The following is a 46,274-nucleotide window of genomic DNA, read 5'->3' as shown; positions in this document are numbered from 1 at the left end:
AAGAAGGATGAGCCGGCGAGCACTTGCCCCCTACGGACCGCTTCGCGGTCGTCTTCCCCCATAGGGGGAAGAGCGCTCCGCCCCCTATGGGGGCGGACAGACCGCGCAGCGGTCAGGTGGGGGCAAGTGTTAGCCGCCCTAGCTCGAAAACAGCCTCATCAGCAGCGGCCGGGCGAACAGCCTGGCGGCGTCCTCGCGTTCCAGGCCGGGAACCCAGACGCCCAGCGAGGCGGCGGCGTTGAGCATCGAATTGATCATGTGGGCCGCGATCATCGGGTCCACCGCCCGGACCGAGCCCTCGGCCACGCCGTCGGAGATGATCGCCGCGAAGCGCTCGGAGCCGCGGTTGTAGCCCTGGGCCATCTCGTGGCGGATCTCGATCGGCAGCGCCCCCATCGACGAGGCGCGCAGCAATGGGCCGTGGTCCGACAGCTGGTAGGCGACCAGAGCCGCCGTCGCCGCCGACAGCTGCTCCCAGCTGTTCCCGGCCAGGGCGCGGGCGTCGGCCTGGGCCTTGCGGGTGACGGCGAAGGTGCGCTCGAAGCACTCGACCACCAGGGCGTCCTTGTCCTCGTGGTGGTGGTAGAACGAGCCCTTGGTGACGTTCAGCTGGGCCGAGATGTCCTCGACCGAGGCCCCGCGATAGCCGCGCTGGTTGATCAGTCGGGTGGCGGCGACCAGGAAGGTCTCGCGCCATTCCTGGCCGTCGGGCGACCGCGGCGTCGGGTCGGGCAGGGCCAGCGGCGCCCAGGGCGCGCGGTCGCCGGCGCCCTTGGGGGCCAGGCCGTTGACCAGGATGTCGTACATCTTGTCGCGCACCCGGCCGTAGTCGTCGACGTCGTAGCGGCGCAACCACGAGCCCGACCAGAACACCTGCTCCAGCAGCAGGTGGGTGCGGGCGTTGCGGTCGCGCTTGTCCAGGTGGTCGAACTCGGGGCCCTCGAAGAATCCCCGTACGCGGCGGAACAAGTCGTTGAACGCCCCCTGCACCGAACCGCGCAGCGGCTCCTTCAGGGCCCGCATTTCGGTGAAGCTGGTCAGGGGCGCGGCCTCGCCCAGGCGCACCCGGCGGTTCAAGTCCAGGTGGAGGTCGAGGAAGGCCAGCAGCCGGCTGGATGCGTCCGGCGCCTTGGCCGCCTCGCCGACCAGGGCGTCGAAGCGCTCCAGGCCGCGCATGAAGCAGGCGGCCGCCAGGTCGTCCTTCTTGCGGTAATAGTAGGTGACGCTGGTGGTGATCAGCCCCACCTTGGCGGCGACGTCGGCCAGGGTCATGCCCTTGACGCCCTGGCGGTTCAGGATGGCCGTGGCCGCGGCGAGGATCGCCTCCTTCTTCCTGGCGTACCGCTCGGTGGCGGGGCTCGCGATCCGGCCGTCGTCCATGTGTCGCCCCCTTGTTCGCGGCCGCGCACGGCTCTCTTGGACCCGTGGGTCCAGATTTAGGAAGCCCGGCCTTGACCACAAGGCGCGCGACCCGCTTCGGCGCCGCTTTGGTGAACCTGGAATCTTGCAGTCGTGTTGCGGGATTGAGGCGACGAGGTGGTTCGAAGGCCCGGGACGCCCGGGCGGCGGCGTCGTCCCCGACGTCGCGCGTCCCCGCCGGCTCGCCGCGCAAGGGCTTGCCCATCCCTGTTCCCTAGTTTTCAATCGATATGCGCTGATCGGCCGAGGGATGCGTCGCGTCCCATCGGCCAGCGCCAAGAACAGCGCGCCGGCCCGCGGAGAGGCCGCAGGAGGGATACCGTCTTGAGCACGCCTGAAGCCGTGGGTCTGTCGTCCGAGCGACTGAAGCGCATCGACGCCTTCATCCAGGACCGCTACGTCGCGCCCGGAAGGCTGCCTTGCGCCCTGGTGCAGGTGTGGCGTCGCGGCCAGTTGGCCCACACGACGGTCCTGGGCGCGGCGGACAAGGAACGCGGGCTGCCGCTGCAGGCCGACAGCCTGTTTCGCATCTATTCGATGACCAAGCCGATCACCTCGATCGCCTTCATGATGCTGGTCGAGGAGGGCAAGGTCGCGCTGGACGATCCGGTGCATCGGTTCATCCCGTCGTGGAAAAAGCTGGGCGTGTTCCAGGCCGGCGTGGCGGGCGCCTTCCTAACCCAGCCGGTCGACCAGCCGATGCGGGTCATCGACCTGCTGCGCCATACCGCCGGCCTGACCTACGGCTTCCAGCAGCGCACCAATGTCGACGCCGCCTATCGCAAGCTGAAGCTGGACGGGGTCGACAGCGAGGGCGGGCTGGAAGGCTTCGTTGAGACCCTGGGAACCGTGCCGCTGGAGTTCTCGCCGGGCGAGGCCTGGAACTATTCGGTGGCCACCGACGTGCTGGGCTATCTGGTGCAGGTGATCTCGGGCCAGCCGTTCGACGCGTTCCTGAAGGCGCGGATCTTCGACCCGCTGAAGATGGTCGACACCGGCTTCTTCGTGCCCGAGGGCCAGCGCCATCGCTTCACGGCCTGCTACACCCTGAACCCCAAGGGCGAGGTGGTGCTGCAGGACGATCCGACCGCCAGCCGCTATCTGTCCGACCCGTCGGTGAAGTCCGGCGGCGGCGGCCTGGTCTCGACCGCCGACGACTACATGCGGTTTTGCCGCATGCTGCTGAACGGCGGCGAGCTGGACGGGGCGCGGATCGTCAGCCCCAAGACCCTGAAGCTGATGACCCTGAACCACCTGCCGGGCGGGCGGGAGCTGACGGAGATGTCCCGGTCGCTGTTCAGCGAGACGGTGTTCGAGGGCCTAGGCTTTGGCCTGGGCTTCGCCATGACCGTGGACCAGGCGCGAACCCGGAACCTGGGGTCGCTGGGCGAATACTTCTGGGGCGGCATGGCCTCGACCGCCTTCTGGGTCGATCCGGTCGAGGACTTGGCGGTGGTGTTCATGACCCAGCTGATCCCGTCCTCGACCTATCCGATCCGGCGCGAGCTGCGGACCCTGGTCTATGCGGCGCTGACGGAGAGCAACGCCTAGGGGGACGCTTCATCCTTTGGTGAAACAGTCGGCCGCGATGAGTGGGCATGCAGGGGCCGGAGGTTCCCATGCTCAAGATCATCGCGGCCGTTCTCGTCCTGCTGGGCGTCATCTCGGCGACCCCATCCCAGGCTCAAGCGCGGAGGCAATCGCGCGAGCATCGTCTCGCCGCCGGACCCGGCCCGGACTGGTCGCCAAGCCTGCTGGTGCGCGAACAGCTTCCGGCGAGCGGCGATCGGTCCCGCCCGGTGCTCTATGTGCACGGCTCCAGCTTTCCTTCGGCGCTGTCGGTCATGTTCCCCATGGGCGGCGAGTCGTGGGCCGACGCGCTCAACGCCGACGGCCACGATGTGTTCGGCCTCGACTTCGCGGGATATGGCGGCTCCGATCGCTATCCGGAGATGGCGGCCGCCGACCCGGCCGGCCCGCCTCTGGGCCGCGCGAACATCGCCGCCGATCAGATCGCGCGAGCGGTCACCTTCATCCTGAAGGAGACGGGCGCCAAGCGCGTATCGATCGTCGCCCACTCCTGGGGCACGATGCCGGCGATGGTCTTCGTCGAGCGGAGTCCCGAGCAGGTGGACCGATTGGTGCTGTTCGGTCCGGTGCTGCGGCGGGACGGGCCGCGAGGCGAGGAGCCCACCGCCTGGGGCTTGGTGACCAACGCCGAGCAACACGCGCGCTTCGTCAAGGACGTGCCGAAGGACCATCCGCCGGTGTTGGAGGAGGCGGATTTTCCGGCCTGGGCCACGGCCTATCTGGCCTCGGACCCGACGAGTCCGGCGCGCACGCCGCCTTCCGTGAAGATACCTTCAGGACCTTCGGCCGACGTCCTCGACGCCTGGTCGGGCCATCCGCCCTACGTCCCCGCCCATCTCGCCAGGCCCGTGATGGTGGTGCGCGGCACGTGGGACAGCGTCTCGACCGGGGAAGACGCGGTCCGTTTCCTCGCCGAGCTGCCCGCTGACCTGGAGAGGCGTTTCGTCGAGATTCCGGAAGCCACGCATCTGATGCATCTGGAGACCGGCCGGCATGACCTCTACGCCGAGGTCAACGCCTTCCTGGCCGGGCGTCCGCCTGTCGCGGCCAAGCACTGACGAGAAAGCGGCGCGGGAGGGGGCTGCCGCGCCGAGTGCGCTTCACCTAAGTCGACACGCCGAAACGGCGCGCCGCGTGCGGGCAGGATGGTCGGCTTCGAAGTTAGGGGACGGGTGCAAGTCACGCCCCGAAGCCGGCCCTCTTACGCGTACGCCCTCGACGTTCGGAGCACACATCGGCGTATCCGCGAGGCTCGCGGGTGCTTCGTTCGGCGGCTTCCCCCCGCCCGCACGGATTGGTTCCGGCTGAAACCTATATTTTCGAATTTCAAGTATGAATTCGGCGACGTCGTTGGCCGGCGCCTAAATTCCCGGCGCCCCTACGGGCCTCTGGACTTCGGCGACAGGTCGTGCAGGGTTTGCTTCAAACAACCGTTCAAAAGAACGCAACCACAGACTTGAGGGTGGAAAACGCCATGGCCGCGATCAACAACGTCACGGATCTGACCGTCGAAGGCGACGTCGGGGTCATCACGCTCAACTCGCCGCCGGTCAACGCCTTGTCGGCGGCGGTGCGCGAGGGGCTGAAGGGGGCCTTCGAGCAGGCGATCGCCGATCCGGCGGTCAAGGCCATCGTGCTGATCTGCGAGGGCAAGACCTTCATCGCCGGCGCCGACATCACCGAGTTCGGCAAGGCGATGACCGGGCCGTCGCTGCAGGACGTGCAGAACACCATCGAGAACGCGCCCAAGCCGGTGGTCGCCGCGATCCACGGCACGGTGCTGGGCGGCGGGCTGGAGGTGGCGCTGGTGGCGCACTATCGCGTCGCCGTGCCCTCGGCCAAGGCGGGCCTGCCGGAAGTGAACATCGGCCTGTTGCCCGGGGCCGGCGGCACCCAGCGCCTGCCGCGCGTCGTCGGCGTCGAGAAGGCGCTGGAAATGGTCACCACCGGCCAGCACGTGCCGGCCAAGGCCGCCCTGGCCATGGGCCTGTTCGACAGCCTGGTCGAGGAGGGCGCCCTGCGCGACGGAGCCATCGCCTTCGCCCGCGTGGTGCTGGCCGACGACAAGCCGCTGACCCGCATCCGCGACCAGAACGCCAAGGTCGAGGCCGCGCGCGGCAAGCCCGAGATCTTCGCCGAATTCCGCAAGGCCAACGCCCGCAAGTTCCGCGGCTTCCTGGCTCCTGAGAACAACATCAAGTGCATCGAGGCGGCGGTGAACCTGCCGTTCGACGAGGGGCTGAAGGAAGAGCGGCGGCTGTTCATGGAGCTGATGACCGGCAGCCAGTCGGCCGCCCAGCGCCACGTGTTCTTCGCCGAGCGCCAGGCCGCCAAGATCCCCGACGTGCCCGACGACACCCCGATCCTGCCGGTCAGGAAGGTGGGCGTCATCGGGGCCGGCACCATGGGCGGCGGCATCTCGATGAACTTCCTCAACGCCGGCGTGCCGGTGACGATCATCGAGGCCAAGGCCGAGAACCTGGAGCGCGGCGTCGGCGTCATCCGCAAGAACTACGAGAACACCGCCAGGAAGGGCCGGCTGACCCAGGACGACGTCGAAAAGCGCATGGCGCTGCTGACGCCGTCGATGAACCTGGAGGACCTGGCCGACTGCGACCTGATCATCGAGGCGGTGTTCGAGCTGATGGAGATCAAGCAGGAGGTGTTCGGCAAGCTGGACAAGATCGCCAAGCCCGGCGCGATCCTGGCCTCCAACACCTCGTACCTCGACATCGACGTGATCGCGGCCAGCACCAGCCGGCCCGAGAGCGTGATCGGCCTGCACTTCTTCTCGCCGGCCAATGTGATGAAGCTGCTGGAGATCGTGCGCGGCGAAAAGACCGACAAGTCGGTGATCGCCACGTCGATGCAGGTCGGCAAGAAGATCGGCAAGGTCGCGGTGCTGGTCGGCAATTGCCACGGCTTCGTCGGCAACCGGATGCTGGCCCAGCGCCAGCGCGAGGCCACGAGCCTGATCCTGGAAGGCGCCATGCCCTGGGACGTCGACCGGGTGCTCTACGACTTCGGCCTGCCGATGGGGCCGTTCGCGATGAGCGACCTGGCGGGCCTCGACATCGGCTGGGATCCGGCCAAGACCGCATCGTCCACCATCCGCGAAGTGCTGTGCGAGATGGATCGTCGCGGCCAGAAGAACGGCAAGGGCTTCTACGACTACGACGAGAACCGCGTCGCCAGGCCCTCGGCCGAGGTGGAGAAGGTCATCCTCGGCTTCGCCGAGAAGCGCCAGATCCAGCGGCGCCAGATCAGCGACCAGGAGATCCTGGAGCGTTGCCTGTACCCGATGGTCAACGAGGGGGCCAAGATCCTGGAGGAGGGCAAGGCCATCCGGGCGTCGGATATCGATACGGTGTGGATCAACGGCTACGGCTGGCCGGTCTATACCGGCGGGCCGATGTTCTGGGGCGAACTGGTGGGGCTGGACAAGATCCTGGCCCGGATGAAGGCGTTCCAGGCCGACCTCGGCGACGACTTCAAACCCTCGGCCCTGCTGGAACGGCTGGTGGCCGAGGGCAAGGGGTTCAAGGAGGCTTGAGGATCGCGGGCGACCGCTGGGGACAGGCACATGTGCCTGTCCCCGTCCCGCGCACCGAGTAGGAAATTCTGATGACCACCATCGCTTCGATGATGACCGCCGACTACGGCGTGATGGGCGACATCCTGCGGCTGCGGGCGGCGGAATCGCCCGACCAACCCGCCGTCATCATGGAGACCGGCGAGGCAGTGACCTACGCCCAGTTCGACGCCCTGGCCGACCGGGTCGCCGCCGCCCTGCAGCGCGACGGGATCGAGCCGGGCGAGGCCGTCGCCGTCTGCGCCTTGTCGTCGATCCCCTATGCGGCGCTGTTCCTGGGCGCCCTGCGGGCCGGCGTCGCGGTCGCGCCCCTGGCCCCGTCCTCCACGCCCGAAGCCATCGCCGGCATGGTCGCTGACTGCGAGGCGCGGCTGGTCTTCATGGACGCCGGCGTGGCCGAGGCGCAGAAGGGCGCGCCGATCGCCGTGCGTGGCATCGCCCTGGACGGGTCCGGCTTCGCCGAGGCCTTCGACGCCTGGCTGGCCCCGGTCGGCGCGATCCCTACCGCCGTGGCGATCGCCCCCGACGACCCGTTCAACATCATCTATTCCAGCGGCACGACCGGCGCGCCCAAGGGCATCGTCCAGTCGCACGGCATGCGCTGGAAGCACGTGTTCCGCGGCGACGCGGTCGGCTACGGCCCCGAGGCCGTCACCTTGCTGTCGACCCCGCTCTATTCCAACACCACCCTGGTCTGCTTCTTTCCCACCCTGGCCGGCGGCGGGACCGTGGTGCTGATGAAGAAGTTCGACGCCGGCAAGTATCTTGAGCTGGCTCAGAAGCACCGCATGACCCACACCATGCTGGTGCCGGTGCAGTACCGCCGGCTGATGGACCGGCCCGACTTCGGCGACTTCGACCTGTCGTCGACCCAGCTGAAGTTCTGCACCAGCGCCCCGTTCTCGGCTGAGCTGAAGGCCCAGGTCCTGGCGCGCTGGCCCGGCGGGCTGGTCGAGTATTTCGGCATGACCGAGGGCGGCGGGACCTGCATCCTGATGGCCCACGAGCATCCCGACAAGCTGCACACGGTGGGCCGCCCCGCGCCCGGCCACGACATCCGGCTGATCGACGAGGACGGCGGGGAGGTGGGGCCAGGCGTGGTCGGCGAGATCGTCGGCCGCTCGGCGGGCATGATGAACGGCTATCACGGCCAGCCGGGGAAGACCGCCGAAGCCACCTGGATCTCGCCCGAGGGCCTGGACTTCATTCGCACCGGCGACGTCGGCCGGTTCGACGAGGACGGCTTTCTCACGCTGATGGACCGCAAGAAGGACATGATCATCAGCGGCGGCTTCAACATCTATCCCAGCGACATCGAGGCCCAGATCGTTCAGCACCCCGACGTGGTCGAGGCGGCGGTGGTCGGCGTGCCGTCCGACGCCTGGGGCGAATCGCCGGTGGCCTTCGTGGCGGTGAAGCCCGCAAGCGCCCGAGACGGGCGAATTGACGCGGACGAGTTGAGGATGTGGGTCAATGCTCGTCTCGGTAAGACCCAGCGGCTGGTCGACCTGAAACTGGTGGAATCCCTGCCCCGCAGCCATATTGGCAAGGTCCTGAAGCGTGAGCTGCGCGACGGTTGGACGGCTTCTGCCTAGGTCGAAGATTCCGGCCACATTTTTGCCGCGACGGCGCGCCGCATCCAGGGCCCCCGAGTCACTCGATACGTTTGCTTAACCATAAAGGCGCCGTTGCGTGACGGGGCCGGATTGTTCGGAAGCGACGTCTGATGCAAGCCCTCCCCAAAGTGTCGCCGGAAGTCCGCAAGCAGGCCACGGTCAAGGCGGCCCTGGCCGCGGCCGGCGTCCCCCTGGACTTCGCCGCCGTGGAGAAGGTGCTGCGACAGGGCCTGGCCTCGGGCCTGGACGCCCGGCTGGCCGACCGCTTCGACCGCCCCACCGCCGTCCGCGCCGTCGCCACCCGCGTCGCCGCCCTGACCGCCGCCCTGCTCGCCTCCGGTGTCCGCCGCGGCGGGGTCTGCATCGTCCCGGCCCTGGCCTCGGCCGCCACCCTGGAAGCCATCGCCGCCGCCGGCCTGCGGCCCTGGCTGGTCGACGTGGATCCCTGTAGCTGGATGTTCGACCCGGCCCACCTGCGCGAGCGGCTCGGCGAGGCTCCGCCGCCGATCGAGGCCATCGTCCCCACCTGCGCCTTCGGCCGCGCCCCGGACATGACCGCCTGGGCCGCCTTCCAGCGCGAGACCGGCCTGCCGATCGTGGTCGACGCCACCGACGGCTTCGACGTGATCATGGAAGCCCCGGTCCCGGTGATCGTCGGCCTGCCCAGCGGGCGCGGGGTGTTCGTCGCCAGCCAGGACGCCGACTTCATCGCCAGGCTTGAGGCGCCGGCCTTCGTCGGCGACGCCGGGCTCGAGGGCTGGTCGGGCCAGCGCCTGCGCCTGGCCACCGCCGCCCAGCGCCTGCGCATGCTGCTGCTGGGCGCCCGGATCGGCTTCCAGCCGGGCTGGGGGATGAGCTGGGTGTCCGACGCCTGGGTCGTCAGCCTGCCGCAAGGATCCGCCCCGCTGGTCGCCGCCCGGCTGGCCGAGATGGGCTACGCCACCAACCCGGTCGGTCCGGGAATCGTCATCCGCGACCAGACCCCCGTCGCCGATCGCCTGGCCCAGTCCGTGCTGAGCCTGCCGTTCCACGCCGACCTGGGCATCGCCGAGCTCGATGAATTGGCGGAAGCGGTCAGGAAGGCGCTCTGACTCACCTTCTCCCATAGGGAGAAGGAGGGGCCCGTCGCGAAGCGGTGGGACGATGAGCAAGGGGTTACGCCCTATCCGATTTCACCCCAGCGCCCTGCCTGCGCGCCGTCCGACGTCCAAGCCCCTCACCCTCCCATCGCGATGCGATGGGCCCCTCCCTCTCCCTCTGGGAGAGGGTTCAAGGATGGTCAGTGCGTCGCCACATAGGCGTCGATCGCCGCCACCCGCCGGGCCTTCTCCGCCTCGTCCAGGAACGACCCGGTGAAGCTGTTCCTGGCCAGCGTCACCAGTTCGTCGCGGGTCAAACCAACCGCCTCCGCCGTCTGGACATAGTTCTCCAGCAGGTAGCCGCCGAAATAGGCCGGGTCGTCGGAATTGACCGTGGCCTTCAGGCCCAGCTTCAGCATGCGCTTCAGCGGATGGTCCTTCAGGTCGGACACGCCGCACAGCTTCAGGTTCGACAGCGGGCAGACGGTCAGGGTCGTGCCGTCCTGCACCAGGCGGGCGGTCAGGCAGTCGTCCTCCAGGGCCCGGTTGCCGTGGTCGATGCGGTCGACGGCCAGGATGTCGACCGCCTCCCAGACATAGGCCGGCGGGCCTTCCTCGCCCGCGTGGGCCACGATCTTCAGGCCCAGGTCGCGCGCGGCCTGCATCACCCGGGCGAACTTGGCGGGCGGGTGGCCGACCTCCGAGGAGTCCAGGCCCACCCCGGCGATCCGGTCGAGGTAGGGCTTGGCCTGCTCCAGGGTGGCGAAGGCCGAGGCCTCGTCCAGGTGGCGCAGGAAGCAGAGGATCAGCTTGGAGGTGACGCCCAGGGTGGCTTGCGCCTCTTCCATGCCCGCCGTCAGCCCGTCGATCACCGTGCCGAACGCCACGCCGCGGTCGGTGTGGGTCTGGGGGTCGAAGAAGATCTCGGCATGGGTCCCGCCGTCGGCCGCCAGGCGGCGGAAATAGGCCAGGGCCAGGTCCTTGAAGTCGGCCGCGGTCAGCAGCACGCCCGCGCCCTGGTAATAGATGTCCAGGAAGTCCTGCAGGTTGGAAAAGGCGTAGGCGGCGCGGATCTCGTCGACCGTCTTGAACGGCAGGGTCACGCCGTTGCGCGCGGCCAGTTCGAACATCAGCTCGGGCTCGAGGCTGCCCTCGATGTGCATGTGCAGCTCGGCCTTGGGCAGGCCGCGGACGAAGGTTTCGAGAGCGGTGTCGGTCATGGGCGAATTATGGGCGTTGGGGGCAGGGGTGTTCAACCGGGATCGTGACGACGCGGGTCGGGGACGTGCACTTGTGCGTGTCCCCAAATCCCGCACTGCGTCTGCTGGGGACACGCACAAGTGCATGTCCCCGTCGGTATGCGCAGCCCGGAGTGCCCATTCCTTGATCGATGCTCTAAGAATCGCCTGGTGACCGACGACCTTTTTCCTGCCCTGCCCATCGAAGACCTCGGCCCCGACATCGGCTTCGCCGAGGCCCAGGCCGCCGCCCTGTACGGCCGCGACTACCGCAAGGCGCTGGCCAGCGACGACGGCTTCCAGCGGCTGGACGCGGTGGAGCGGCTGGCCGCCGCCCGCGCGGCGCTGTCGGTCCAGGAGGTCGCGGTGATGGACATGGCCGCCGGCCGGGGCCACGCCCTGGCCGAGATCGTCCGGCTGACGGGTCGCGAGACGGCCTTCGTCGAGGCCCTGGTCCTGGAGGCCTGCGCCAAGCTGGCGGCGCACTACGAGGCCGCGGGCGAGGCCGACGACGAGGTCGGGCCGGGGCCGCTTCGGCTGCCGGGGCCGTTTCTGTAGGCGCCAGCGCGAGAGGCGGGGACACACACTCACTCCCCTCGCTTTACCAGTACGGTTGAAGCCATGGGGTGAGTGTGTGTCCCCATCGTTACCCCGGACCGCTCACGACATCGGCGGCGGCGGGGGAGGCGGCTCGGGCAGGGGGGTGAATTCCTGGTCGTCCAGGTCGGGCAGTTTCATGCGCTGGGCCCGCCAGTCGGCCTTGGCCTGCTCGATGCGCTCCTTGGACGAATGGACGAAGTTCCACTCGATGAAGCGCGGCCCGACCGGCTCGCCGCCCAGCAGCATGACGGTCGAGGGCTCCAGCGCCTCGAAGGTGATGGTCTCGCCCGGCTTGAACACCGCCATCTGGCCGGCGTGCAGCACCTGTCCGGCGGCCACGACCTTGCCGACCGCCACATAGGCGGCGCGCTCGGGATATTCGTCCGGCAGGCCGGCCTTGGCCCCCGCCGCCATCTCCCAGTGCACGTAGAACAGCGGCGAGAACACCGGCACCTTGGCCGAGGCGCCGAACGCCTTGCCCGCCACCAGGGCGGCCTTCAACCCCCCGTCCTCATAGACCGGCATCTCGTCGCGCGGATGGTGCGAGAAGCTGGGGGCGATCTCCTCCTGGCCGTCGGGCAGGGCCACCCAGGCCTGGATGCCGTGCATGGCGCCCCCGTGCTCGCGCAGGTGCTCGAAGCGCTCGGAGTGGGTGATGCCGCTGCCGGCGGTCATCCAGTTGACCTCGCCGGGCCGGATCTCGACCTGCGAGCCGACGCTGTCGCGGTGGGTGATCTCGCCCTCGAACAGGTAGGTCAGGGTCGACAGGCCGATATGCGGGTGCGGGCGCACGTCGACCGTGCGCGGGAAGCCGGGCTCGAACGCGACGGGGCCCATGTGGTCGAAGAAGGTGAAGGGTCCCACCATCCGCCGGCTGTGGAACGGTAGCACGCGGCCCACCTCGAAACCGCCGAGATCCTTGCGGCGCTGGTCGATGACGAGGTCGATCATGGGGAGGGCTCCGGAGCGGTGGAGCCGGCATTGTGGCGGGACGCGGGCGCCGATTCTAGAAGGAAACGACGGTGCGCGAGACGGGGACAGGCGCCTGCGCCTGTCCCCAGCCGTGATCTAGCCCAGCGGGCTCACATAAGGGCTGACCAGACCTAGCGGCACGGCCGTGGAGTTCTTGACGCCGCGGATGACGATCCGGCTCTCGATATTGCTGACCAGGCCCAGCGACAGCAGCTTGTCGCGTAGGAACTCATCGAAGGCGCGCATGTCGCGGGTGACGATTCGCAGCTCGTAGTCGGCCGCGCCGGTCACGGTGGCGCACTGCACGACCTCGGCCCACTTGGCGACCGCCTGCTCGAAGACCTCGAGGTTTTCCTTGGTCGGCAGCGACAGCTTGGCTGTGCAATAGACCTCGAAGCCCAGGCCCAGCTTTTCACGGTCCAGGATGGTGACGCGGCGCTGGATGACGCCCGCGTCTTCCAGCCGTTTGATCCGCCGCCAGCACGGGCTGGACGACAGGCCGACTCGCTCGGCGATCTCGGCGACGGACAGTCCGGCGTCGTGTTGGATGAGATCGAGGATCTTGGCATCCACAGCGTCGAGTTGTTCGGACAAGAATTCCTCCCCCCAGAGGGTGATTGGCGCGTTGATCGTGCGCAAAGCGGCCTTGAGTCGGGCACACCTTGGGCAAACAATTTCCCCGTTTCTATAAGATATTGCTGAGCGGGCGAGAAGACCCGGGAGGAATTTTTTTGCTATGCGGCACTCGGAAGTCACGCTCGACGACAAATATCTGCTCGAAGATGGTCGCGCGTTCATCACCGGCGTGCAGGCGCTGATCCGCGTCCTCCTCGATCGAAAGCGCCTGGACACCCGGGCCGGGCTCAATACGGCGGGCTTCCTGTCCGGCTATCGCGGCTCGCCCCTGGGGGGGCTGGACCAGCAGGCCGCGCGCCTGTCCAAGCTGCTCACCGCCCATGACGTGGTCTTCAAGGAAGGCCTGAACGAGGATCTGGCCGCCACCGCCGTCTGGGGCAGCCAGCAGGCCAACCTGTTCCCGGGCGCGACCCACGATGGCGTGTTCGGCATGTGGTACGGCAAGGCGCCGGGCGTGGATCGCACCGGCGATGTCTTCAAGCACGCCAATTTCGCGGGCAGCTTCCCGACCGGCGGCGTGCTGGCCGTGGCCGGCGACGACCACGCCTGCAAGAGCTCGACCCTGCCCTCGCAGTCGGAATTCGCCTTCCAGGACTTCGAGATGCCGGTGCTGTCGCCGGCCGACGTGCAGGAGGTGCTCGACTACGGCCTGCTGGGCATTTCCATGTCGCGGTTCTCCGGCCTGTGGATCGGCATGATCGCCCTGGCCGACACCATGGACAGCGGCGTGACCATCGACGTCTCGCTGGACCGCCACCGGCTGGTGATCCCCGACTTCCCGATGCCGCCCGGCGGGCTGGGCATCCGGCTGAAGGACCAGCCGATGGAGAAGGAGCGCCGGCTCCGTCTGCACAAGATCCCCGCCGCCCTGGCCTTCGCCCGGGCCAACGGCATCGACCGCGTGGTGCTGGGCGCCCACTCGGTGCGGGTCGGCAAGGCGCGCCTGGGCATCGTCTGCCAGGGCCAGGCCTACAAGGACGTGCTGGAAGCCTTCACCGCCATGGGCATGAGCCTTGAGGAGGCCGCCGACCTGGGCGTGTCGATCTACAAGGTCGGCATGCCCTGGCCGCTGGAGCCCCTGGGCGTCCGCGCCTTCGCCGCGGGCCTTGAGACCTTGATGGTCATCGAGCACAAGCGTGGGCTGATCGAGCCTCAGGCGCGCGCGGCGCTCTATGATCTTCCCGCCCATGCCAGGCCCCGGATCATCGGCAAGCTGGACGAGCACGGCCATCCGCTGCTGTCGGAGCTGGGCTCGCTGTCGGTGGCCGAAATCGCCCTGGCCATCTACGACCGCCTGCCGGACGGCCCGCACATGGAGCGGGCCCAGGCCTATCTGAACCGGGTCTCGGCCGCCGGCGTCGCCGCCGTCAGCCTGGCCGCCGACCAGCAGCGCAAACCGTTCTTCTGCTCGGGCTGCCCGCACAACACCTCGACCAAGCTGCCCGAGGGCAGCCGGGCCCTGGCCGGCATCGGCTGCCACTACATGGCCGGCTTCAACGACCCGATGACCGACCTGAACACCCACATGGGCGGCGAAGGCTTGACCTGGGTGGGCGCGGCGCCGTTCACCACCGAGAAGCACGTCTTCCAGAACCTGGGCGACGGCACCTACAACCACTCCGGCTCGCTGGCCATCCGGGCGGCGATCGCGGCCGGGGCCAACATCACCTACAAGCTGCTGTTCAACGATGCGGTGGCCATGACGGGGGGGCAGCGGCCGGAAAGCGGCTTCACCCCGGCCCAGATCACCCGCCAGCTGGCCGCCGAGGGCGTGGCCCGGACGGTGATCGTCGTCGATGAGCTGGAGCGCTACACGCACGTCAAGGACCTCGCCCCCGGCGTCGACGTCTTTCCGCGCTCGGACCTGATGAGCGTGCAGAAGATGCTGCGCGACACCCCCGGCACGACGGTGCTGCTCTACGACCAGACTTGCGCCAACGAGAAGCGCCGGCGCCGCAAGCGCGGGACCCTGGCCAAGGCCACCAAGCGGGTGTTCATCAACCCGCTGGTCTGCGAGGGCTGCGGCGACTGCTCGATCAAGTCCAACTGTGTGTCGGTGGAGCCGCTGAACACCGAGTTCGGCCGCAAGCGCAAGATCAACCAGTCGACCTGCAACCAGGACTACAGCTGCGTCGACGGCTTCTGCCCGTCGTTCATCACCCTGGAGGGCGCGGAGAACACCCAGGCCAAGAAGGCGCCGGCCCTGACCGCCGACTCCACGCCGCTGCCGGTGTTCGAGGACTTCCACGGCGTGCGTCGGATTATCTTCACCGGCGTCGGCGGCACCGGGGTGACCACGGTGGCCTCGATCCTGGCCATGGCCGCCCACGTCGATGGGCGGGCCGGCAGCGTGGTCGACATGACCGGCCTGGCCCAGAAGGGCGGGGCGGTGTTCAGCCACGTCAAGATCGGCGAGACCGAGGAGACCGTGGTCGGCGGCCGGGTGCCCGCCGCCAGCGCCGACGTGCTGATCGCCTGCGACATGCTGGTGGCCGCCTCGCCGGAGGGTCTGTCGCTGTACGCCAAGGACCGCACGGCCGCGTTCGGCAACAGCGACTTCGCCCCCACCGCCGACTTCGTCACCAGCCGCGACATCCGCTTCGACAGCGGGGCGATGGCCCGGCGGATCAAGGGCGCGACCAAGTCGTTCGACGCGTGCCCGGCCCAGCACCTGGCCGAGAGCCAGTTCGGCGACGCGATCTTCGCCAACATGATCATGGTCGGCTTCGCCTGGCAGCGCGGGGTGATCCCGCTGTCCAGCCGCGCGGTCTACCGGGCCATCAAGCTGAACGGCGTTGATTACGAGTCCAACCTGGCCGCCTTCGAGCTGGGCCGCCGGGTGGCGCACGACCCGGCCTCGATGGGCCCCCGTGACGCGGACGTGCCGACGCCCGAGACCATGCCGCTGGCCGACCTGATCGCCAAGCGCACCGCCGACCTCGTCGCCTACCAGAACGAGGCCTACGCTAAGCGCTACGCGGCCAGGATCGAGAAGGTCGCCCTGGCCGAGGCGGCGAACGGCGGCGGTGAGGCCCTGACCCGCGCGGCGGCGGTCAACCTCTACAAGCTGATGGCCTACAAGGACGAATACGAGGTCGCCCGGCTCTATACCGACGGACGCTTCGCCGCCGAGCTGGCCGGGACCTTCAGGGGCGGCAAGGCCAAGGTCTGGCTGGCCCCGCCGATCCTTGCTCCCAAGGACAAGGACGGCCGGCCGCGCAAGATGGCCTTCGGTGGCTGGATGCTGGACATCGCCTTCCCGCTGATGGCCAAGATGAAGGGCCTGCGCGGCGGTCCCCTGGACGTGTTCGGCCGCACCGAGGAGCGCCGCATGGAGCGCGGCCTGGTCGCCGACTACGAGATCACCCTGGACCGCCTGGCCGGCGGCCTGACGCCCGAGCGCCTGGCCCTGGCCGCGCGCATCGCGTCGATCCCGCAGGAGATCCGCGGCTACGGTCATGTCAAGGACGCCGCGGTGGTCAAGGCCAAGGCCGAAGCCGCGACCCTGTGGAGCCAGTGGGAAGGGTGAAGACTGGCGCGCCCGGGGCTTCGTGATAGGCTCCGGGCATGAACAAGCCGGTCCATCCAGCCCCGGTCGCCGTGACCCTTTCGCCTGAAGACGCCTTCGATCTGCAGGCACGGGTCGAGCGCGGCGAGTTTTCGTCGCTCGACGAGGCCGTCGCCGCTGAACTCGCCGAACTGAACTACCGGCGCGCCGCCGAGATCATGGGCGGGGGCGACAAGCTGGAAAGCCTTTTGTCGCGACTGGAGGCCGAGGACGACCCATCGACGGACGTCGATGCGGAGAGTTTCTTCGCCGAGCTTCGAGCGAGTCTCAAGCAGCGTCTGGATTCATCGCGCGGGTGAAGCGGCGACTGGCGATCACGGCGGAGGCGCAACGCGACCTGTTGTCCATCCGCGACCATATCGCCGGCGACAATCCCACAAGGGGCCTACATGATCTTCTATTCGGTCACGGATCGTCTCGTGCGTATCCGCTCCATCAAGCATTCGGCGACCCTGAAATGACCATGTCGACGCCGTCGTGGTCGGAGGGCGTGAAGGCTGGCGCACCTCGGCCATCGTGATAGGTTTGGAGCATGAACAAGCCGGTGAAAGCCTCGACCGTCACGGTCAGTTTGCCGTCGAGCAGCGTCTCGGATCTGGAGCGCCGCGTGCGTTCCGGCGAATTCAGGACGCTGGATGAGGCGGTCGCCGGCGCGTTGCTTGAGCTTGAGCACTTGAGATCGATTGAGTTGGCGGGAGGCGAGGCGGTCTTCGCCACGGTGGTCGACGAGGTCACGGCTCATCCCGACGCTCAGATCGAACACGGCGACGCCTTCGAAACGCTGAGCAAGATCCGCGAAAAATATCGCCTTCTGGCAGAGGCTCGGGAAGACGGCGCTTGAGGCCAGTACGGCTCAGCAAGCTTGCCTTTGACGAGATCGAGCGCCTGGGTCGCGAGATCGCCGCCGACAAGCCGCGCGCCGCCGAGGTCTTCATGACGGAACTCATCGCTCGTTGTCATGCGATCGCCGATGCTCCGGAGGGGTGTGACTTCAAGCCGGACTACGGCGCCGGTGTGCGGGGTGTCACGGTCAGGCCCTATCTCATCCTCTACCGCGTGCGACCGCGCGATATTCTGATCCTCAGCGTCCGTCATGGCGCGCGCAGACCGGTGACGTTCAAGTGAGCCAAGCCTTCGATTTCGACGCCGTCGTCGTCGGGGCCGGCGCCGTGGGCCTGGCCTGCGGCTACGCCCTGTCCCAGCGCGGCCTGACTGTCGCCGTGCTGGAGAGCGAGGGCCACATCGGCCAGGGCGTGTCGTCGCGCAATTCCGAGGTGATCCACGGCGGGCTCTACTATCCGACCGGCTCGCTGAAGGCGCGGTTCTGCGTCCAGGGGCGGCGGCTGCTCTACGCGTTTCTCGACAAACATCACGTCGATTACAAGAAGTGCGGCAAGCTGGTGGTGGCCACCAAGGCGGGCGAGATCGCGCAGCTGGAGGCGATCTACGACCAGGCCCTGGCCAACGAGGTCGAGGGCATGGAGCACCTGACCGGCGCCCAGGCCCGGGCGCTGGAGCCCGGCCTCAACGCCCACACCGCCCTGCTGTCGCCGGAAAGCGGCGTGTTCGCCAGCCACGACTACATGCTGGCCCTGCAGGGCGAGATCGAGGCGGCCGGCGGGGCGGTGGTGGTCGACACCCCGTTCGAGGGCGCCACGCCCCGGGCCGGCGGCGGCTTCACGGTGCGGATCGGCGGGGCCGAGCCGGCCAGCCTCTCGAGCCGGCTGCTGGTCACCGCGCCCGGCCTGTCGGCCCAGGCCGTGGCCGCGACCATCGAGGGCTTCCCCGCCGACCAGATCCCCGCGGCCCACTATGGCAAGGGCGTCTATTTCCGGCTGGCGGCCAAGGCGCCGTTCCAGCGCCTGATCTACCCGCCGCCGATCCATGGGGCCCTGGGCACCCACTATCGCAACGACCTGGGCGGCCAGGCGGTGTTCGGCCCCGACCTGGAATATGTCCCGGCCCCCGACTATTCGGTCGACCCGGCCAAGGCCGCCGCCTTCGCCGACTATATCCGCAAGTTCTGGCCGGACGTGCCGGCCGACCGGCTGGTTCCCGACTATGCCGGGATCCGCCCCAAGATCCACGGTCCCGACGAGCCCCAGCCCGACTTCCAGCTGCGCGGCGCCGACAGTCACGGCCTGGAGGGTCTGATGGCGCTGTTCGGCATCGAGAGCCCCGGCCTGACCAGCTCGCTGGCGATCGGCGAAGACGTCGCGCGGCGCCTGACCGCGTAAGGGCTTGCCACCAACTTGCCACCAACCGCCGTCTCGCGCGTTGCCGTCTTGGCTTTTCAGGAGGGCGCCATGCTGGACGACTTCATCGACAGACTCATTTCGCGATTGATGGCCGGTGCGGGCCTGATCATGGCCGCGGCGATCGCCGCCGTGGCCGGGGCGATGGCGGTGTTCGCCTTCCTGGCCCAATGGGTCGGCTCGGCCTGGGCCTACGCCATCGTCGCGGTCGTGGCCGCGGTGGTCGTGGCCGTCTGGTCCCTGCTGCAGAAGCGGCACCTGGCCCGAATCCGCCAGCCGCCGCTGGACAAGCGCGTCCTGGCCCTGATGCAGGAGCATCCCACCGCCTCGTTCATGGCCGGCATGGCCGCCGCCACCCTGCTGAAGGGCAAGCCCTCGCTGGCGGCGAGCCTGTGGGAGGCGCGGAAGGGCAAGCCGAAATAGCAGCTCCTCCCCCTGTGGGGGAGGCGGCCGAAGGCCGGTGGGGGGAGTTTCAGGGTCGAGGATCCGAGACCCGGCCATCGGCCGATCACTCCCCCCACCGTCGGCTTCGCCGACACCTCCCCCACAGGGGGAGGATCTGGGTCTCAAGTCTTCGGGGTCAGCTTCAGCACCCGCCCGTCATCCTCGTCGGTCACCAGGTACAGCGCCCCGTCGGGGCCGACCTTCACGTCGCGGATGCGGAAGCCCAGCTCCGACAGCAGGCGCTCCTCGCCGACCACCTGGTGGTCCTTGACGGTCAGCCGCACCAGGTAGCCCTTGAGGCCGCCGACGAACAGGCTGCCCTTCCAGGCCGGGAACAGGCCGCCGTCATAGAAGGCCAGGCCCGAGGGGGCGATCACCGGGTCCCAGTAGTAGATCGGCTGCTCCAGGCCCTGGCGCTGGGTGATCCCCTCGCCGATCGGCTTGCCCGAATATTCCTCGCCATAGGTGATGATCGGCCAGCCGTAGTCCTTGCCGGCCTTGGGGGTGTTGATCTCGTCGCCGCCCTTGGCGCCGTGTTCGACGGTCCACAGCTCGCCGGTCCAGGGATTGATCGTCGCGCCCTGGACGTTGCGGTGGCCCTTGGACCAGATCTCCGGCTTGGCCTGCGGATTGCCGACATAGGGGTTGTCGGCCGGGATCGAGCCGTCGGGCCGGATGCGAATGACCTTGCCCAGGGCCGCGTCCAGGTTCTGGGCCTGCATCCGGCCGGGAAGGATCGAGCGCTCGCCCGTGGTGACGAACAGCGCCCCGTCGCGCGCGAAGGCCAGGCGGCCGCCGAAGTGCAGGGGCGAATCCATCGTCGGCATCTGCCGCCAGATCACCTGGACGTTCTCCAGCCGGGGCGCCGCGCCCAGCACCAGCTTGCCGCGCGCCGCGGTGGTGCCGTTGCCGCCCTCGCGCGGCTCGGCATAGGTCCAGTAGACCAGGCCGTTCTTGGCGTAGTCGGGGTCCAGCGCCACGTCCAGCAGGCCGCCCTGGCCCTCGGCGAACACCGGCGGCAGGCCGGCGACGGCGGGCGACAGCTTGCCGTCGGCTCCCAGGATCCGCAGGCGTCCGGCCCGCTCGGTGACCAGCTTGGCGCCGCCCGGCAGGAAGGCCAGGCTCCAGGGGTGGTCCAGGCCCGTGGCCAGGGTCTCGACCTGGTAGGCCACGCCCAGCTTCTCCTCCGGAGCCCGGGTCTGCTGCGGGAAGGCCGGCTTCTGGTCGGGGGCGTTGGGCGGGCCGGTCTCGACCGGCGGGTTGGGCAGGGCCTGCACGGTGTTGGCGGGGCCGCACGCCGACAGGACCAGCGCGGCGAGGGCGAGAGGACGAAGACGCATGGGGGACTGTCCGATTGGGGGAGGGGGACTGGCGTCGAGGTTGTCATCGCGACGCCCCGTTGTCATCCGCCCTTCCGCCGTCACCCCGGCTGGGATGACGGCGAAGGGCGTGCGTTGACTTCGCCACCGCCCCAAACCAAGGTCCCGCCTCGCCAGCCCCGGCGTCTTTCGCGGAGCCCGCCTTGACCGCCATCCTGCACGCCATGTTGGGCAAGGGCCTGGGCGGCCTGGAGCAGGTGTTCCTCGACTATCAGCCGATCCTGGAAGCCTACGCCGCCACGCGGGGCGGGGCGGCCACGGGCCTGGTGCGGGCCGGCGGCCAGGTCGCGGTCCAGCAGGCCGGCCGCGTCCCGCCGCTGACGACCATGCCGGCCTACACCGACTGGGACCCGCTCACCCTGGGCGCCGCTCGCGCGATCATCCGGGCCACGGCGCCCGACCTGATCCTCAGCCACGGCCAGCGGCCCGCCCGGCTGCTGGCCAGGGTCGCTCCGCCGGGGGCCATGCTGGCGGTCTGCGTGCACAAGCCCGCCTTCGACGTTGAGACGACACGCACCCACTATGTCTGCGTCGGCCAGCACCTGGCCGAACTGGCGGCGGCGCGCGGCGTCCCGGCCGAACGGGTGCATGTCGTGCCCAACGCCGTGAAGCCGCCGACCGTCCTGGCGACGCCGTTCTCCAGGACCGGCCGTCCGCCGCGCATCGTCGCCGCCGGCCGCCTGCATCCCAAGAAGGGCTTCGACGTCCTGGTCGCCGCCCTGGCCCTACTGCGCGATGACGGCCAGGTTCTCGACTGCGAGATTGCCGGCGAGGGCGACGAGCGCGCCCGGCTGGAGGGGCTGATCGCCCAGCGCGGCCTACAGGATCGCGTACGCCTGGTCGGCTGGCGCGACGACGTTCCGGCCTTCCTGGCGACCGGCGACGTCTTCGCCTTCCCCTCGCACCAGGAGGGGTTTCCGCTGGTGCTGCTGGAGGCCATGGCCGTCGGCCTGCCGGTGGTGTCGAGCGCGATTTCCGGGCCGGTGGAGATGATCGCCGACGGCGTCGACGGCGCCCTGGTCCCGCCCGGCGACCCCGCCGCCCTGGCCCGGGCCCTGGCCGGCCTGGTCGCGACGCCGCAAAAGGCGGCGGCCCTGGGCGTCGCCGCCCGCGCCAAGGTGCTGGCTGAATACGGTCCGGCCAGCCTGCAGCGGCGTCTGGACGCGGTGCTCGATCGGATGCTCGGACGGGCTTGAAGCCGCCCCCGCTTTGCGCTTATAAGCCCGCCTCCGCTTCGTGCGGCTGGGTAGCTCAGATGGTTAGAGCGGTGGATTCATAACCCACAGGTCGGCGGTTCGATCCCGCCCCCAGCCACCACGGCGAGGCTTCCGCGACATTCTGATTTCGCTGTTCTTTTCGGTCGACGGAAAAGGGCGGAATGAGGCCGCCAGAGGCCTATTTCTCTACCTAGAATTCGTCGATGTAAGATTGTTGTTCGGACTGCGTGATCAGCGCCTTCGCAAAGATCGCGACGATCACGCCCAGCATGAGGATGCCCAGCGCATCCAGGTTTGGCGGCCGGGACGATAGCGACGACATGGCGATGGCAAAGGCGCTTTGAATGGCTCCCCCTGCTGCCAGCGCCCAGCCGGCTCGGGCCATTCCGCTCAAGGCGAGCATCGAAAAGCCGCCCTCCTGGCCGACTTCCTTCAGGATTCGACGGGAACACCACAGCGCGTAGACGTACGCCGCCGACGCGGCTGATCCCAGCGGAAGCGCCGGAGCCGCCAACACGAACAGGCCGAAGCGACGACCGCTCAAAACTCCATCGCCGATTGAAAGGGTCGCGACCCACGAGGCCGCTTGGGCCAGCAGAATGGCGCCCGCGATGATCACGCTCCCTGCGACCAACAAAGCTGACTTAGAGCGTCCGCCAAGCGCTTTCATGGAGAACTCCAACGATCAATCTTCACAGCGCCCACCACAGCCAGAACGCTTCGGCAAGAGCGCGACCTTGATAGTTGCACGCCTCCGAAGTGCGTGCAAAAATCTATCTTAGCGCGCATTTGGCGCGTCGCCGACCAAATCGGAGGCGGTGGAACATCGCCGGTGAACAACAATCATGCAAAGCCAGTAGAGAACCAACTCCTTGAATTCGCCATAGAAGACATAAAGGACTTCTTTCTGGAATTGAACGACAAGCTCACCATTGGAACTCCAGAGGAAAAATTGACTTGGGCGAACTATTTCGACGCGTTTGGAGATCAATCTCCGTACACAGATCTTGATCAGGACGGTGATCGCGACCTCACTGACGCGGCGAAATATCATTGGAAGAAGGCGGTTGAAGACGCGAATGCGGGTCACGCCGCGTTGGCCGCCGTCTTTAAACGGATGGCGATCGAGATAGACCATATCCAAGGTGAAATCCCACTTGCTGGCGGTCCGGACTAAGTCTGGTCCAATATCTCGGAGTAGGACCACCTCCCTGACACCGTCGCCCAATATGGGAGGAGGCGATCGTCGCCAACCAGTTCATCGACGCCCCAGGCGTGGATCCAGCTTTCCCAGGAAGCCGCGTAGCGCGCGGCGATTTCGCCTAGGGTCATTCGCCTGGCCACCCACCACGCCGTTTTTCGGCAAACGGCGACGGAGTCTTTTCCTCCGGGCCGCGGACGGAAGAGTCGACATCGGCAAGCGTCAGAAGCGGCGGACGACTGACGTCGCCGACCCCTTGATCGGCGAGCGGCGAGCAGCCCGGCGCCAAGCCGAGGCCCGCCGTTTTTTCCCCGCCCCCCCCTGTCGGATCCCCCCGCCCTTGATCGTCCTCAGGACAATCAAGGCGCCCATCCCATGCTCTATGCCATTCTCTGCTACAATTTCGAGGACGTGGTCGGCGCCTGGAGTCCGGCCGAGGACGCCGCGGTGATGGCCCGGCTGGGGGCGGTCGAGGCCGGCCTGGCCGCCGCCGAGCGGATGGGGGCGGCGGCTCGCCTGCTGCCGACCACGGCCGCCGTCACCCTGCGCAAGGGGCGCGGGGATTGGGGCCGCGAGCTGATGGTGATCGACGGGCCGTTCGCCGAGACCAAGGAGCAGCTGCTGGGCTTCTATGTCGTCGATTGCGCTGACCTGGAGGGAGCCATCGCCGTGGCCCGCGACCTGGCCGTGGCCAATCCCGATCGCGGCGCCTATGAAATCCGGCCGCTGGCCGTCTATCGTCCGGGCAGCCTGGCCGGCGCGCCGAGTCAGGTTCGCGGGCGCAAAGCCCATGTCAGGGGAGCCGGGGCATGACCATCGCCAATATCGACGCGGCCTGGATCGACGCCGCCCTGACCGCCGCGCGGCCCCCGGCCGTGGCGGCCCTGCTGCGTTATTTCCGTGACCTGGACACCGCCGAGGAGGCGTTCCAGGACGCCTGCCTGCGGGCCCTGAAGGCCTGGCCCAAGAACGGTCCGCCGCGCGACCCGACCGCCTGGCTGATCCTGGTCGGCCGCAACGCCGCCCTGGACGGGGTGCGCAAGCAGAGCAAGTCCTCGCCGCTGCCGCCGGAGGAGCTGATCTCCGACCTGGAGGACGCCGAGGCGACCCTGGTCGACCGGCTGGACGGCGAGCACTATCGCGACGACGTGCTGCGGCTGCTGTTCATCTGCTGCCATCCGGACCTGCCGGCCACCCAGCAGGTGGCCGTGGCCCTGCGCATCGTCTCAGGTCTCTCGGTGCGCCAGATCGCCCGCGCCTTCCTGGTCGGCGAGTCGGCGATGGAGCAGCGGATCACCCGCGCCAAGGCCCGGATCGGGGCGGCCGACGTGCCGTTCGGCGCGCCCGGCGTCGAGGAGCGCGCCCAGCGCCTGAACGCGGTGGCGGCCATGGTCTACCTGGTCTTCAACGAAGGCTATTCGGCCGGCGGCCAGGAGCTGCTGACCCGCGGCGCGCTGTGCGACGAGGCCATCCGCCTGGCCCGCCTGCTGCTGCGGCTGTTCCCCAGCGAGCCGGAGGTCATGGGCCTGACCGCTCTCCTGCTGCTGCAGCACGCCCGCGCCCCGGCCCGGTTCGACGCCGACGGGGCGGTGGTGCTGCTGGAGGACCAGGACCGCGGCCTGTGGAACCGGCGGATGATCGCCGAGGGCCTGGCCCTGATCGACAAGGCCGTGCGCCATCGCCGACCCGGCCCCTACCTGGTCCAGGCCGCCATAGCCGCCGAGCACGCCCGCGCCGAGCGTCCCGAGGACACCAACTGGGCGCGGATCGACCTGCTGTACGGCGACCTGGAACAGCTGGCGCCGTCGCCGGTGGTGACCCTGAACCGCGCCGTGGCCGTGGCGAAGGTCGCCGGGCCCGAGGCGGCCCTGGAGATGATCGAGCCCCTGGCCCCCAAGCTGTCGGGCTATTTCCACTTCTTCGGCCTGCGCGGCGGGCTGCTCCTGCAGCTGGGGCGGCGGGACGAGGCGCGCGTCGCCTTCGACCAGGCCATCGCCCTGGCCAACACCGCCGCCCAGGCCGCCCACATCCGCCTGCACCTGGACCGGCTGATGAAGGAGGGCGTCGGCGGCTGATTTCCGCGAAAAAGTTCGCGGCCCGTGTCGGGAAGACGATGCGACGTTCGTCCTTTGGGCTGAAGAGGAGAGAACGACCATGACCGACGCTCAACAACAGATGCCTCCGCTGCCCGCCGTCTCCGGCGGTATCGCGCCCTACCTGGTTCCGCCCAACGCCACCCAGGCGGCGGACTTCTACCTCAAGGCGTTCGGCGCCGAGGACGTCTATCGCATCCCGCCGGACGAGCAGGGGCGGACGATGCACATCCACCTGCGGATCAACGGCAACTCGCTGATGCTGTGCGACGCCTATCCCGAGCACGGCTACGCCTATGAGAAGCCCGCCGGCTTCACCCTGCACCTGCAGGTCGACGACGTGGACAAATGGTTCGAGCGGGCCGTGGCGGCCGGCTGCGAGGTGGTGCTGCCCGTGCAGCTGATGTTCTGGGGCGACCGCTACGGCCAGGTTCGCGACCCGTACGGCTTCATGTGGTCGATCGCCACCACGCCCAAGGCCTGAACCGCAGGACGGGCCGCTCGGCCGGCCCGTCCCTATCGAGAGAGGGGACAACCATGCTCAAGATCGTCGCCATCATCGCCGTGGTCGTCGTCGTCGCGGCCGTCGCTCTGCTGGGCTACGCCGCGACCAAGCCCGACCATTTCCGCATCGCACGCTCCACCGTGATCAAGGCGCCGCCGGAGCGGATCTACGCCCTGCTCGACGACTTCCATGCCTGGGGCGCCTGGTCGCCCTACGAGAAGCTGGACCCCGCCATGAGCCGCACCTATGGCGGTCCGGCCAGCGGCCTGGGGTCGACCTACGCCTGGAGCGGCGACGGCAAGGCCGGGGCCGGGCGCATGGAGATCGTCGAGGCCGCCGCGCCGTCGAAACTGGTCGTCGACCTGGACTTCACCAAGCCGTTCCAGTCGCGCAGCAAGACGCTCTTCACCCTGGTCCCCGAAGGCGACGCCACCCGCGTCACCTGGGCCATGGAAGGACCCTCGCCCTTCCTGTTCAGGGTGATGGACGTGATCTTCAACATGGACAAGGCGGCCGGCAAGGACTTCGAAACCGGCCTGGCCAGCCTGAAGGCGCGGGCCGAGGAATAAGGGGCTCCCTGGCGGAGGCTCAGGCCTCCGCCAGGATCAGCACCATCACCCCGTCGGCCGCGCCGTCGCGCAGGATCGGGGCCAGGGACAACTCGATCGGGCGTTCGTCGCCGGCCCGGACCAGCAGGGCCGTCTCGACCCGCGTCGGCGGGCCGCCCTGCAGGACCTTTTCCAGCGCCTGGGTCAGGGCGCGGCGGTCGGGCGGTCGGACGATGTCGGTCAGCCGGCAGTCCAGCAGTTCGGCGCTGGAAAACCCCGCCAGGCGCAGGAAGTCCTCGTCCATCTCGGCCAGCACGCCGCGGACGTTCAGCCGCGCCGTCGCCAGGCGGGGCAGGGCGGTCGTCGCCGTCTGCATGGCCAGCGCGTGGCGCAGGCGGCTGCGCAGGCTGTGCTCCTCGGTGCGGTTGGCGAACAGGGCCGCGACGCCGCCCGGATAGGGAAAGACGCGCACCCCGTAACAGCGGCCGGGCTGAACCGTGGAATCGGCCTCGAACTCCACCGCCTCGCCCGTGCGCAGCACCCGTCGCATCTGCTCGGCGATCACTGCCTGGGTGGGCAGGGGGAACAGGTCGCTCCAGCCGGCCCCGACCAGCTGGCCGGCGCTGCGGCCGGCCAGGGCCTCGAACACCGGATTGACCTTGGTGACGCGCAGCGTCGGATCCAGCGCGATGAAGCCCTCGGCCATCTGCTCGAGCAGGGCCTCGCGGCTGGTCTCGGCGATATGGCCTTGCAGGCTTCCGCCCGTCGTCGGCAGGTTGTTCCATCTGGCGTAGCGGTCCGCCGACAGCAGCACCACGCGGGGGCGGCCGTGGTGGGTGATGATGACGGGACCGGTCAAGGCGACGTCCTGCCACTGGCCGAAATTCCGGCTGACTTCGCCGGCCGTGGCGTGCGTGGCTGGAGAGTCGTTGGTCATGGCCGCCCCAGAAAATACGGAGAATCAGTCATCTCCGTCTTGCCCGTGAATCCGCGTGGCCGAGATGCCTTTAAGTCCTTGCCACGCTACCATCGTGGCGGTTGAGCGACAATTAATCGCGACATCCTTCAGGCGAGACAGGCTGTCGCCGTAAAATGCGTATTTTACATACTATGCGGATAAACTTGGCCGCATCCAAGCTGGGACAATCCTGCTCGCACAATCTTCGCGAGAAGGAATCGAGCGATGAGGAAGTCCAGCGAAACGATCGTGAGCGTTCGGCGCCTCGGACGCGACCGGTCCGGCGCGACTGCAGTGGAGTTCGCCTTCCTGGCCCCCGTGCTGATCTTCATCCTGATGGGGATCACCGGCTATGGCGGCTATTTCTGGATATCGCACTCGGTCCAGCAGCTGGCCAACGATGCCGCCAGGGCGGCGATCCCGGGAACCACGACCGCCGAACGGATCAGCCTGGCCAAGGCCGCCGTCGCCGCCAGCGCCAGCGACGCCCAGCTGATCCCGGCCAAGGTGTCGACCGAGGTGACGGACAGTGGCGGGCGGCTGACCGTGGCGGTGTCCTACGACGCGGCCCAGTCCATCGCGTTCGCGGTCCGCGGGGTGACCCCCATGCCGTCGGACCAGATCCGCCGCCGCGCGTCGGTGCAGCTCGGAGGCTATTGAAGTCCGATGAGCGGGTTTCGAGCTCGACGTTCGGTCATGGGCGGGGGCGGCGGCGCCTTCCACCGCGACCGCCGGGGCGGGGTCGCGGTGATCACCGCCATGTTCCTGCCCGTGGCGCTGGCCCTGGCCGCCCTGGCCGTCGACATGGGTTGGATCTATCTGCAGACCCGACGGTTGCAGGGCGTCGCCGACCTGGCGGCGATCTCGGCGGCCAACGACATCGGCCGCGCCCAGCTCGCCGCCAACGCGACCGTGGCGGCCAACGGCGAGGGCTGGCGCACGCCGCCCCAGGCGACCCTGACCCTGGGACGCTACACCGCCGACGCGGCGATCCCGGTGAAGCAGCGCTTCCAGCCGACCGCCCTTGACCCAGACGCCGTCCGGGTCTCGGTCGCCAGCGAAGCCGAGCTGTTCTTCGGCGCCGCGATACTGGGCCGGCCATCGGTCCCGATCCGTCGCGAGGCCACGGCCGCCCGGGCCGACCTGGCCAGTTTCTCGATCGGCTCGCGTCTGGCCAGCCTGCACGGCGGCGTGGCCAATACCCTGCTCGGCGACCTGACCGGCAGCCAGGTCAACCTGTCGGTGATGGACTACGACGCCCTGGCCGACGCCGACGTCAGCCTGTTCAGCTATCTCGACGCGGTCTCCACGCGCCTGCACCTGACCGGGCCGACCTACGACCAGGTCCTGCAGACCAAACTGACGACCGGACAGGCGCTGCAGGCCCTGGCCGACGTGCTGTCGACCAAGGGCGACACCACGGCCGCCTCGGCGACACGGACCCTGGCCATCTCGGCCGGCGACCGGACGCCCGCCCATCTGGAGGCCGTGGCCGCGCTGGGACCGTACGGCGATCAGGACCACGTGTCCGGCGGCTCCGCGGCCACCGTGGCGGTGAGCGCCATGGACCTGGCCCAGATGGTGCTCCAGGCCGGCCAGGGCCACCGCCAGGTCAAGCTGGACCTCGACGCCAGCGTGCCGGGCCTAGCCGACACCGATGTCTGGCTGGCGATCGGCGAGCCGATGAACAACGCGCCCTACATGACCGTCACCCGCGACAAGACGGTGATCGTGCGCACCAGCCAGGCGCGGCTCTATGTCGACGCCAAGCTGCTCGGATCGGACGTGCTGGGCGGCCTGGCCCAGGTGCATCTGCCGGTGCTGGTCGAGTTGGCGTCCGGCGAGGCGCGGCTCAAGGAGATCGACTGCGGGCGCAAGGCCGCCACGCTGGAGGTCAAGCCCAGCATCGGGTCGCTGAAGATCGGCGACATCGACCTGGCCGCGCTGGACGACTTCAAGCGGCCGCTGACCGTGGCCTCTTCGCAGTTGGTCAAGGCCCCCCTGTTCGGGGTGAGCGGCAAGTCCGACGTCGCGCTTGGCGGCGCGTCCTGGCAGACGGTGTCGTTCACCGACGCCGAGATCAAGGCCGGCGCGGTCAAGACCGTGAAGACCAACGACACCCTGGCCGCGGCGACCGCTTCGCTGCTGGCCAACCTCGATCTGGACGTCAACTTCGTCGGCCTGATCCATATCGGCCTGGGCGACGCGGCGATCCTGGCCGCCTTGAAGCCGCTGCTGGCGGCGGCGGCGGCTCCGCTGGACGGGGTGATCACCTCCGTGACCGATGTTCTGGGGATCGGCCTCGGTGAAGCCGACGTCCGGGTCAACGGCCTGAGATGCGGCGTCGCCGCCCTGGTCGCCTGATGGCTCCTCCCAACGGATTCAACGCACATGTCTGGAGTGAAAAGATGAGCGCCCTCGACTGGCCCGGCCTGGAATCGCTGGAGTTCGACGCCCCCCAGCGCGCGTTCGGCCGCAAGGGCGAGGCGCCGGCCCAGTTGCCGGAGAACCCGTTGCTGCACGCCCCGGCGCCGCCGCTGGACATCCGCGCGCGGCTGCACGCGATCTGCGCCCTCTACGCCCACACCCGCACCCAGGCCCAGCGCCTGGCCCTGCTGGAGCAGCTGGAGGACATGGCCCTGGAGGCCGCCCACCTGCTGGCCGTGGACCTGCTGCGCAACGGCTGGCGGCCGGATTAAGGCTCAGCAGTCGAGGAACTTCACGTCCGAGGCGGCGTAGCGCATGTCGCTAGGGGTGAAGAGGCTGGACAGGCCCAGCAGGGCGGGCCGGCCAGGCATGCTGAACACCGGCAGGTTGGCCAGATAATAGCTCATCCGTCCCTTGGCCCGGTAGCGGCGCACGAAGGCCTCGCGGTCCAGCAGGTCGCCCATGGTCTCGAGCAGGGGGCTGTTGAGGAACACCCCGCCGCGAGCCGCGAACAGCAGGGCCATGTCGCCCGCGAAGCCGCCCAGCAGGCCGCTGAAGATCGAGATCGCCTCGCGCGCCTTGGCGTCGCCGGCCCGCGCCAGGTCTATGATAACGTTGTCATTTTCCGGCACGACAAGAGGGTCTCCGTCGGCGACCAGGGCGCAGTGGATGTCGCTGAGGCCTTCCTTGGACAGCAGGCGCTCGGCCGAGACCTCGCCGTGGCGAGCGCGAACGGCCGAGAAGATCGGGGCCTCGCGGGCCTCGACCGGGCAGAAATCCATGTGGCCGCCTTCGCTGGGCACGGCCAGCCAGCCTTCGCCGCGCAGCGGGGCGAGACCGGCCACGCCCAGGCCGATGTCGGGACCGAGCACGGCGATGGCCCCGGTGCGGGCGGCCTTGCCGGGGTGGATCACCCCTAGTTGCGCCTCCGGGACCTTGGGCGCGCCCATGGCGCAGGCGGTGAAGTCGTTGACCAGATAGACCCGGGGCGTGCGCAGCACGTGTCGCAACCAGGTCAGCGACAGGGTCATGCCGGTGCTGGTCAAGGTGACGGCGCCGTCGATCTCCGGGCCGGCGGCGCTGACCGCGGCGCCGACCAGTTCGTCCGCGCCCAGCTCGGCCAGCACGGACTTGAGGCCGGCCTCCAGTTCCAGCGGGGTGGAGCCGGGCAGGACGCGGTGCTCGCCGGGCGCATCGCCGGGGCGGGCCAGGGCGATGATCAGGTCGCGTCCCGTCACGTCGGCCAACAGCGCCACGCCGTGGGTCATCGGGCAATCCTTTTCGTTTCCTCAGTTGGCCGGTCTTCGCCAGCCGCGCGGATCGTAAGATCAAGCGGTTACCGGCTAAATAACCGTGTCCGCCCAAGGTTCCCGGCGAGGCGGGGGATAAGTCGCGCCGGGGACGTGGTCAGCGGCAAATAAACCCTTCCATTGCACCGCCGATTAACGTCGCCGCGCGTTGTTACGGTCATGTCCAAGTTTGGTTCCGGCGGACCTTTGGACCGGCGCGCCGGTCCCCGCGTCGCGATGCAAAATCCCGGGAAGGTGCTCTGCGGCGCCTTCGCGTGGGACTGCATCGTGCGCGACCAGTCCGATGCGGGCCTGCGCATCCAGATGCTGTCCAGCGCCACGCCGCCAAGCAGCATCCAGCTGGTCGATCTGGCCAGCGGCTACGCGCATGACGCGCGAGTGGTCTGGCAGAAGGACCGCGAGTTCGGCCTGAAGATCATCCGGAGCCACGACCTGCGCGGCCTGGCGCCGGCCGCCCTCCAGACGGCCAAGCGCATCTGGCAGGCCGGCCAGGGTCGGGTGTCGGCCGGCTAGAGCATCGCGCGGTTTGCTCTAGACGCGGCCCGCGAAGGCGCGATGCACCTATAGGTGTGTTATCAAATATTCTTCCTTGAGTTGACTTGCGCCATTGGGCTGAGCAACCTTCGAGACGACCATTTCTGGTCGCGCCGATGTCGCGCGTGGGTCGCGGTCGGTTTGGAAGCGCGCGCCGGGAGGACAAGCCATGTCTACGCCGCAGACCGCCCAGATCTACGTCACCAACACCACCGACGGGACCGCGTCGATCACCCTGTGGCACGAGAACTCCGACTACGGGACCGAGACCGCGTCGTGGACCGCCGCGCCGGGCCAGACGGTCGGGCCGCTGACCGCGCACTTCAACACCGGCTTCGAATCGTGGACCGTCCTCGATTACTGGGCCTGCGAGATCAACGTGACCAGCGGCTCAACGCCGGGCCTCTACGAGAGCAGCGGCGTCCTGGAATACAGCGACTGGAAGGAATGCCAGCTGCAGGGCGCCGACGCCGGCCAGAACCTGACCTTCACGGTCAACACCCAGACCTTCGTCATCAACCTGGATTCCGGCGGGACTTCCACACCGATGAACCCGGTCGATCGGGTGAGCGCCCAAGCCTATGTGACCAACAACACCGACGGCAATGCGATCATCACCCTGTGGCACGAGAACAGCACCGACGGGACCCAGTGCAGCCAGCCCCTGGCCGCCGCGCCGGGCCAGACGGTGGGGCCGCTGACCGTCTATTTCCGCCTGGGCCTCGACGTGGCGATGGTGCTCGACTACTGGGCCGTGAAGCTGGTCGTGCAGGACGGCTCCAGCCCCGGCGTCTACCAGAACCAGGGCTCGACGCTGTATCCCCTGTGGAAGGAGTGCCAGCTGCAGTCAGCGGACGCGGGCCAGATCCTGGCCTTCACGGTCGACACCAACAGGTTCGAGATCAACCTGCCGTCGGGCGGAACCACCGCCGGCATGACTCGGACGGGCCCCTATGCGGCGGTCGACAACGTCTTCGTGCTGATGCTGGAGAACCACTCGTTCGACAACATGTTCGCGCTGTCGGGCATTCCAGGCATCACGGCGGCCACCACCGCCGACACCAACAGTTATGACGGCACGCCCCACGCCGTCGGCTCGCCGGCTCCGGCGGCCATGCCGACCGATCCCGGCCATGAGTTCGCCGACGTGGTCGAACAGCTGTGCGGCCAGGGCGTGACCCACACGCCCTGGCAGCCCTACAACACGCCGATCACCAACAGCGGCTTCGTCGCCAACTACGCCACCACGACCAGCGAGATCACCTCGGGCAATCCCAGCCTGCCGACGGCGCCGGAGTACGGCGACGTCATGCTGTGCTTCGACACGCCGACCCAGCTGCCGGTGATCTACCAGCTGGCCACCACCTTCGCCCTCTGCGACCACTGGCACGCCTCGATCCCCGGCCCGACCTGGCCCAACCGGTTCTTCGTCCACGGGGCCTCGTCGGCGGGATGGGCGGACTCGCCCGGCGGCGGCCAGATCGGCAAGTGGATCGCGCCGTTGGGCGGCGGCTTCGCCTATCCCGGCGGTTTCTCGATCTTCGACAAGGTCGCCGCCAACGGCCAGCAGTGGCGCATCTATGTCGACTCGAACGGCCCGGTGGCCGGCGGCGTGCCCCAGGTCGGAGCGCTGAAAGGCATCGTCTGGAAGGTCGACACCCACGGGTTCGGATCCCTCGCCGCCGACGTCCAGGGGCCCTATCCCTACGCCTACACCTTCATCGAGCCCAACTATGGCGACGTGTTGAGCGGCGACTACGAGGGCGGGTCCTCGCAGCACCCAATGGACTCGATGGCCGGCGGTGAGGCCCTGATCAAGGCCACGTACGAGGCGATCCGCAATTCACCGCTCTGGGACCGCAGCCTGCTGATCGTCACCTATGACGAGCACGGCGGCTTCTACGACTCCGTCGCGCCCACGGCCGCCCCACCGCCGGACGACGGCAGCCCCCAGGACCTGTCGATCAACTCCGGCGGCTTCCTGTTCGACATCTACGGCGTTCGGGTGCCGGCGGTGATCGTCTCGCCGCTGATCCCGCAGGGCGTGGTCGACAGCACGACCTATGACCACGCCTCGGTCTCGGCCACCCTGCAGGCGCTGTTCGGCACCTCGTGGATGACCCAGCGCGACAGGACCGCAGCCAACGTCCTGCCGCTGCTGTCGCTGGCCAGCCCGCGCACGGACTGTCCGACGGTGCTGAACAATCCCGCCAGCCTGGCCGCGTCCGCCGCTGTCGCCGCGGTGTCGCCGGACACGCCCCTGCCGCGGACCGGCAACGCCCAGGGCGCCTTGCAGATCCTGGCCAAGACCGACATGCAGCTGACGCGCGGCGATCCGGCCGAAACCGCGGCGATCCAGGCCCGGGTCGCGGCGATCACCACCGTGGGCCAGGCCCAGGCCTATGCGAACGAGGTGACGGCCAGGGCCAAGGTGGCCGGGGCCAGCCGCAACGCGCCGCCGCCGCGTCCGTCGACCTGAGAGCGTGGCGCTTCAAAAACGTTCGGGCCCCGGCGAAGGATCGCCGGGGCCCGAAGGGACACGTTACTAAGGCGTCGCCGGATCAGGCGGCGGCGCTCTCCGCGCGAGACGCTTCTTCAGCCATGGCGCGGACCAGGTCGAGAACCTGGCGGCGGACACGGCCGCGACCGATCTTGGGGAACACCTCGGCCAGTTCCAGGCCCTCGGGCGTGGTCAGGAACTCCTGCACGATGCGCTCGGCCTGCAGGCCGACCTCGTCGCCGTCCGAACCGTCCATCGGGTCGGCCAGGCCGTCGAAGAAGAACGATACCGGGACTTGCAGGGTCTTGGCGATCTCGTAGAGCTTGGACGCGCTGACGCGATTGGCGCCACGCTCGTACTTCTGCACCTGCTGGAACGTCAGGCCCAGGGAGTCGGCCAGTTGTTCCTGGCTGACGCCCAGCAGCTTGCGACGCATCCGGACACGGCCACCGACGTGGAGATCGACGGGGTTAGGGCGTCGGCCCTCGGTTTCTTCGCTCAAGTTTCGCCTCCAAAGGTTGTCCAGTCACTATGCCACGTCCGAGGCGTTCGTGGAACGCTGCGGCGGCGAAGCGCGGCGTTAGGTCGCTGAGGTTTAGCTTGTTAACCTCAGCTGGCGCTAACGCAGGGACGTACACGCCCAGATCGCGGCGATTTCCAGGCGAAAATATTTCGGCGGCGCTTCATTTTTCGGGCGTCGAGTCGTTCCGGGAACGGAATGGAATCAGCGCCGGCCTGGATCCGCGAACCCGCGCGGGCGGCTTTCGACCTTAACCGAGGCGCGGTCGATCGCGTCTAACGACCCATGGCCTTGCCACCGGGCCCCGTCGGGCGGAACATCGCTCCATGACAGCGCATGATCGGACCGCCAAGGACCCGGACGGACGCTACCGCAGCTTCGCGGCGTTCTATCCGTTCTACCTGACCGAGCACGTCAACCGCACCAGCCGGCGGCTGCACGTGATCGGCACGACCCTGGTCATCGCGGCCGTGGCCTGCGGTTTCCTGGTCGACTGGCGGTTCTTCGTCGCCGCGCCGCTGGTCGGCTACGGCTTCGCCTGGATGGGACACTTCGTATTCGAGAAGAACCGGCCGGCCACGTTCAAGTACCCGCTCTATAGCCTGGCGGGGGACTTTCGGCTGTGGTTCGAGGTGGCGACGGGCAAGCGGCCGTTCTGAGGTCCGGCGGCTTCGCTTTTGCGATGTTGCGCCGCAGCAAAGCCCGGTTCATGATCGTTGGTAATTAAGAACGACAGGACGGGAAGCGCAGGATGACCTCCAAGCCGTTCCAGCACGCGCCCGACGCGCCCTGGATCTTCCGCACCTATGCGGGGCATTCCACGGCCGAGAAATCCAACGCCCTCTACCGGGCCAACCTGGCCAGGGGCCAGACCGGCCTGTCCGTCGCCTTCGACCTGCCCACCCAGACCGGCTACGACGCCGACCACATCCTGGCGCGCGGCGAGGTCGGCAAGGTGGGCGTGCCGATCGCCCATCTGGGCGACATGCGCCAGCTGTTCGACCAGATCCCGATGGAGCAGTCCAACACCTCGATGACCATCAACGCCCCGGCCGCCTGGCTGCTGGCGCTGTACGTGGCCCTGGCCGACGAGCAGGGGGCCGATCGCGCCCTGCTGCAGGGCACCACCCAGAACGACCTGATCAAGGAATATCTGTCGCGCGGCACCTACATCTTCCCGCCGGGCCCGAGCCTGCGGCTGATCGGCGACATGATCGCCTGGTGCTATCGCGAGGTTCCGAAGTGGAACCCGATGAACGTCTGCAGCTACCACCTGCAGGAGGCCGGAGCGACGCCGGAGCAGGAGCTGGCCTTCGCCCTGGCCACGGCGATCAGCGTGCTCGACACCGTCAAGGCCGGCGGCCAGGTGCCCGAGGAGGACTTCGAGATCGTCGCCTCGCGGATCAGCTTCTTCGTCAACGCCGGGGTGCGGTTCGTCACCGAGCTGTGCAAGATGCGGTCGTTCACGCGGCTGTGGGACCGGATCCTGCTGGAGCGCTACGGCGTCCAGGACGCCAAGGCCCGGCGGTTCCGCTACGGCGTGCAGGTCAACAGCCTGGGTCTGACCGAGCAGCAACCCGAGAACAACGTCTACCGCATCCTGATCGAGGCCCTGGCCGTCACCCTCAGCAAGGACGCCCGCTGCCGGGCTCTGCAGCTGCCGGCCTGGAACGAGGCCCTGGGCCTGCCCCGCCCGTTCGACCAGCAGTGGTCGCTGCGCCTGCAGCAGGTGCTGGCCTACGAGACCGACCTGCTGGAATACGAGGACCTGTTCGACGGCTCGCACGTGGTCGAGGCCAAGGTCGCCGAGCTGTCGAAGGGGGCGCTGGAGCAGCTGGCCCGGATCGACGCGATGGGCGGGGCCGCGAGCGCCATCGACTACATGAAGGGCGAGCTGGTCGGCTCCAACGCCCGGCGGGTGCGTTCGGTCGAGACCGGCGACCTGACGGTGGTCGGGGTCAACCGCTGGACCGACAGCGAGGACTCGCCGCTGGCGGCCGGCGGCAAGGCGATCGAGACGGTCGACCCGCTGCTGGAGGCCGGCGTCGTCGAGCGGCTGAAGGCCTGGCGCGCGGCCCGCGACCCGGTCGCCGCCGAAGCCGCCCTGGCGGATCTGAAGGCGGCCGCCGCCGATGGCCGAAATATTATGGAATCCTCGATTACGGCCGCCAAGGCCGGGATCACCACCGGCGAATGGGCCGGGGCCCTGCGCGCGGTGTTCGGCGAGTATCGCGGCCCGACCGGTGTGGCTGTCGTGGTCTCGACCGGCGAGGCCGAGGATGTCGAGGCGGTGAAGAAGGAGGTCGAGCGGGTCTCGGAAATGCTGGGCCGCACCCTGACCTACCTGGTCGGCAAGCCGGGCCTGGACGGCCACTCCAACGGCGCCGAACAGATCGCCACCCGGGCCCGGGCCTGCGGCATGGAGGTGATCTATGACGGCATCCGCTCGACGCCGGACGAGATCGTCCGCCGCGCCAAGGAGGGCCGCGCCCACGTCGTGGGCCTGTCGATCCTGTCGGGCTCGCACCTGGACCTGGTGCAGGAGGTCATCCGCGTGATGCGCGCCGAGGGCCTGGGCCACATCCCGGTCGTGGCCGGCGGCATCATCCCCGACGGCGACGCCCTGATCCTCAAGCAGATGGGCGTGGCGCGGGTTTATACGCCCAAGGACTTCAAGATCACCCAGATCATGGGGGATGTGGTGCGGCTGGTGGAGGCGGCGGCGGTGGAGGGCCGCGAACAGGACGTTCGCGGACTTCGCGACCAGTTGGAATGGGAGGGCGATCTCGACAGATGAGTGGCTGGCGCTGACTATGCGCCAACGCTGTTAAGCTCTTTGAGGCGAGACTCGATGTGTTCGCTCAACTGATAAATATGCGTCAGTTCTGGTAGAAGATGGCGTTGCTCATCTTTACCAACGAAGGTGCCCAAATATTTCGTGGTGATGCCGTTAAAATGCATGCGGGCAATAGTCTTACGGTTGTTGTCATCGAGCAATATCGCGCAATAGGATTTCGCATCGCGAATAATCACCCGTTTTGGATCAACGAATTTTGACGCTATCGCCTGAATGATGTGGAAACCGGAGATCTCTTCAGGCGTTGTGATTACACCATCTTCATTCGGTTCCTCCTCCGAACCATCGGGCTCGAGAGTTGACGGGTTTGATGCGTTCAGCGCGGATGAGAGGCGATCGTTGACGAGCTCGCGAATGATCGTCGAGATCGATGACGCGATCATCTTGGTGAAACTGTCTTTGACCGCTGGCGTCAGCCGCCCTTCGTGAACGCGGCTGGCGAGCATCCTCACTAAATCTTCCGAGGGTTCAGCGAATTCCTTTTCAATTTCCTTGCGAAGCAGTGACTGCAATTTGAGATTGCCCGCCTCCTGGACGATCTTCTCGATGTCGAACGTGGCCTTCGCGAACTTCTCCAGCGTCTTTACGTCCGCCGTCTTCACGCCATCCAGGCTGAAGGTGAAGAACGGCTTGTCGTCCATTTTGTTGGGACGTTCGACGTCCGAATAGAACTGGTAGACGACACCATTCGTCAGGACTGCAAGTCGCGCGTCCGTGACGCTAAAATACCGAAACAGTTGGCCAGCGTGGTTGATGTTGAGCTCGACCGTCGATGGCTTGCATTCGATCAGGATCGACACCTTGCCTTCGCTGCAGATGGCGTAGTCGACCTTCTCACCCTTCTTGGTCCCGACGTCGGCGGTGAATTCGGGAACGACTTCGCTCGGATTGAAAACGTCATAGCCAAGCGATTGGAGGAACGGCATTACGAGGGCGGTCTTTGCCGCCTCTTCCGTCAAAAGCACTTCGCGATGTTCCAGCGCGCGCTTCTGTAGCTCCAAGATGCGGGTCGCAAGATCCATGGAACGGTCCCCCTTGTTTTATGGCTAAGCTATCTAAACCCGAGGGTCGCCATGGATGCAACCTTTCGCGCGAGTGATGGTCAGCAAAACAATTATAAGGGGCGGTGCTCCGCCTGCGCGGCCTTCGTGCTATAGTCTATCCCATGACCCTCGACGAAGCCCTCGCCAAGCTGCGCGCGGCCAAGCCGCTGCTGGATCGCTACGGCGTCCAGCGGGTCGGCGTGTTCGGCTCGACGGCGCGGGGCGAGGCGGGGCCCGATAGCGACGTGGACGTGCTGGTGGAGTTTGACCCGGCGCGCGTTCCCGGTTGGGAATATTTTTCGCTGGGCGATGAATTGGCCCTGGTTATGCAGCGGGCGGTCGATGTCGTGACGCCCAAATCGCTGCCGCGTCTGATGCGCGAGACGGTCCTTCGGGAAGTCGTCTATGCCTAAGGCTCAGCGCGAGGCCGCGCTGCTGCTGGCGGATATCGACAAGGCTATTGGCCGCATTCGGCTTTACATCGCGGGAATGGACGCCCGGGCGTTCGAAGCCTCGTTCATCACGTTCGATGCGACTGTGATGAACCTACAGGTCATCGGCGAATCGGTCGCTAAGTTGCCTGAGACGTTGAAGACGGCCGTGGCCGAACCGCCGCCCTGGGGCCAGATTGTGGCCGTGCGAAATCTCGTTTCGCACGGCTATCCCGACATTGATCCAGACGTGATCTGGACGATCGTCACGACCCGGCTGGAAGAATTGGAACTCGCCATTGGCAAGATGGCGGCTGCTCTGGAAGCGGGAAGCGTTTAAAGTATCGCCCGGAAAAGTGGACGCCGGTTTTCCGCAAAGGGGATGCGAAAACAAAAGTCTATAGCAAGGGCGCCATTCCTATATCGCGCGGCTTGCCCTCAGCCCCGCCCCAGCCGCCACGCCGCCGCCAGGCCGGCCAGCGCCAGCGGGATGAACGCCGCGAACAGCCACAGGCCGTGCGCCAGGCCGCTCTCCGGCGTGACGCCGTGCGCGAAGCCCAGGGCGTTGGCCAGGGCCCCCGCCGCCGCCGCGCCGGTGGCGCCGCCGATCAACTGGGTGGTGGGTACGGCGGCCGAGGCCAGGGGCTGCTCCTCAAGCGGCGCGCCGCCGATCACCCGCTTGGCCAGGAACGCCCAGCAGATCCCGAAGCCGCCGCCCAGCAGCACCATCGACAGGGTGATCCCGACCAGGCCGCCGCGCACCATCTCATAGGCCCCCCACGTCACGCCGGCCGCGATGACCACGGCGCCGACGCGGATCGCCAAGCCCTCGTGCCGGGGCTTCAGCCCCGCGACCACGAACGACAAGGCGGTCCAGCCGGCCGCGATGCCGCCGATCACATAGCCGCTGAGCAGGGGCTGGGCGCCGTGCAGCACCTGGATGAAGGTCGGGCCATAGACCGAGAAGCCGACCGTCGCCGCCTCGCAGAAGAAGATCACCATCAGGCCAAGGCCGGTGGCGGTGGCCAAGTCGCCGGCCGCGCGCGGCAGCAGGCGGTCGCCGGTGCGGGCGTTGACCGCCAGCATGGCCGCCATGGCCAGGGTCCCGAACACGGCGCAAAGGACGGCCGTCAGTCCGCCCGGCACGACGCCGGCGGCGGCTATCAAGGTCACGCCCAGGGTCAGCAGGGCCAGCTGCCGTCCGGGGATGCGGCCGCCCTCGGGCGCTTTCGGCGCGGCCGGCACCATGACCAGCACCGCGCCGACGAAGATCACGGCCTGGACCACGAAGAACCAGAACGCCCCGCGCCAGTAGCCGGCTTCCGCGAACAGCCCGCCGCACAGGGGGCCCAGCAGGGTGGCCGCGCCCCAGACCCCGGCGATCGCGCCATAGACCCGCGGCCACAGGCTTTCGGGGAACATGGCGCTGATCGCCACGTAGCATAGCGAGACGATCGCTCCGGCGCCCAGCCCCTGGACCAACCGTCCGGCGACGAAGACCAGGAAGTCCGGCGCCGCCGCGCCCATGGCGCAGCCGACGGCGTAGACCACCCCGGCCAGGGCGGTCGCCCGTCGCAGGCCGAAGCGGATCGACAGCTTGCCCGCGCAGGCCCCCGCCAGGATCGAGCCCAGCAGGAAGGCGGCGATCGACCAGCCGAAATACTGCCAGCCGCCGATCTCGCGCGCCACGCTGGGCATGATCGTCACGGTCACCAGGGTGTCGGCGGCGTTCAGCCAGATGCCCAGGCACAACAGGGCGAAGCGCGGGGCCAGTTCGGCGTTCAGCAGGCCGCGCCAGCTGTTCGAGGGGGTCATGGGCGTCTCCAGCGAGGCGCTAGATGCCCGCTCGCGCCGGCCAAGCCAAGCTTTGCGGCTGAACTTCGTCGCCGCCGCGCCGTTGGATGAGGGTGAAACTGGTCCTGCGCGAACCTTCTCCCGAAGCCCGGTCGCTGGCCGGCCTGGCCGGCTTCCTGCTGGACCTGCTGCTGGCCGGTTTGCTGATCTTCGCCCTGGTCGATCGCCTGGCGCCGCCGCAGGACCTGCCGTGGGAGCCGTTCTCGCTGGACCAGCCGATCGGCCTGGCCACGGCCGGCAAGCTGGCGCGGATCGACGCCGACCCCGTCGCCTGCCGCGCCGCCCTGCGCGAGGGCGGGGTGCGGTTCGCCGAGGACGAGACGCGCGAGACCGGCTTCTGCTCGACGCGAAACACCGTGCGGGCGGCTGGTCGCCTGGTCCCCGCCGCGCCGGTCATGACCTGTCCGCTGGCCCTGGGCTACGCGCTGTGGGAGCGCCAGGTGCTGGCCCCGGCGGCGCGCGAGATCATTCGCAGCCGGCTGACGCGGGTCGACCACTACGGAACCTATGCCTGCCGCACGATCTATGGCCGGCCCGGCGAGCGGCCCAGCGCCCATGCCCGCGCCGCCGCCCTGGACGTGGCCGGCTTCCGCTTCGCCGACGGCCGGCGGGCCACGGTGGCGGCGGACTTCCGCGCCGACGACGCCGAGGGCCGCTTCGTCCAGGCGGCGCGCCACGGCGCCTGCCGGGTGTTCGGGACCGTCCTGGGCCCGGACTACAACGCCGCTCACCGCGACCATTTCCACCTGGAGGAGGGCGGCTGGAACAAGTGCGCGTGAGCCATGAGCGGGGACAGGCGCATGCGCCTGTCCCCAGTCGATGCTCAGAACGTCTTGGCCACCTCGGCCAACTGGTCGGCGACGACGCCCCAGCCTTCGTGGAAGCCCATCTGCTCGTGGGCCTGGCGGTCCTCGACCGTCCAGTGGCGGACGGTGGCGGTATAGCGGGTCGTGCCGTCGCCCAGATCCTCGAACTCGATAGTCACGACCATGAACGGCTTCGCCGACGGGACCCAGGCCGAGGTGAAGGCGTCGGTGAACACCAGCCGTTTGTTCGGAACGACCTCGAGATAGACGCCGGGATTGGGCATCTCCTCGCCGTTGGGGCCCTTCATGACGATCAGGCTGGAGCCGCCGGGCCGGGTGTCCATCTCGGCGTGGGAGACGGTCCAGGGCTTGGGGCAGAACCATTCGTGCAGGCGCTCGGGCGTGGTCCAGCACTTGAACAGCTTGTCGGCCGGCGCGTCGATGATGCGGGTCAGGACCAGGTCGCGGTCGGTGAGGGAAGCGGGGGCGGTCATGGCGTTTGTCTCCGGTTTCGGTTCGTTGCCCCGAGGACGGCCCCGCGAGGGGCGATCCGACAACGCCGGAGAAATTTTGTCGGCGCGGGACGCCGCGTCGGCGAAAGTCTCGCCGCGAGGGATCAGGCTTGGCCCGTCCCTCGCCGATGGGAGCAGGATTCCGCCGCCGGCCCGCGCTTGGCGCGTCGGAGGGCGGCGTCGACATGGTGGACGAGGACGCCGGGGCGCAGCTCGGTGTTCGCGCTGGTCGCCATGCCGACCGCCGCTCCCGCGATCCTGAGCGCCAGGTCATCGATCTCGAACGGCGCTTCCAGGGCGCGGACCAGTCGCTGGGCGGGATGTCTGGCGGCCTGGGCGCAATCGAGGCGGGGCAGCACGACGGCGAACTCGTCGCCGCCCAGGCGCGCGACCATCTCGTCCTCCCGCGCCACCGATCGCAGACGTTCGGCGACCATGCACAGCAGCCGATCACCGACCGCGCGGCCATGGGTCTCGTTGATCGGCGTGAACCGCTTCAGGTCGATCAGCAGCAGGCCGGTGACCTCGTCGCCGGTCTTGCGCGTCTGCAAGGACTGGCCCAGGAATTCGAGCATCCGATCGCGGTTGGCCAGGCCGGTCAGCGGGTCTCGCGTCTCCAGCTGGGCGAGGCGCTGCTCGGCCGCTTGCCGCCGATCCGACTCAGTGCGCAGTTCGAAGGCCTTGAGGATCGCGAGCCCGGCCAGGACGACGACCGCCAGCAGCGACGCCGCGGCGTCAATTCGCAAGCCCGCGAGGTCGCGGCTGAAAGCTCTCTCGACCACCCCGAACTGGATGCAGACCTCGAGAGTCAGAAAGCTGGCGCAGACCACGACACCCGCGGTCTGAAGGCGATTAAATAAATTGTCCTTACCTAAAGTTCTCGTCATGGCGATCATTTACCATTGTCGTGAATGTGCGATGGCAGGGATAATGAATATCCGTCTGTACTTAACATTACATGGCCTATCCGCAGCGACTAGTGTGGTGCAGCAATAGGTCGCAGAGCGCGCCCCGGCTTGACGCGCGCGCGTGACGACAGCACTGTGTCGCAAATTCAAACAAATGTTTTATGAGGCGCGCCATGACCACCCTCTTCGACCTCGCCGGCAAGGTGGCGATCATCACCGGCAGCTCGCGCGGCATCGGCAAGGCCATCGCCCAGCGCCTGGCCGAGCACGGCGCCAAGGTGGTGATCTCGTCACGCAAGGCCGGGCCCTGCGACGAGGTCGCCGCCGAGATCAACGCCCGCCACGGCGAGGGGACGGCCATCGCGGTCCCGGCCAACATCGCTTCGAAGGACGATCTGCAGCGCCTGGTCGACGAGACGCGCAAGGCGTTCGGCAAGGTCGACATCTGCGTCTGCAACGCCGCGTCCAACCCCTATTACGGCCCGATGGCCGGCATCGCCGACGACCAGTTCCGCAAGATCCTGGACAACAACATCATCAGCAATCACTGGCTGATCGGCATGGTCGCGCCGGAGATGCGCGCGCGGAAAGACGGCTCGATCATCATCGTCAGTTCGATCGGCGGCCTGCGCGGCAACGCCGTGATCGGAGCCTACAACATCTCCAAGGCCGCCGACTTCCAGCTGGCCCGCAACCTGGCCCACGAGTTCGGCCCCGACAACGTGCGGGTCAACTGCATCGCGCCGGGCCTGATCAAGACCGACTTCGCCAAGGCGCTGTGGGACGATCCCGAGACCCTGGAACGCTCGACCCGGGGCGTGCCGCTGCGCCGGATCGGCGAGCCCGACGAACTGGCCGGGGCGGCGGTCTACCTGGCCTCGCGGGCGGGCAGCTTCATGACCGGACAAGCCCTGGTGGTGGACGGCGGCGCCACCATCTAGGCGGCGGTAAAAAGTCGGCCGGACGACCTGAAAAGTAGGATGATTTTCCCCAACGCCGCTCTTTCGCGACGGAACGTCGCGTCGTGCCGATCTTAACTTTGAATACAGGCCCTTTCCCGTACCGTACCGATGTTCACCGGGAAACCACGGCTTGCGGCGCTACGTCCTGTTCCTCGCGGCGATCGCGACCCTGTTGGCCGGTCCCGGCGGCGCGGCCTTCGCGCGGTCGCCCCAGTCGGCCAAGCTGGATGCCCTCTATCGCGAGATCCGGCGCGACGAGATTCAGCCGCCGGCGCGCGAGAACGACGACATCGAGCGGGTCGGCCGGCGGGCGCTGAAGCAGCACGGCGACAAGCGCCTCTACGGCCTGTGGTCGGTGCTCTATGCCTACAAGAGCAACCAGGTCCAGCCACAGTTCGACGACTGGTCCCGCCGCGTGCGCAGCTTGGCCGAGGAAGATCACGACGCTGAGCTGGCGACCCTGGTGGACCTGCTGCAGATGGCCTACCGCCATGAGTCCGGCGGCTTTCGCACCTTCACCGACGCCGACTGGAGCCGGTTCCTCGACAGGTCGGGCCCCGATATCCGGATGATGGCGGCGGTCGAGCGCATTCGCAGCCTGGGCCGCTCGGGCCAGTGGGCGGACGCCTCGCGCCTGGCCGCCGAGGCCACGGGCCAGCTGGAGCGCCGCGGCGCCATCGCCCGGCCGTTGCTGGCCGAGCTCCATCAGGTCCACTCCTACACCCTGTCCTACATCGGCGATAAGGAAGGCGCGCTGGACCACATGAGCCAGGCCGCTCGCCTGGACGAGGGCAACGCCTTCTACATGCGCAAGGTCGAGCGCATCTACGACATCGCCTACACCGCCGCCGAGGTGGGCGAGCTGGACGCCGCCGAGCACTTCGCCAGCGTGCACCACAACATGACCCAGGCGGCCGGCGACCCGGACCTGAAGACCTGGGACCGCTATCTGTGCGCCCGCATCGCCAGCGACAGGCACGCCCCCGACCGGGTGTTGCGCTGCCTGGCCGACGGCGACTTCGAGATCGCCCATCCGACCAACCGCCTGACCGGCCTCAGCCTGCGCCTGCGCGCCCAGGCCCGCGCCGAGCTGGGCGACGCCGCCGCCGCCAGGACAGACCTGGAAGCGCTGCGCGGCGTGCCGGTCGACAGGCTGGAGCGCGACCCCCAGGCCGAACTGCTGCTCAGCGCCTATATCGCCCTGGCCGAGCATCGCGGCGAGGAGGCCTTCCGCCTGCTCGACCAGTGGCGCCGGCAGGATCACGAGCGGACCCAGGCGGCCCTGTCGCGCAACGGCGCCCAGATGGCTTCGGCGCTGGAGACCGAGCTGAAGTCCAAGCGCGACGAAAGCAAGCGCCTGACGGCCGAGGTCGAGCTGAACCGTCGTCTGGCCCACGCCTCGATCATCATCGCCATGCTGCTGGGCGTGCTGGTGCTGGGCGGGGTGGCCTGGGGCGTCTATCTGCGCCGGGCCTCGGAGCGGCTGAAGGAGGCCCGCGGCCGGGCCGAGGCCGCCAACGAGGCCAAGTCCGCCTTCCTGGCCGTGATGAGCCACGAGCTGCGCACGCCGCTGAACGGCATGTTGGGCATGGCCCAGGCCCTGCGCACCGAGCGCCTCGACGTCCGCCAGCGCGAGCAGGTCGAGCTGATGATCGACAGCGGCGACACCTTGCTGGTGCTGCTCAACGACATCCTGGATCTGTCGAAGATCGAGGCCGGCAAGCTGGAGATCGCGCCGACCGCCGGCGACCTGGTCGGGGTCTGCGCCCGCCTGGTGGGCGGCTACCAGCCCACGGCCCGCGAGAAGGGGGTCGAGCTGACCTTCACCGTGGCCGGCGAGCCGCCGCCGATGCTGCTGTTCGACGCCGTGCGCGTGCGCCAGTGCCTGGCCAACCTGCTGTCCAACGCCCTGAAGTTCACCGTGGTCGGCCGGGTCGACGTGACCCTGGCCTGGCGGCCCGACCCGCAGACCGGCCGCACGGCGGTGAGCCTGACCGTGCGGGACACCGGCATCGGCATGAGCCAGGCCACGCTGTCCAAGCTGTTCGGAGCCTTCACCCAGGCCGACGCCTCGACCACCCGGACCTTCGGCGGCACCGGCCTGGGCCTGAACATCACCCGTCGCCTGGCCGAGCTGATGGACGGCGAGATCCTGGTCGACAGCCGCGAGGGCCGCGGCTCGACCTTCACGCTCGGATTCCAGGTCGATGTCGCCGCCGCCTCGGCGACCGACGGCGCGACCCCGGCCTTCGGCGTCGCCAACGAGGACGAGCCGACGCTCTCGCCCCTGCAGGGCCGCCGCGTGCTGGTCGTCGACGACCACCCGGTCAACCGCAGGGTCATCAAGCTGTTCCTGGCCCCGTTCGACTGCGACCTGGTCGAGGTCGAGAACGGTCGCGAAGCGCTGGACGCGCTGGAGGCGGAGCCCTTCGACCTGGTGCTGATGGATGTCAACATGCCGGTGATGGACGGGCTGGAGGCCACGCGCCGCCTACGCCGCGATCCGCGCTGGGCCAGCCTGCCGGTGATCGCCCTGACCGCCGACGTCATGCGCACCCAGATCGACACCTGCCTTGAAACGGGCATGGACGCCCACATCGCCAAGCCGATCGACCTGCGCGACCTGCTGTCGGTGCTGGTCCAGGTGCTGGACAAGCGCGGCGTCGCATCCGCCGACAGGGCCGAGGTGGAAGCGACGAT

At 68.4% G+C, this 46,274-nt stretch carries 42 protein-coding genes, 1 tRNA gene and 1 pseudogene; 31 read left to right on the top strand and 13 right to left on the bottom strand.

Annotation, left to right across the window (positions count from 1 at the left end):
- Positions 1 to 138: 138 nt before the first annotated feature.
- Positions 139 to 1,380 (bottom strand): TetR/AcrR family transcriptional regulator, encoded by a 1,242-nt coding sequence (locus ACSQ2G_RS23345; protein WP_436034756.1) that lies wholly within the window; start codon positions 1,378 to 1,380, stop codon positions 139 to 141.
- Between the two features lie 363 nt (positions 1,381 to 1,743).
- Here ACSQ2G_RS23345 and ACSQ2G_RS23340 point away from each other — a divergent pair, with 363 nt between their 5' ends.
- From ACSQ2G_RS23340 to ACSQ2G_RS23320, 5 genes are all read left to right on the top strand, one after another.
- On the top strand, positions 1,744 to 2,970 hold the full coding sequence (locus ACSQ2G_RS23340) for a serine hydrolase domain-containing protein (RefSeq protein ID WP_436034755.1): 1,227 nt from the start codon (positions 1,744 to 1,746) through the stop codon (positions 2,968 to 2,970).
- A gap of 68 nt (positions 2,971 to 3,038) precedes the next feature.
- Positions 3,039 to 4,067 (top strand): alpha/beta hydrolase, encoded by a 1,029-nt coding sequence (locus ACSQ2G_RS23335; RefSeq protein ID WP_436034754.1) that lies wholly within the window; start codon positions 3,039 to 3,041, stop codon positions 4,065 to 4,067.
- 404 nt (positions 4,068 to 4,471) lie between these two features.
- Positions 4,472 to 6,562 carry a 3-hydroxyacyl-CoA dehydrogenase NAD-binding domain-containing protein gene (locus tag ACSQ2G_RS23330; RefSeq protein ID WP_436034753.1) on the top strand — a complete coding sequence of 697 codons (2,091 nt, stop codon included), beginning with the start codon at positions 4,472 to 4,474 and terminating at the stop codon, positions 6,560 to 6,562.
- Positions 6,563 to 6,633: 71 nt separating this feature from the next.
- A complete protein-coding gene (locus ACSQ2G_RS23325) occupies positions 6,634 to 8,196 on the top strand; it encodes a class I adenylate-forming enzyme family protein (protein WP_436034752.1) in 1,563 nt (520 codons plus the stop codon).
- 131 nt (positions 8,197 to 8,327) lie between these two features.
- Positions 8,328 to 9,308, top strand: coding sequence for a DegT/DnrJ/EryC1/StrS family aminotransferase (locus tag ACSQ2G_RS23320; RefSeq protein ID WP_436034751.1), 981 nt, complete (start codon positions 8,328 to 8,330; stop codon positions 9,306 to 9,308).
- Positions 9,309 to 9,496: 188 nt separating this feature from the next.
- Here ACSQ2G_RS23320 and ACSQ2G_RS23315 read toward each other — a convergent pair whose 3' ends face one another.
- Positions 9,497 to 10,516, bottom strand: coding sequence for an adenosine deaminase (locus ACSQ2G_RS23315; protein ID WP_436034750.1), 1,020 nt, complete (start codon positions 10,514 to 10,516; stop codon positions 9,497 to 9,499).
- A gap of 189 nt (positions 10,517 to 10,705) precedes the next feature.
- On the opposite strand from ACSQ2G_RS23315, the gene ACSQ2G_RS23310 reads away from it, so the two are divergent.
- Positions 10,706 to 11,092, top strand: a complete 387-nt coding sequence (locus tag ACSQ2G_RS23310; protein ID WP_436034749.1) for a hypothetical protein — start codon at positions 10,706 to 10,708, stop codon at positions 11,090 to 11,092.
- 102 nt (positions 11,093 to 11,194) lie between these two features.
- Here the strand turns inward: ACSQ2G_RS23310 and ACSQ2G_RS23305 are convergent, their stop codons facing one another.
- Together ACSQ2G_RS23305 and ACSQ2G_RS23300 are read right to left on the bottom strand one after the other, a co-directional pair.
- Positions 11,195 to 12,085, bottom strand: coding sequence for a pirin family protein (locus ACSQ2G_RS23305; RefSeq protein ID WP_436034748.1), 891 nt, complete (start codon positions 12,083 to 12,085; stop codon positions 11,195 to 11,197).
- A gap of 117 nt (positions 12,086 to 12,202) precedes the next feature.
- The gene (locus ACSQ2G_RS23300; protein WP_029589380.1) at positions 12,203 to 12,700 is read right to left on the bottom strand and encodes an Lrp/AsnC family transcriptional regulator; all 498 of its coding nucleotides are present in this window, start codon (positions 12,698 to 12,700) and stop codon (positions 12,203 to 12,205) included.
- Positions 12,701 to 12,842: 142 nt separating this feature from the next.
- Here ACSQ2G_RS23300 and ACSQ2G_RS23295 point away from each other — a divergent pair, with 142 nt between their 5' ends.
- From ACSQ2G_RS23295 to ACSQ2G_RS23270, 6 genes are all read left to right on the top strand, one after another.
- Positions 12,843 to 16,271: an indolepyruvate ferredoxin oxidoreductase family protein gene (locus tag ACSQ2G_RS23295; RefSeq protein ID WP_436034747.1), complete on the top strand. Its 3,429-nt coding sequence runs from the start codon at positions 12,843 to 12,845 to the stop codon at positions 16,269 to 16,271.
- Positions 16,272 to 16,309: 38 nt separating this feature from the next.
- On the top strand, positions 16,310 to 16,609 hold the full coding sequence (locus tag ACSQ2G_RS23290; RefSeq protein WP_436034746.1) for a hypothetical protein: 300 nt from the start codon (positions 16,310 to 16,312) through the stop codon (positions 16,607 to 16,609).
- Positions 16,610 to 16,842: 233 nt separating this feature from the next.
- The gene (locus ACSQ2G_RS23285; protein WP_436034745.1) at positions 16,843 to 17,151 is read left to right on the top strand and encodes a hypothetical protein; all 309 of its coding nucleotides are present in this window, start codon (positions 16,843 to 16,845) and stop codon (positions 17,149 to 17,151) included.
- On the top strand, positions 17,148 to 17,435 hold the full coding sequence (locus tag ACSQ2G_RS23280) for a type II toxin-antitoxin system RelE/ParE family toxin (RefSeq protein ID WP_436034744.1): 288 nt from the start codon (positions 17,148 to 17,150) through the stop codon (positions 17,433 to 17,435). Before ACSQ2G_RS23285 ends, ACSQ2G_RS23280 begins: the two co-directional genes overlap by 4 nt.
- Positions 17,432 to 18,547 carry an NAD(P)/FAD-dependent oxidoreductase gene (locus ACSQ2G_RS23275; protein WP_436034743.1) on the top strand — a complete coding sequence of 372 codons (1,116 nt, stop codon included), beginning with the start codon at positions 17,432 to 17,434 and terminating at the stop codon, positions 18,545 to 18,547. Before ACSQ2G_RS23280 ends, ACSQ2G_RS23275 begins: the two co-directional genes overlap by 4 nt.
- A gap of 69 nt (positions 18,548 to 18,616) precedes the next feature.
- Positions 18,617 to 18,988 carry a hypothetical protein gene (locus tag ACSQ2G_RS23270; protein WP_436034742.1) on the top strand — a complete coding sequence of 124 codons (372 nt, stop codon included), beginning with the start codon at positions 18,617 to 18,619 and terminating at the stop codon, positions 18,986 to 18,988.
- A 143-nt stretch (positions 18,989 to 19,131) separates the two neighbouring features.
- Here the strand turns inward: ACSQ2G_RS23270 and ACSQ2G_RS23265 are convergent, their stop codons facing one another.
- The gene (locus ACSQ2G_RS23265) at positions 19,132 to 20,349 is read right to left on the bottom strand and encodes a PQQ-dependent sugar dehydrogenase (protein ID WP_436034741.1); all 1,218 of its coding nucleotides are present in this window, start codon (positions 20,347 to 20,349) and stop codon (positions 19,132 to 19,134) included.
- Between the two features lie 182 nt (positions 20,350 to 20,531).
- Here ACSQ2G_RS23265 and ACSQ2G_RS23260 point away from each other — a divergent pair, with 182 nt between their 5' ends.
- Positions 20,532 to 21,584 carry a glycosyltransferase gene (locus ACSQ2G_RS23260; RefSeq protein WP_436034740.1) on the top strand — a complete coding sequence of 351 codons (1,053 nt, stop codon included), beginning with the start codon at positions 20,532 to 20,534 and terminating at the stop codon, positions 21,582 to 21,584.
- Between the two features lie 44 nt (positions 21,585 to 21,628).
- Positions 21,629 to 21,705: transfer RNA gene (locus ACSQ2G_RS23255), tRNA-Met, on the top strand.
- Between the two features lie 90 nt (positions 21,706 to 21,795).
- Here ACSQ2G_RS23255 and ACSQ2G_RS23250 read toward each other — a convergent pair.
- Positions 21,796 to 22,275 (bottom strand): hypothetical protein, encoded by a 480-nt coding sequence (locus ACSQ2G_RS23250; RefSeq protein ID WP_436034739.1) that lies wholly within the window; start codon positions 22,273 to 22,275, stop codon positions 21,796 to 21,798.
- Positions 22,276 to 22,437: 162 nt separating this feature from the next.
- Here ACSQ2G_RS23250 and ACSQ2G_RS23245 point away from each other — a divergent pair, with 162 nt between their 5' ends.
- The 5 genes from ACSQ2G_RS23245 to ACSQ2G_RS23225 all read left to right on the top strand — a co-directional run bounded on the left by ACSQ2G_RS23245 (position 22,438) and on the right by ACSQ2G_RS23225 (position 25,973).
- On the top strand, positions 22,438 to 22,782 hold the full coding sequence (locus ACSQ2G_RS23245; protein WP_436034738.1) for a hypothetical protein: 345 nt from the start codon (positions 22,438 to 22,440) through the stop codon (positions 22,780 to 22,782).
- Between the two features lie 399 nt (positions 22,783 to 23,181).
- Complete coding sequence (locus ACSQ2G_RS23240; protein WP_436034737.1) at positions 23,182 to 23,619, top strand: YciI family protein; 438 nt, start codon at positions 23,182 to 23,184, stop codon at positions 23,617 to 23,619.
- Positions 23,616 to 24,881: an RNA polymerase sigma factor gene (locus ACSQ2G_RS23235; protein ID WP_436034736.1), complete on the top strand. Its 1,266-nt coding sequence runs from the start codon at positions 23,616 to 23,618 to the stop codon at positions 24,879 to 24,881. The genes ACSQ2G_RS23240 and ACSQ2G_RS23235 overlap by 4 nt, the downstream gene beginning before the upstream one ends.
- A 79-nt stretch (positions 24,882 to 24,960) precedes the next feature.
- The gene (locus tag ACSQ2G_RS23230; protein ID WP_436034735.1) at positions 24,961 to 25,383 is read left to right on the top strand and encodes a VOC family protein; all 423 of its coding nucleotides are present in this window, start codon (positions 24,961 to 24,963) and stop codon (positions 25,381 to 25,383) included.
- 53 nt (positions 25,384 to 25,436) lie between these two features.
- The gene (locus tag ACSQ2G_RS23225) at positions 25,437 to 25,973 is read left to right on the top strand and encodes an SRPBCC family protein (RefSeq protein ID WP_436034734.1); all 537 of its coding nucleotides are present in this window, start codon (positions 25,437 to 25,439) and stop codon (positions 25,971 to 25,973) included.
- A gap of 19 nt (positions 25,974 to 25,992) precedes the next feature.
- On the opposite strand, the gene ACSQ2G_RS23220 is transcribed toward ACSQ2G_RS23225, so the two are convergent.
- The gene (locus ACSQ2G_RS23220; protein ID WP_436034733.1) at positions 25,993 to 26,889 is read right to left on the bottom strand and encodes a type II toxin-antitoxin system prevent-host-death family antitoxin; all 897 of its coding nucleotides are present in this window, start codon (positions 26,887 to 26,889) and stop codon (positions 25,993 to 25,995) included.
- 315 nt (positions 26,890 to 27,204) lie between these two features.
- On the opposite strand from ACSQ2G_RS23220, the gene ACSQ2G_RS23215 reads away from it, so the two are divergent.
- Genes ACSQ2G_RS23215 through ACSQ2G_RS23205 form a run of 3 tightly spaced genes read left to right on the top strand, consistent with a single transcriptional unit; the run spans position 27,205 to position 29,609 of the window.
- Complete coding sequence (locus ACSQ2G_RS23215) at positions 27,205 to 27,570, top strand: TadE/TadG family type IV pilus assembly protein (protein ID WP_436034732.1); 366 nt, start codon at positions 27,205 to 27,207, stop codon at positions 27,568 to 27,570.
- 6 nt (positions 27,571 to 27,576) lie between these two features.
- Entirely contained in the window at positions 27,577 to 29,274 is a 1,698-nt protein-coding gene (locus ACSQ2G_RS23210) for a pilus assembly protein TadG-related protein (protein ID WP_436034731.1), read from the top strand.
- A gap of 44 nt (positions 29,275 to 29,318) precedes the next feature.
- Complete coding sequence (locus ACSQ2G_RS23205; RefSeq protein WP_310082122.1) at positions 29,319 to 29,609, top strand: hypothetical protein; 291 nt, start codon at positions 29,319 to 29,321, stop codon at positions 29,607 to 29,609.
- Positions 29,610 to 29,612: 3 nt separating this feature from the next.
- On the opposite strand, the gene ACSQ2G_RS23200 is transcribed toward ACSQ2G_RS23205, so the two are convergent.
- On the bottom strand, positions 29,613 to 30,605 hold the full coding sequence (locus tag ACSQ2G_RS23200; RefSeq protein ID WP_436034730.1) for a glucokinase: 993 nt from the start codon (positions 30,603 to 30,605) through the stop codon (positions 29,613 to 29,615).
- Positions 30,606 to 30,806: 201 nt separating this feature from the next.
- Between ACSQ2G_RS23200 and ACSQ2G_RS23195 the strand changes: the two genes are divergently transcribed.
- A complete protein-coding gene (locus ACSQ2G_RS23195; RefSeq protein ID WP_436034729.1) occupies positions 30,807 to 31,160 on the top strand; it encodes a PilZ domain-containing protein in 354 nt (117 codons plus the stop codon).
- Between the two features lie 190 nt (positions 31,161 to 31,350).
- Entirely contained in the window at positions 31,351 to 33,660 is a 2,310-nt protein-coding gene (locus ACSQ2G_RS23190; protein WP_436034728.1) for an alkaline phosphatase family protein, read from the top strand.
- An 82-nt stretch (positions 33,661 to 33,742) separates the two neighbouring features.
- On the opposite strand, the gene ACSQ2G_RS23185 is transcribed toward ACSQ2G_RS23190, so the two are convergent.
- On the bottom strand, positions 33,743 to 34,183 hold the full coding sequence (locus ACSQ2G_RS23185; RefSeq protein WP_310082113.1) for a helix-turn-helix domain-containing protein: 441 nt from the start codon (positions 34,181 to 34,183) through the stop codon (positions 33,743 to 33,745).
- 344 nt (positions 34,184 to 34,527) lie between these two features.
- On the opposite strand from ACSQ2G_RS23185, the gene ACSQ2G_RS23180 reads away from it, so the two are divergent.
- Together ACSQ2G_RS23180 and ACSQ2G_RS23175 are read left to right on the top strand one after the other, a co-directional pair.
- Positions 34,528 to 34,860: an Mpo1-like protein gene (locus ACSQ2G_RS23180; RefSeq protein ID WP_436034727.1), complete on the top strand. Its 333-nt coding sequence runs from the start codon at positions 34,528 to 34,530 to the stop codon at positions 34,858 to 34,860.
- A 92-nt stretch (positions 34,861 to 34,952) separates the two neighbouring features.
- A pseudogene (locus ACSQ2G_RS23175) lies at positions 34,953 to 36,929 on the top strand (methylmalonyl-CoA mutase family protein); the annotation flags it as partial.
- An 83-nt stretch (positions 36,930 to 37,012) separates the two neighbouring features.
- Here ACSQ2G_RS23175 and ACSQ2G_RS23170 read toward each other — a convergent pair.
- Positions 37,013 to 38,080, bottom strand: coding sequence for a type I restriction endonuclease (locus ACSQ2G_RS23170; RefSeq protein ID WP_436034726.1), 1,068 nt, complete (start codon positions 38,078 to 38,080; stop codon positions 37,013 to 37,015).
- Positions 38,081 to 38,223: 143 nt separating this feature from the next.
- On the opposite strand from ACSQ2G_RS23170, the gene ACSQ2G_RS23165 reads away from it, so the two are divergent.
- Complete coding sequence (locus ACSQ2G_RS23165; protein ID WP_436034725.1) at positions 38,224 to 38,514, top strand: nucleotidyltransferase family protein; 291 nt, start codon at positions 38,224 to 38,226, stop codon at positions 38,512 to 38,514.
- On the top strand, positions 38,507 to 38,872 hold the full coding sequence (locus ACSQ2G_RS23160; RefSeq protein WP_436034724.1) for a HepT-like ribonuclease domain-containing protein: 366 nt from the start codon (positions 38,507 to 38,509) through the stop codon (positions 38,870 to 38,872). The genes ACSQ2G_RS23165 and ACSQ2G_RS23160 overlap by 8 nt, the downstream gene beginning before the upstream one ends.
- A 98-nt stretch (positions 38,873 to 38,970) precedes the next feature.
- Here ACSQ2G_RS23160 and ACSQ2G_RS23155 read toward each other — a convergent pair whose 3' ends face one another.
- Positions 38,971 to 40,347 carry an MFS transporter gene (locus ACSQ2G_RS23155; protein WP_436034723.1) on the bottom strand — a complete coding sequence of 459 codons (1,377 nt, stop codon included), beginning with the start codon at positions 40,345 to 40,347 and terminating at the stop codon, positions 38,971 to 38,973.
- Positions 40,348 to 40,439: 92 nt separating this feature from the next.
- Here ACSQ2G_RS23155 and ACSQ2G_RS23150 point away from each other — a divergent pair, with 92 nt between their 5' ends.
- Positions 40,440 to 41,165 (top strand): extensin-like domain-containing protein, encoded by a 726-nt coding sequence (locus ACSQ2G_RS23150; RefSeq protein ID WP_436034722.1) that lies wholly within the window; start codon positions 40,440 to 40,442, stop codon positions 41,163 to 41,165.
- A gap of 44 nt (positions 41,166 to 41,209) precedes the next feature.
- Here ACSQ2G_RS23150 and ACSQ2G_RS23145 read toward each other — a convergent pair whose 3' ends face one another.
- Complete coding sequence (locus ACSQ2G_RS23145; protein ID WP_436034721.1) at positions 41,210 to 41,686, bottom strand: SRPBCC family protein; 477 nt, start codon at positions 41,684 to 41,686, stop codon at positions 41,210 to 41,212.
- Between the two features lie 122 nt (positions 41,687 to 41,808).
- Positions 41,809 to 42,600: a diguanylate cyclase domain-containing protein gene (locus tag ACSQ2G_RS23140; RefSeq protein WP_436034720.1), complete on the bottom strand. Its 792-nt coding sequence runs from the start codon at positions 42,598 to 42,600 to the stop codon at positions 41,809 to 41,811.
- 185 nt (positions 42,601 to 42,785) lie between these two features.
- On the opposite strand from ACSQ2G_RS23140, the gene ACSQ2G_RS23135 reads away from it, so the two are divergent.
- Complete coding sequence (locus tag ACSQ2G_RS23135) at positions 42,786 to 43,553, top strand: SDR family oxidoreductase (RefSeq protein WP_436034719.1); 768 nt, start codon at positions 42,786 to 42,788, stop codon at positions 43,551 to 43,553.
- Between the two features lie 151 nt (positions 43,554 to 43,704).
- The coding region (locus ACSQ2G_RS23130; protein ID WP_436034718.1) for a response regulator at positions 43,705 to 46,274 on the top strand (2,570 nt) is incomplete at its 3' end.

The sequence above is a fragment of the Caulobacter sp. LjRoot300 genome (assembly GCF_964253875.1).
GTDB lineage: Bacteria > Pseudomonadota > Alphaproteobacteria > Caulobacterales > Caulobacteraceae > Caulobacter.
This window is presented reverse-complemented; position numbering and strand designations above follow the sequence as displayed.

What these genes read in the sequence shown, in the direction of transcription:
- ACSQ2G_RS23270 (WP_436034742.1), top strand. Translation starts at nt 18,617, where the DNA reads ATGCTGGACGACTTCATCGACAGACTCATTTCGCGATTGATGGCCGGT.
- ACSQ2G_RS23190 (WP_436034728.1), top strand. Translation starts at nt 31,351, where the DNA reads ATGTCTACGCCGCAGACCGCCCAGATCTACGTCACCAACACCACCGAC.
- ACSQ2G_RS23205 (WP_310082122.1), top strand. Translation starts at nt 29,319, where the DNA reads ATGAGCGCCCTCGACTGGCCCGGCCTGGAATCGCTGGAGTTCGACGCC.
- ACSQ2G_RS23265 (WP_436034741.1), bottom strand. Translation starts at nt 20,349, where the DNA reads ATGCGTCTTCGTCCTCTCGCCCTCGCCGCGCTGGTCCTGTCGGCGTGC.
- ACSQ2G_RS23195 (WP_436034729.1), top strand. Translation starts at nt 30,807, where the DNA reads ATGTCCAAGTTTGGTTCCGGCGGACCTTTGGACCGGCGCGCCGGTCCC.
- ACSQ2G_RS23250 (WP_436034739.1), bottom strand. Translation starts at nt 22,275, where the DNA reads ATGAAAGCGCTTGGCGGACGCTCTAAGTCAGCTTTGTTGGTCGCAGGG.
- ACSQ2G_RS23145 (WP_436034721.1), bottom strand. Translation starts at nt 41,686, where the DNA reads ATGACCGCCCCCGCTTCCCTCACCGACCGCGACCTGGTCCTGACCCGC.
- ACSQ2G_RS23325 (WP_436034752.1), top strand. Translation starts at nt 6,634, where the DNA reads ATGACCACCATCGCTTCGATGATGACCGCCGACTACGGCGTGATGGGC.
- ACSQ2G_RS23155 (WP_436034723.1), bottom strand. Translation starts at nt 40,347, where the DNA reads ATGACCCCCTCGAACAGCTGGCGCGGCCTGCTGAACGCCGAACTGGCC.
- ACSQ2G_RS23315 (WP_436034750.1), bottom strand. Translation starts at nt 10,516, where the DNA reads ATGACCGACACCGCTCTCGAAACCTTCGTCCGCGGCCTGCCCAAGGCC.
- ACSQ2G_RS23320 (WP_436034751.1), top strand. Translation starts at nt 8,328, where the DNA reads ATGCAAGCCCTCCCCAAAGTGTCGCCGGAAGTCCGCAAGCAGGCCACG.
- ACSQ2G_RS23180 (WP_436034727.1), top strand. Translation starts at nt 34,528, where the DNA reads ATGACAGCGCATGATCGGACCGCCAAGGACCCGGACGGACGCTACCGC.
- ACSQ2G_RS23290 (WP_436034746.1), top strand. Translation starts at nt 16,310, where the DNA reads ATGAACAAGCCGGTCCATCCAGCCCCGGTCGCCGTGACCCTTTCGCCT.
- ACSQ2G_RS23200 (WP_436034730.1), bottom strand. Translation starts at nt 30,605, where the DNA reads ATGACCCACGGCGTGGCGCTGTTGGCCGACGTGACGGGACGCGACCTG.
- ACSQ2G_RS23220 (WP_436034733.1), bottom strand. Translation starts at nt 26,889, where the DNA reads ATGACCAACGACTCTCCAGCCACGCACGCCACGGCCGGCGAAGTCAGC.
- ACSQ2G_RS23285 (WP_436034745.1), top strand. Translation starts at nt 16,843, where the DNA reads ATGAACAAGCCGGTGAAAGCCTCGACCGTCACGGTCAGTTTGCCGTCG.
- ACSQ2G_RS23235 (WP_436034736.1), top strand. Translation starts at nt 23,616, where the DNA reads ATGACCATCGCCAATATCGACGCGGCCTGGATCGACGCCGCCCTGACC.
- ACSQ2G_RS23335 (WP_436034754.1), top strand. Translation starts at nt 3,039, where the DNA reads ATGCTCAAGATCATCGCGGCCGTTCTCGTCCTGCTGGGCGTCATCTCG.
- ACSQ2G_RS23305 (WP_436034748.1), bottom strand. Translation starts at nt 12,085, where the DNA reads ATGATCGACCTCGTCATCGACCAGCGCCGCAAGGATCTCGGCGGTTTC.
- ACSQ2G_RS23140 (WP_436034720.1), bottom strand. Translation starts at nt 42,600, where the DNA reads ATGATCGCCATGACGAGAACTTTAGGTAAGGACAATTTATTTAATCGC.
- ACSQ2G_RS23160 (WP_436034724.1), top strand. Translation starts at nt 38,507, where the DNA reads ATGCCTAAGGCTCAGCGCGAGGCCGCGCTGCTGCTGGCGGATATCGAC.
- ACSQ2G_RS23135 (WP_436034719.1), top strand. Translation starts at nt 42,786, where the DNA reads ATGACCACCCTCTTCGACCTCGCCGGCAAGGTGGCGATCATCACCGGC.
- ACSQ2G_RS23240 (WP_436034737.1), top strand. Translation starts at nt 23,182, where the DNA reads ATGCTCTATGCCATTCTCTGCTACAATTTCGAGGACGTGGTCGGCGCC.
- ACSQ2G_RS23170 (WP_436034726.1), bottom strand. Translation starts at nt 38,080, where the DNA reads ATGGATCTTGCGACCCGCATCTTGGAGCTACAGAAGCGCGCGCTGGAA.
- ACSQ2G_RS23345 (WP_436034756.1), bottom strand. Translation starts at nt 1,380, where the DNA reads ATGGACGACGGCCGGATCGCGAGCCCCGCCACCGAGCGGTACGCCAGG.
- ACSQ2G_RS23230 (WP_436034735.1), top strand. Translation starts at nt 24,961, where the DNA reads ATGACCGACGCTCAACAACAGATGCCTCCGCTGCCCGCCGTCTCCGGC.
- ACSQ2G_RS23295 (WP_436034747.1), top strand. Translation starts at nt 12,843, where the DNA reads ATGCGGCACTCGGAAGTCACGCTCGACGACAAATATCTGCTCGAAGAT.
- ACSQ2G_RS23225 (WP_436034734.1), top strand. Translation starts at nt 25,437, where the DNA reads ATGCTCAAGATCGTCGCCATCATCGCCGTGGTCGTCGTCGTCGCGGCC.
- ACSQ2G_RS23165 (WP_436034725.1), top strand. Translation starts at nt 38,224, where the DNA reads ATGACCCTCGACGAAGCCCTCGCCAAGCTGCGCGCGGCCAAGCCGCTG.
- ACSQ2G_RS23210 (WP_436034731.1), top strand. Translation starts at nt 27,577, where the DNA reads ATGAGCGGGTTTCGAGCTCGACGTTCGGTCATGGGCGGGGGCGGCGGC.